Source organism: Marinobacter sp. EhC06 (genome assembly GCF_001650915.1).
Taxonomy (GTDB): Bacteria; Pseudomonadota; Gammaproteobacteria; order Pseudomonadales; family Oleiphilaceae; genus Marinobacter.
Genome location: NZ_LXYO01000003.1, coordinates 1 through 54,217, shown reverse-complemented (window position 1 = coordinate 54,217; position 54,217 = coordinate 1). Strand labels below are relative to the sequence as shown.

At 54.2% G+C, this 54,217-nt stretch carries 62 protein-coding genes (1 of these 62 cut by a window edge); 44 read left to right on the top strand and 18 right to left on the bottom strand.

All coding sequences use genetic code 11. From position 1 onward, the window contains the following. From A8B84_RS03405 to A8B84_RS03390, 4 genes are all read left to right on the top strand, one after another. A protein-coding gene (locus A8B84_RS03405) for an AraC family transcriptional regulator (RefSeq protein ID WP_064227963.1) crosses the window boundary here: on the top strand, positions 1-204 show its final stretch. Its footprint begins 798 nt before the window's first position; 204 of the gene's 1,002 nt are visible here — the last part of the coding sequence; its start codon lies beyond the left edge, outside the window; its stop codon occupies positions 202-204. A gap of 111 nt (positions 205-315) precedes the next feature. After that, positions 316-1,158 carry an NAD(P)H-binding protein gene (locus A8B84_RS03400; RefSeq protein ID WP_064227962.1) on the top strand — a complete coding sequence of 281 codons (843 nt, stop codon included), beginning with the start codon at positions 316-318 and terminating at the stop codon, positions 1,156-1,158. 98 nt (positions 1,159-1,256) lie between these two features. After that, positions 1,257-1,670, top strand: coding sequence for a hypothetical protein (locus A8B84_RS03395; RefSeq protein ID WP_064227961.1), 414 nt, complete (start codon positions 1,257-1,259; stop codon positions 1,668-1,670). Between the two features lie 100 nt (positions 1,671-1,770). Next, positions 1,771-2,340 carry a pyridoxamine 5'-phosphate oxidase family protein gene (locus A8B84_RS03390; protein ID WP_064227960.1) on the top strand — a complete coding sequence of 190 codons (570 nt, stop codon included), beginning with the start codon at positions 1,771-1,773 and terminating at the stop codon, positions 2,338-2,340. A 7-nt stretch (positions 2,341-2,347) separates the two neighbouring features. Here A8B84_RS03390 and A8B84_RS03385 read toward each other — a convergent pair whose 3' ends face one another. Beyond that, a complete protein-coding gene (locus A8B84_RS03385; RefSeq protein ID WP_064227959.1) occupies positions 2,348-2,812 on the bottom strand; it encodes a MarR family winged helix-turn-helix transcriptional regulator in 465 nt (154 codons plus the stop codon). A gap of 183 nt (positions 2,813-2,995) precedes the next feature. Between A8B84_RS03385 and A8B84_RS03380 the strand changes: the two genes are divergently transcribed. Further along, complete coding sequence (locus A8B84_RS03380; protein ID WP_064227958.1) at positions 2,996-3,976, top strand: LysR family transcriptional regulator; 981 nt, start codon at positions 2,996-2,998, stop codon at positions 3,974-3,976. A 76-nt stretch (positions 3,977-4,052) separates the two neighbouring features. Next, on the top strand, positions 4,053-4,223 hold the full coding sequence (locus A8B84_RS21630) for a hypothetical protein (RefSeq protein ID WP_162841243.1): 171 nt from the start codon (positions 4,053-4,055) through the stop codon (positions 4,221-4,223). An 83-nt stretch (positions 4,224-4,306) separates the two neighbouring features. On the opposite strand, the gene A8B84_RS03375 is transcribed toward A8B84_RS21630, so the two are convergent. Then, on the bottom strand, positions 4,307-5,158 hold the full coding sequence (locus A8B84_RS03375; RefSeq protein WP_064227957.1) for an AraC family transcriptional regulator: 852 nt from the start codon (positions 5,156-5,158) through the stop codon (positions 4,307-4,309). Between the two features lie 109 nt (positions 5,159-5,267). Between A8B84_RS03375 and A8B84_RS03370 the strand changes: the two genes are divergently transcribed. The 8 genes from A8B84_RS03370 to ccoG all read left to right on the top strand — a co-directional run bounded on the left by A8B84_RS03370 (position 5,268) and on the right by ccoG (position 11,722). Continuing rightward, positions 5,268-5,738 (top strand): YHS domain-containing (seleno)protein, encoded by a 471-nt coding sequence (locus tag A8B84_RS03370; protein ID WP_064227956.1) that lies wholly within the window; start codon positions 5,268-5,270, stop codon positions 5,736-5,738. A gap of 84 nt (positions 5,739-5,822) precedes the next feature. After that, complete coding sequence (locus A8B84_RS03365) at positions 5,823-6,107, top strand: DUF2282 domain-containing protein (RefSeq protein WP_064227955.1); 285 nt, start codon at positions 5,823-5,825, stop codon at positions 6,105-6,107. Between the two features lie 5 nt (positions 6,108-6,112). Further along, positions 6,113-7,024 carry a DUF692 domain-containing protein gene (locus A8B84_RS03360; protein WP_064227954.1) on the top strand — a complete coding sequence of 304 codons (912 nt, stop codon included), beginning with the start codon at positions 6,113-6,115 and terminating at the stop codon, positions 7,022-7,024. Continuing rightward, the gene (locus A8B84_RS03355) at positions 7,011-7,760 is read left to right on the top strand and encodes a DNA-binding domain-containing protein (RefSeq protein WP_064227953.1); all 750 of its coding nucleotides are present in this window, start codon (positions 7,011-7,013) and stop codon (positions 7,758-7,760) included. Before A8B84_RS03360 ends, A8B84_RS03355 begins: the two co-directional genes overlap by 14 nt. A gap of 12 nt (positions 7,761-7,772) precedes the next feature. Continuing rightward, complete coding sequence (locus A8B84_RS03350) at positions 7,773-8,228, top strand: DoxX family protein (protein ID WP_064227952.1); 456 nt, start codon at positions 7,773-7,775, stop codon at positions 8,226-8,228. 109 nt (positions 8,229-8,337) lie between these two features. Then, the gene (locus tag A8B84_RS03345; RefSeq protein ID WP_064227951.1) at positions 8,338-8,676 is read left to right on the top strand and encodes a thioredoxin family protein; all 339 of its coding nucleotides are present in this window, start codon (positions 8,338-8,340) and stop codon (positions 8,674-8,676) included. A 136-nt stretch (positions 8,677-8,812) separates the two neighbouring features. Further along, the gene (locus tag A8B84_RS03340; protein WP_064227950.1) at positions 8,813-10,213 is read left to right on the top strand and encodes a PLP-dependent aminotransferase family protein; all 1,401 of its coding nucleotides are present in this window, start codon (positions 8,813-8,815) and stop codon (positions 10,211-10,213) included. A 114-nt stretch (positions 10,214-10,327) separates the two neighbouring features. Then, positions 10,328-11,722 (top strand): cytochrome c oxidase accessory protein CcoG, encoded by a 1,395-nt coding sequence (gene ccoG, locus A8B84_RS03335; protein ID WP_064227949.1) that lies wholly within the window; start codon positions 10,328-10,330, stop codon positions 11,720-11,722. A gap of 75 nt (positions 11,723-11,797) precedes the next feature. Here ccoG and A8B84_RS21170 read toward each other — a convergent pair whose 3' ends face one another. The 3 genes from A8B84_RS21170 to A8B84_RS03325 all read right to left on the bottom strand — a co-directional run bounded on the left by A8B84_RS21170 (position 11,798) and on the right by A8B84_RS03325 (position 13,331). Beyond that, on the bottom strand, positions 11,798-11,974 hold the full coding sequence (locus A8B84_RS21170) for a hypothetical protein (RefSeq protein ID WP_201257850.1): 177 nt from the start codon (positions 11,972-11,974) through the stop codon (positions 11,798-11,800). 243 nt (positions 11,975-12,217) lie between these two features. Then, positions 12,218-12,688 carry a DUF1348 family protein gene (locus A8B84_RS03330; RefSeq protein WP_064227948.1) on the bottom strand — a complete coding sequence of 157 codons (471 nt, stop codon included), beginning with the start codon at positions 12,686-12,688 and terminating at the stop codon, positions 12,218-12,220. 46 nt (positions 12,689-12,734) lie between these two features. After that, positions 12,735-13,331: an RNA polymerase sigma factor gene (locus A8B84_RS03325; protein ID WP_064227947.1), complete on the bottom strand. Its 597-nt coding sequence runs from the start codon at positions 13,329-13,331 to the stop codon at positions 12,735-12,737. Positions 13,332-13,522: 191 nt separating this feature from the next. Between A8B84_RS03325 and A8B84_RS03320 the strand changes: the two genes are divergently transcribed. Continuing rightward, the gene (locus A8B84_RS03320; RefSeq protein ID WP_064227946.1) at positions 13,523-14,092 is read left to right on the top strand and encodes a TetR/AcrR family transcriptional regulator; all 570 of its coding nucleotides are present in this window, start codon (positions 13,523-13,525) and stop codon (positions 14,090-14,092) included. A 26-nt stretch (positions 14,093-14,118) separates the two neighbouring features. On the opposite strand, the gene nrtS is transcribed toward A8B84_RS03320, so the two are convergent. The 3 genes from nrtS to A8B84_RS03305 are packed head-to-tail and all read right to left on the bottom strand — an operon-like array spanning position 14,119 to position 16,096. Beyond that, the gene (nrtS, locus tag A8B84_RS03315) at positions 14,119-14,364 is read right to left on the bottom strand and encodes a nitrate/nitrite transporter NrtS (protein ID WP_064227945.1); all 246 of its coding nucleotides are present in this window, start codon (positions 14,362-14,364) and stop codon (positions 14,119-14,121) included. Beyond that, positions 14,351-15,772, bottom strand: coding sequence for a dihydrolipoyl dehydrogenase (locus tag A8B84_RS03310; protein WP_064227944.1), 1,422 nt, complete (start codon positions 15,770-15,772; stop codon positions 14,351-14,353). Before A8B84_RS03310 ends, nrtS begins: the two co-directional genes overlap by 14 nt. A 48-nt stretch (positions 15,773-15,820) precedes the next feature. Continuing rightward, on the bottom strand, positions 15,821-16,096 hold the full coding sequence (locus A8B84_RS03305) for a glutaredoxin family protein (RefSeq protein WP_082905059.1): 276 nt from the start codon (positions 16,094-16,096) through the stop codon (positions 15,821-15,823). Between the two features lie 216 nt (positions 16,097-16,312). Here A8B84_RS03305 and A8B84_RS03300 point away from each other — a divergent pair, with 216 nt between their 5' ends. After that, entirely contained in the window at positions 16,313-17,143 is an 831-nt protein-coding gene (locus A8B84_RS03300) for an alpha/beta fold hydrolase (RefSeq protein ID WP_082905058.1), read from the top strand. 58 nt (positions 17,144-17,201) lie between these two features. Here the strand turns inward: A8B84_RS03300 and A8B84_RS03295 are convergent, their stop codons facing one another. Next, positions 17,202-17,453: a hypothetical protein gene (locus A8B84_RS03295; protein WP_064227943.1), complete on the bottom strand. Its 252-nt coding sequence runs from the start codon at positions 17,451-17,453 to the stop codon at positions 17,202-17,204. Positions 17,454-17,745: 292 nt separating this feature from the next. Between A8B84_RS03295 and A8B84_RS03290 the strand changes: the two genes are divergently transcribed. The 4 genes from A8B84_RS03290 (at position 17,746) to A8B84_RS03275 (ending at position 21,250) form a co-directional block, all read left to right on the top strand. After that, complete coding sequence (locus tag A8B84_RS03290; RefSeq protein ID WP_064227942.1) at positions 17,746-18,771, top strand: lipid A deacylase LpxR family protein; 1,026 nt, start codon at positions 17,746-17,748, stop codon at positions 18,769-18,771. A 117-nt stretch (positions 18,772-18,888) separates the two neighbouring features. Beyond that, on the top strand, positions 18,889-19,212 hold the full coding sequence (trxA, locus tag A8B84_RS03285) for a thioredoxin (protein ID WP_064227941.1): 324 nt from the start codon (positions 18,889-18,891) through the stop codon (positions 19,210-19,212). Between the two features lie 134 nt (positions 19,213-19,346). After that, on the top strand, positions 19,347-20,300 hold the full coding sequence (locus A8B84_RS03280) for a LysR family transcriptional regulator (RefSeq protein ID WP_064227940.1): 954 nt from the start codon (positions 19,347-19,349) through the stop codon (positions 20,298-20,300). Positions 20,301-20,491: 191 nt separating this feature from the next. Continuing rightward, on the top strand, positions 20,492-21,250 hold the full coding sequence (locus tag A8B84_RS03275; protein ID WP_064227939.1) for a hypothetical protein: 759 nt from the start codon (positions 20,492-20,494) through the stop codon (positions 21,248-21,250). Positions 21,251-21,361: 111 nt separating this feature from the next. On the opposite strand, the gene A8B84_RS21625 is transcribed toward A8B84_RS03275, so the two are convergent. Both A8B84_RS21625 and A8B84_RS03270 read right to left on the bottom strand, forming a co-directional pair. Next, entirely contained in the window at positions 21,362-21,505 is a 144-nt protein-coding gene (locus A8B84_RS21625; protein ID WP_162841242.1) for a hypothetical protein, read from the bottom strand. 174 nt (positions 21,506-21,679) lie between these two features. Continuing rightward, a complete protein-coding gene (locus A8B84_RS03270; RefSeq protein ID WP_064227938.1) occupies positions 21,680-22,555 on the bottom strand; it encodes a PhzF family phenazine biosynthesis protein in 876 nt (291 codons plus the stop codon). 369 nt (positions 22,556-22,924) lie between these two features. Here A8B84_RS03270 and A8B84_RS03265 point away from each other — a divergent pair, with 369 nt between their 5' ends. Beyond that, complete coding sequence (locus tag A8B84_RS03265) at positions 22,925-23,194, top strand: hypothetical protein (RefSeq protein ID WP_064227937.1); 270 nt, start codon at positions 22,925-22,927, stop codon at positions 23,192-23,194. 73 nt (positions 23,195-23,267) lie between these two features. Here the strand turns inward: A8B84_RS03265 and A8B84_RS03260 are convergent, their stop codons facing one another. Both A8B84_RS03260 and A8B84_RS03255 read right to left on the bottom strand, forming a co-directional pair. After that, positions 23,268-23,810 (bottom strand): NADPH-dependent FMN reductase, encoded by a 543-nt coding sequence (locus A8B84_RS03260; RefSeq protein WP_064227936.1) that lies wholly within the window; start codon positions 23,808-23,810, stop codon positions 23,268-23,270. Between the two features lie 67 nt (positions 23,811-23,877). Then, on the bottom strand, positions 23,878-24,750 hold the full coding sequence (locus tag A8B84_RS03255) for a pirin family protein (protein WP_064227935.1): 873 nt from the start codon (positions 24,748-24,750) through the stop codon (positions 23,878-23,880). A gap of 105 nt (positions 24,751-24,855) precedes the next feature. Between A8B84_RS03255 and A8B84_RS03250 the strand changes: the two genes are divergently transcribed. Continuing rightward, positions 24,856-25,776, top strand: a complete 921-nt coding sequence (locus A8B84_RS03250) for a LysR substrate-binding domain-containing protein (protein ID WP_064227934.1) — start codon at positions 24,856-24,858, stop codon at positions 25,774-25,776. Between the two features lie 122 nt (positions 25,777-25,898). Here A8B84_RS03250 and A8B84_RS03245 read toward each other — a convergent pair whose 3' ends face one another. Together A8B84_RS03245 and A8B84_RS03240 are read right to left on the bottom strand one after the other, a co-directional pair. After that, positions 25,899-27,413 (bottom strand): DUF1254 domain-containing protein, encoded by a 1,515-nt coding sequence (locus tag A8B84_RS03245; RefSeq protein ID WP_082905057.1) that lies wholly within the window; start codon positions 27,411-27,413, stop codon positions 25,899-25,901. 40 nt (positions 27,414-27,453) lie between these two features. Beyond that, positions 27,454-28,872, bottom strand: coding sequence for a DUF1254 domain-containing protein (locus tag A8B84_RS03240; protein WP_064227933.1), 1,419 nt, complete (start codon positions 28,870-28,872; stop codon positions 27,454-27,456). 245 nt (positions 28,873-29,117) lie between these two features. Here A8B84_RS03240 and A8B84_RS03235 point away from each other — a divergent pair, with 245 nt between their 5' ends. The 11 genes from A8B84_RS03235 (at position 29,118) to A8B84_RS03185 (ending at position 38,638) form a co-directional block, all read left to right on the top strand. Beyond that, positions 29,118-30,077 carry a helix-turn-helix domain-containing protein gene (locus A8B84_RS03235; RefSeq protein WP_064227932.1) on the top strand — a complete coding sequence of 320 codons (960 nt, stop codon included), beginning with the start codon at positions 29,118-29,120 and terminating at the stop codon, positions 30,075-30,077. A 204-nt stretch (positions 30,078-30,281) separates the two neighbouring features. Then, positions 30,282-30,593, top strand: coding sequence for a helix-turn-helix domain-containing protein (locus A8B84_RS03230; protein ID WP_161487081.1), 312 nt, complete (start codon positions 30,282-30,284; stop codon positions 30,591-30,593). A 102-nt stretch (positions 30,594-30,695) separates the two neighbouring features. Then, entirely contained in the window at positions 30,696-31,472 is a 777-nt protein-coding gene (locus tag A8B84_RS03225; protein ID WP_064227930.1) for a hypothetical protein, read from the top strand. Positions 31,473-31,551: 79 nt separating this feature from the next. Continuing rightward, a complete protein-coding gene (locus A8B84_RS03220) occupies positions 31,552-32,130 on the top strand; it encodes a hypothetical protein (protein ID WP_138103079.1) in 579 nt (192 codons plus the stop codon). A gap of 18 nt (positions 32,131-32,148) precedes the next feature. Beyond that, entirely contained in the window at positions 32,149-32,934 is a 786-nt protein-coding gene (locus A8B84_RS03215; protein WP_064227928.1) for a hypothetical protein, read from the top strand. Between the two features lie 115 nt (positions 32,935-33,049). Then, entirely contained in the window at positions 33,050-33,526 is a 477-nt protein-coding gene (locus A8B84_RS03210) for a hypothetical protein (protein ID WP_064227927.1), read from the top strand. A 1-nt stretch (position 33,527) separates the two neighbouring features. Continuing rightward, entirely contained in the window at positions 33,528-33,914 is a 387-nt protein-coding gene (locus A8B84_RS03205; RefSeq protein ID WP_064227926.1) for a hypothetical protein, read from the top strand. 673 nt (positions 33,915-34,587) lie between these two features. Next, positions 34,588-35,079, top strand: a complete 492-nt coding sequence (locus A8B84_RS03200) for a hypothetical protein (RefSeq protein WP_064227925.1) — start codon at positions 34,588-34,590, stop codon at positions 35,077-35,079. A 149-nt stretch (positions 35,080-35,228) separates the two neighbouring features. Next, complete coding sequence (locus tag A8B84_RS03195) at positions 35,229-37,025, top strand: GGDEF domain-containing phosphodiesterase (RefSeq protein WP_227512704.1); 1,797 nt, start codon at positions 35,229-35,231, stop codon at positions 37,023-37,025. 12 nt (positions 37,026-37,037) lie between these two features. Continuing rightward, the gene (locus A8B84_RS03190; RefSeq protein ID WP_064227923.1) at positions 37,038-37,877 is read left to right on the top strand and encodes a phosphate/phosphite/phosphonate ABC transporter substrate-binding protein; all 840 of its coding nucleotides are present in this window, start codon (positions 37,038-37,040) and stop codon (positions 37,875-37,877) included. Beyond that, a complete protein-coding gene (locus tag A8B84_RS03185; RefSeq protein WP_064227922.1) occupies positions 37,874-38,638 on the top strand; it encodes a hypothetical protein in 765 nt (254 codons plus the stop codon). Before A8B84_RS03190 ends, A8B84_RS03185 begins: the two co-directional genes overlap by 4 nt. A 35-nt stretch (positions 38,639-38,673) precedes the next feature. Here A8B84_RS03185 and A8B84_RS03180 read toward each other — a convergent pair whose 3' ends face one another. Continuing rightward, the gene (locus tag A8B84_RS03180) at positions 38,674-40,713 is read right to left on the bottom strand and encodes an EAL domain-containing protein (protein WP_064227921.1); all 2,040 of its coding nucleotides are present in this window, start codon (positions 40,711-40,713) and stop codon (positions 38,674-38,676) included. 416 nt (positions 40,714-41,129) lie between these two features. Between A8B84_RS03180 and A8B84_RS03175 the strand changes: the two genes are divergently transcribed. Continuing rightward, entirely contained in the window at positions 41,130-42,368 is a 1,239-nt protein-coding gene (locus tag A8B84_RS03175) for a HAMP domain-containing protein (RefSeq protein ID WP_064227920.1), read from the top strand. After that, positions 42,365-43,078, top strand: coding sequence for a methyl-accepting chemotaxis protein (locus A8B84_RS03170; RefSeq protein WP_064227919.1), 714 nt, complete (start codon positions 42,365-42,367; stop codon positions 43,076-43,078). Before A8B84_RS03175 ends, A8B84_RS03170 begins: the two co-directional genes overlap by 4 nt. Here the strand turns inward: A8B84_RS03170 and A8B84_RS03165 are convergent. Then, positions 43,063-44,304, bottom strand: a complete 1,242-nt coding sequence (locus A8B84_RS03165; protein ID WP_082905055.1) for an EAL domain-containing protein — start codon at positions 44,302-44,304, stop codon at positions 43,063-43,065. The two genes, A8B84_RS03170 and A8B84_RS03165, sit on opposite strands and share 16 nt — an antisense overlap. Before the next feature lie 280 nt (positions 44,305-44,584). Between A8B84_RS03165 and A8B84_RS03160 the strand changes: the two genes are divergently transcribed. The 8 genes from A8B84_RS03160 to A8B84_RS03125 are packed head-to-tail and all read left to right on the top strand — an operon-like array spanning position 44,585 to position 52,701. Further along, positions 44,585-45,817 (top strand): methyl-accepting chemotaxis protein, encoded by a 1,233-nt coding sequence (locus A8B84_RS03160; RefSeq protein ID WP_064227918.1) that lies wholly within the window; start codon positions 44,585-44,587, stop codon positions 45,815-45,817. Positions 45,818-45,828: 11 nt separating this feature from the next. Next, entirely contained in the window at positions 45,829-46,191 is a 363-nt protein-coding gene (locus tag A8B84_RS03155; RefSeq protein ID WP_064227917.1) for a response regulator, read from the top strand. Between the two features lie 11 nt (positions 46,192-46,202). Then, entirely contained in the window at positions 46,203-46,517 is a 315-nt protein-coding gene (locus tag A8B84_RS03150; protein WP_064227916.1) for a lipid asymmetry maintenance protein MlaB, read from the top strand. Beyond that, positions 46,510-48,537 carry a chemotaxis protein CheA gene (locus A8B84_RS03145; protein ID WP_064227915.1) on the top strand — a complete coding sequence of 676 codons (2,028 nt, stop codon included), beginning with the start codon at positions 46,510-46,512 and terminating at the stop codon, positions 48,535-48,537. Before A8B84_RS03150 ends, A8B84_RS03145 begins: the two co-directional genes overlap by 8 nt. An 18-nt stretch (positions 48,538-48,555) precedes the next feature. Continuing rightward, positions 48,556-50,235 (top strand): methyl-accepting chemotaxis protein, encoded by a 1,680-nt coding sequence (locus A8B84_RS03140; RefSeq protein WP_064227914.1) that lies wholly within the window; start codon positions 48,556-48,558, stop codon positions 50,233-50,235. An 11-nt stretch (positions 50,236-50,246) separates the two neighbouring features. After that, positions 50,247-50,777, top strand: coding sequence for a chemotaxis protein CheW (locus tag A8B84_RS03135; protein WP_138103077.1), 531 nt, complete (start codon positions 50,247-50,249; stop codon positions 50,775-50,777). Further along, positions 50,774-51,610 carry a CheR family methyltransferase gene (locus tag A8B84_RS03130; protein WP_064227912.1) on the top strand — a complete coding sequence of 279 codons (837 nt, stop codon included), beginning with the start codon at positions 50,774-50,776 and terminating at the stop codon, positions 51,608-51,610. The genes A8B84_RS03135 and A8B84_RS03130 overlap by 4 nt, the downstream gene beginning before the upstream one ends. After that, complete coding sequence (locus A8B84_RS03125; RefSeq protein ID WP_064227911.1) at positions 51,610-52,701, top strand: protein-glutamate methylesterase/protein-glutamine glutaminase; 1,092 nt, start codon at positions 51,610-51,612, stop codon at positions 52,699-52,701. The genes A8B84_RS03130 and A8B84_RS03125 overlap by 1 nt, the downstream gene beginning before the upstream one ends. Here the strand turns inward: A8B84_RS03125 and A8B84_RS21755 are convergent. After that, positions 52,617-52,907 carry a diguanylate cyclase domain-containing protein gene (locus tag A8B84_RS21755; RefSeq protein ID WP_227512703.1) on the bottom strand — a complete coding sequence of 97 codons (291 nt, stop codon included), beginning with the start codon at positions 52,905-52,907 and terminating at the stop codon, positions 52,617-52,619. The genes A8B84_RS03125 and A8B84_RS21755 overlap by 85 nt on opposite strands. Before the next feature lie 443 nt (positions 52,908-53,350). On the opposite strand from A8B84_RS21755, the gene A8B84_RS03120 reads away from it, so the two are divergent. After that, positions 53,351-54,214, top strand: a complete 864-nt coding sequence (locus tag A8B84_RS03120) for a hypothetical protein (protein WP_064232330.1) — start codon at positions 53,351-53,353, stop codon at positions 54,212-54,214. The last annotated feature ends 3 nt before the right edge of the window (positions 54,215-54,217 follow it).

Genomic DNA, 54,217 nt, shown 5'->3' with positions numbered 1-54,217 from the left:
AGACTGTCAGAGCAGGGTTATTCCTTTCAAAACGTCGTCGACATGGCGCAGAAGGATCTCGCACAGAGGCTTCTGCGCGAGACAGATTACAGTCTTGCCGAAGTCGCCTTCCTGACCGGATTTGCTGAGCAGAGTGGGTTCACTCGGGCTTTCAAGCGCTGGGCGGGACAGACTCCACGATCCTATCGACTTCGAACTCGCTGAAGCTGAGTTCGAAGTTGTCGCCAGCTGCACAAACTCTGGCACCCTGGGGCAATAACAAACAATACTGTTCCTCGAAAATTGACTTGCACTTAAGAAAAAAGGAGCAAGTCAATGAAACCATCCAATCAGGCACATCAAACAATTCTTGTCGTAGGCGGTACCGGAAAAACCGGCAAACGCGTCGTTGATCAGCTGAAAGACAGCGGTTATGAGGTTCGAGTTGGATCCCGCTCGGCCATCCCGTCTTTTGATTGGGGCAACGAAAAAAGCTGGGACCCTTGCCTCACTGGCGTCACTTCAGCCTATATCACCTACTCACCAGACCTGGCCATGCCCGGCGCAACCGACGCTATCCAGGCGTTTGTGAGCCTGGCGAAACGACGCGGCGTGAAGCGGCTCGTCCTGTTATCCGGCCGTGGCGAAGCCGAGGCTCAAGCCTGCGAAGACATTGTCCAGGAATCTGGCCTCGAATGGACCATCGTCCGCGCTAGCTGGTTTAACCAGAACTTTTCTGAAGGCGCATTCATCGACATGGTGTTGAATGGTGCCATCACTCTGCCAGCAGGCGATCAGGTCGAGCCTTTCGTTGATGTCGATGACATCGCAGACGTGGCTGTTGCGGCCCTGACTCAGGACAGCCACAGCGGGCGCATCTATGAAGTGACGGGGCCAAGACTCATGACATTCGCAGACGTGGCCAACGATCTTTCCCGCGCGACCGGTCGCGAGATTTCATTCATCGACGTGCCTCACAAGAGCTTTATCACAGACATGGAGAACTCCGGGGCGCCCGAGGATGTGGTCTGGATGCTGGATTATCTATTCGCAACGGTTCTTGACGGCCGTAACGCTCATTTGACCGATGGCGTTCATCAGGCACTTGGTCGCCCGCCGAAAGACTTTGCTGTGTTCGCAGAAGAAGTGGCCAGAACAGGTATTTGGGAAGAGCGCTAAGCGCGCCTGGCCCATGAATTGAGGCAGGTTTGGCAGGCGCATACAGCAGTTGTCAAACCTGACGCTTTCCCACTTTTAACTCACAGGTAGCATGAAGAATGCTTGATAAGATACTGTTAACAATATCAATCGCACTTTACGCAATTGCTGTCCCGTATTTGGAAATCAACGACACCCACGTGTTCAACCCGGACTGGGTAGCCCATGCGAGATTGCACGAAGTGTGGCAACTGATTACCAACTCTTCTCTCGGTGCGATTGCCCTGTGGCTTACCTGGATGTCTGTCGATGGAAGGGGCAAAGCAAGTGTTATTGCGCTGGTGGTCACCGGCGGTTTCCTTGCAGCCTACGCCTTACAGGGTTCATACGGCGGATCAATGGTGCATCCGGATGGTACGGAAAAGACTCTATTAGGCATCAATGTTGGCGTGATTGGATTCGGCTGGGTATTCATGAGTTCAGTTTTCACGCTCGTTAGAGCAGGGCGCCAGGATGCTAAAAATAGGGATTGAGGCTGTCTAAAAATAATGGCGACGCGATGTAACACTTGAGCCGGCCGGGTTACTGATAGCTAACAGGAACAGAAAGCTAAGAGAATCTTAGGAGCCCATCATGGCGCACAAGTTTGCGGAAATCGCTTTTACCCGGACCGTTAAGCGGGTTCAGGAGGAAATGGGCAGCCGGTCGGGTTACTCATCCATTGAGACCGGCCCCGACCGAAACCATCTGCTCAGGGATCGGGAGCGCAGCTTCATTGAAGTTCGGGACAGCTTCTACATTGCCAGCGTCAGTGAGACAGGCTGGCCTTACATCCAGCATCGGGGTGGGCCAGCCGGATTTTTGAAGGTAATAGACCAGTCGACCATCGGGTTTGCTGATTACTCGGGCAACCGTCAGTACGTGACGACGGGTAACGTGTTGAACAATGATCGCGTGGCGCTGTTCCTGATGGATTATCCTAACCGCAGAAGACTGAAACTCCTTGGCAGGATGGCATTGGTCGGTCACGAACAGTCTTCAATTCTCGAGCACTTGCAGGACCAAAGTTACAAAGCCCAGGTAGAGAAGGGCATGATCATTCGCGTCGAAGCCTTCGACTGGAATTGTCCGCAACACATAACCCCTCGCTACACTCAGGCAGAGGTCGAAGCCCTGCTCGAGTCCATGCGCGACGAGGTCTGAACCAATATCACAGGGAAGACTGAAGCTTGCCGCTGTAGTGCCGGAGTTTGCCTACGGTTACCGACCAGTCATCTGCCCCTACCATATCGGTAAACTCACCGTGAGCTTCTTCCCATCTTACCAATGCCTGCTGATATATTTCCTCGCCCTCCGCCGTCAGAGCCAGGCCCAGTGAGCGCTTGTGGCCTGTTGGCTGGGACTGCAGCAAGCTCTTGGCAATCAGTTTTTCAACCGTTCGCTGAAGTGATGTCCGCTCCATGCCGAGTAGCTCCGCCAGCTCGTTGATAGAGTTTGGGGGTGACAGTTTGATGGCATTCAGAATTGAGAACTGGGTAATCCTGAGACCGGTATCGGAAAGGTGATGGTTGTAGTGACGGGTTACCAGCCTGGAAAAAACACGGGAGTAAAGAGCCGCGCAGGTTCTGGCAACGTCAAGAGGCGTTGTTTCCTGATCGACAGACTGCTCAGACATGTTGGGCTCCTGCTTATGAAGTGTATATGCATGATCCTAGGTTGTAGCCCGCGCATTGTCCAGCCAATCAGGTTAACGGAGTTGACGGGAATCTTGCGCAGCTTCAGTAACAGATAGGCCCGCTGGACGTCTGTGCAGTAAGGATCACTCTATAACGTCCTCATCAAACACGAGGGAGGCACCATGAAAAACCAGGAACTCAACCTGTTACACGTGTTCAGCGCCATCATGACGGAAGGCTCAATCACACGAGCTGCGGACCGCCTCGGCATGACCCAGCCAGCGGTTTCGAACGTTGTTTCCCGCATGCGGACGGCCTGGAAAGATCCTCTCTTCGTGAAGCGCGGCCGGCAGGTGGAGCCAACCTCCTATGCCCAAAGTCTCTGGGACCAGATCCGTAATCCGTTGCACGAGCTTTCCAACGCCGTAAATTCCACCCGCTTTACGCCCGGTGAATCCCGCAGAACGTTTAGGGTCGCCGTCACTGATCTGATACTCGAGATGATCTGGCAACCCCTGGTTTCCGAGCTGCAGAAAAGTGCGCCGGGGATTGATCTGCATGCGGTGCCTTTCTCGCCGGCTACCGCAGCGAATCATCTGCGTGAAGCAAGTGTCGATTTCGTGATCGGGTTTTTCGAGCAGCACGATCACAGCCTGAGAAGCCTCTGGCTGTTCGATACCGGCTATGTATTGGCCATGAGAAGTGGCCATGAGCTGAGTGGCCGGCCAGTTGATCTTGATGCCTTTCTGAGTGCCCAACATCTGCTGGCAACCATGTCGGGTGAGGCCCATGGTGTTGTCGACGATACACTCAACAGGCGTGGCCTGGAGAGACGCGTGGCAGTAACGGTAAACCATTTCTCCGCAGTTCCAAATCTGCTCCGAAACTCCGACCTGGTTGCTACGATCCCGGAAGTGATTACCGGCGACTGTGAATTCTGCGCAGGTATTTCCATCACCAGTCTGCCAATTGAGGTGGAGCCCACCAGCCTGTATCTGGCATGGCACACCCGCCACGACCGGGACCCGGGCATTATCTGGATCCGGAGCGTGATCGAGCGGGTCGCAAAAGAGTGTTGGGCAAACGCGATGGCGGCCAGAGCGCTCGATTGCGGTCCGCTGACCGTGATCAAACCCGGCCTGGACAATCGGCCCATTAACTAGAACGCCTGTCCCTTTGTAGAGGTGCTCCAGTGATTACTATTTCTCTCGTAAACATCAACCACTGGAGAAACCCATCATGAAAAACGTAACTGCCAAAGCACTGCTTCTTGTTTCCATCGCCCTGATCTCGGCGTCCGCCAGCGCCACTCTGGCCGACAGAAAGTCAGACAACGACGATTACAGCGAGAGCGTCAGCAGCCCGTACAGCGGCCAAAAATTCATCCGCGGTCAGGTTGTTCTGAAGTAAACGCTGCACCACAAGAAAAACGGGCAAGGATTCAGCATCCTTGCCCGTTTTTTGTTGCCCAGCGATCACGCCACGTTGGCGTTTTACTCAGCTTCGGCATTCTCCGCCTCGGCGGCTGTCGCATTCAGCTTTTTCCACTCCCTAGGAGTCATACCAGTATTCTTTTTGAAGGCCCTGGAAAATCCGGATGCGTCCTCATAGCCCACTTCAAAGCACACGATCGACATGGGTTTGTCCTTCAGGATGAGTTTTTTTGCTGCGGATATCCGGGCGTTCTGAACGTATTCGCCAGGTGCCAGACCGAGCACGTTCTTGAAGTGCTGAATAAAGGTCGAGCGGGACATCATCGCAACTTCAGCAAGCTTCTCCACGGAAAGGTCCCCGTTAAGGTTGCTGTCAATCCGATTCAGGACCTTGCTGAGCTGTCGGTCCGCAAGCGCGGAGAGTATTCCCTTGGGTGTTTCCCCTTCGGAGACAATGTGCCGGAGCACATTCACGAAAACCACCTCGACCAGTCGGTTCATAACAGCGTCCCGCCCCTCCTGGGCAGCTTCGGCTTCAGCGAACAGCACATCCACGAATGATCCGAGGCCCTGAACAGAAGAGAGGGGAAGTACGACTGATGGAGGTAGCGCCGCAAGGACCGGGTTGCGCGAGCCAGTCTGGAACTTGATTGACGCGCAAATCATCTCGGCGCCTTCCTTGTTGGCACCGAAAAGCTGATGGGGCTGGGACCGCACTGAGAAAATCATGGTTGGTTCTGTGAGCGTAATCTTCTCTCGGTTGCCTTCCATGATGTCGAGTACCCCCGAACGGAGTACATGGATGTAGCCGGTTCCTTCTTCTTCGAAGGAAGCGAGTCCGCAGAGCTGGCCCCGAAAGAACACACCGGCGTTCACGTTGAGCTGGTCGAGAATGTAAGAAAGCCTGTCCATAAGCACTCCAGATAATTGGCATAGAAGTTTGAACGATCGTACTCATTCAGTACCCCTCCAGGCCTTAATGTTTCAAACGTAGTCATCATTCATTCAAAGGAGATACCCAATGACTCGTTCCAAGAAACTTCGTGCCTTCGTTGCTGTTGCCTCTATGAGCGCCGCTTTTGGTGCTTTTGCTGCCGATATCGATATGAACGCCGATGCCAATGATGTTGCCATCAGCGGCTACGATCCGGTGGCCTACTTTTCCGATTCAGAAGCCACCAAGGGTTCTGCGGAATACACCGCTACCTACAAGAACGCGATCTACCACTTCTCCAGCGCAGAGAATCGTGATCAGTTTCGTGCCGACCCCAGTGCTTATGCGCCCCAGTACGGTGGTTACTGCGCGTTCGGCGTAACCATGGAGAAGAAATTCGACGTTGATCCTGAAGCCTGGCGCATTGTCGATAACAAGCTCTACCTGAACCTGAACAAAGACGTGCAGAAGCGTTGGCTCACTGATGTACCTGGCTTCATCGCCAATGCCAACGACATCTGGCCTGAGATCAAAACTGTGGAAGCAGCCGAGCTGTAATTCTCTGCCAGTGATATGAGCAAGTGCCAGGGTCCTTGGCATTTCCGGTCAAGGACCCTGAACCACACTTTGAAGGTGATCGATATGAACCAGAAGCTTCTTTTGAGCGCGGCATTGGCCGCCGCATTGGCCGGCGCCATGTCTGCACCCCTCGCACATGCTGGTGGCAAGGAAAAGTGTTACGGCATCTCAGCGGTTGGCGGTAACGATTGTGCCAACCTTGCGGGAACGCACTCCTGTGCAGGGCAGTCGAAAGTCGCCAACGACCCGGGTGAGTACAAGATTGTCGAGAAGGGCACCTGTGAAGACCTGGGTGGCTTTGACAAGGAAACGGCCCTGAAAATCATTGCTGAGAAAAGCAAAGGTTAAGTGGCATGAGTAACCGTCAGGACATAGTCCCAGCCAGGCCGGAACCCGGGAGCAGCACTGTTGGGGTAGGGTTACGACCAGACCACTATCAGGACGCTCTCGAGCACGCCCCTTCGGTAGATTTTCTTGAGGTGCACTCGGAGAATTTCTTCGCGGAGGCAGGAATCGCTGTCGATCTGTTGAAGGAGGTTTCGGCCAGCACGCCAATCAGCCTTCATGGCACCTCGGCAGGCCTCGGGTCCGTTGAGGCGATTCCTGACGATTACCTCAGGCAACTCAAACGTCTTGTGGACCGGGTAAACCCGATATTGGTGTCAGACCACCTGTGTTTTACCTGGGCAAGGATTGGTGGACGCCTCTTTCATGGTGGGGATCTTCTGCCCATCCCCTACACCGAAGACAGTCTCAGGCATGCGGTGAACAACATTGACCGAATGCAACAGGCCCTGGGCCGCCAGATCGCGGTGGAGAACGTCTGTGCGTACATCGAGTTTGACCACAATGATTTCGACGAGGCCGCTTTTCTGAATGAAATCGTTGCCCGCACGGGCTGCGGCTTAATTCTTGATATCAATAACGTGATGGTGAACGCCCGGAATGCGCAAGTCGGCGAACCGGCGGATTTTGTTGACCGTTACGTTGCGTCTCTCGATCACTCCGCCATTGCGGAAATTCATCTTGCAGGCTCTACGCCAGTGGATAGGGAAGAGCTACTGATTGATGACCATGCCTGCCCGGTATCCGAGGCTGGATGGCACGCCTATGGGCGAGTGATCCGAGAGATCGGCCCAAGGCCCACGTTGATCGAATGGGACAACAACCTCCCGTCGTGGCGCAAACTTCTTGGGGAAGCCACCAAAGCCAGAAAAGCACAACGCCGGGTATTGAGCAGGGAGCACAGCCATGAATCTGTCTGATTACCAGAGCCAGTTTCTGGCGTTCCTGTTTGGCGGTACCAACGAACCGGCGCTGCCCAATTCGGAGGTGTATCGATTCGGGGTGGAGGCCAAGGCGGTTCGAGCCCTTGAGCTCAGTTATCCGACGGTGAAGGCACTGGTAGGACCGGCGGCCTTTGAGGAACTGGCCCTGGATTATTTCAGAATGATCCGGAAACAGAGCGGCGACTGGAGTGATTTCGGCTGGGGATTTCCGAGCTGGATGATCTCGCATCGGATTTCAGACCGGGTTCCCTATCTCTCCGACGTGGCGCGACTAGACAACTACGTGGGCCGGGTTGAGCGCAGCCAGTACCAAGAAGTGGACTTCGAGAGCTTTGCTGCGATCGGAGAGGATCTTTCGTCCTGTCGGCTCATTCTAAATAGCGGGCTTCAGTTCTTCAGTTCCGTTTATCCAATCGTCAGCATATGGGAAGCACACAAAAGCCACACCCCTCAAGACACACTCAGCTTTGCTCAAGCAAAAAGAATGATCGCCAAAGGCCGAGGCCAGAACGCTCTGGTTTATCGAGCGGGTTGGCGAGGCATGGCGGAAGCCATTTCTGAAAAGGAAATTGCGCTGCTCGATCGTCTCAGGAAACAGCCAAGTATTGCCGAAGCGTTCGGTGACGATGTTCTGAATGAAACGAATTTTACCGGTTGGCTGCAAGACATGATCTCAAAAAGGGTCATCGTTGGCGCCAGAACCATTCATTGAGAGGAGATTGATATGAAAACCTTAGCGTACAGTTTTTACGGATTAAATGATTCGGTTCAGCGAATCGTCCGAGGCCTGCTACCCGTTGCACTGCTTCTTGGGCGCCTCTACGTGGCATGGGTGTTCTTCAAAGCCGGCCTCACCAAGATTGATGACTGGGGAACGACGCTGTTTTTGTTTGAAGAAGAATACAGCGTGCCGCTGTTAAGCCCGGATTTGGCTGCCTTCCTGGCCACGTTCGGGGAACTGGTGTTTCCCGTCCTGCTCGCCCTTGGCCTGCTTTCTCTGGTGTCTTCTCTGGGGCTGTTTGTGATCAACATAGTTGCGGTTATCAGCCTGGAAATGATCGCGCCGGCAGCCGAACTGACCCACGTGGTCTGGGGCCTGATCCTGATGGCACTGGCCATGTGTGGGCCCGGTCTGTTCTCGCTGGATAAGCTCATTGGCGACAGGTTGAGAAGAGCCTGATCCAGAATTGTTCACCCCTTGGCGTATTCGGCATTCTCCCTCGCATCGATAGTGTTCGCCGGGTACGCCCTTTTTCTTAATTGAAGTTATTGTCCGGAGGATATCCGCTGTGCCGATCGTAAACCTGAATACATTTGACGAACTGGGAGATCTTGCCAACAGGCACGAGTGGCTCCTGCTGGATTTTTGGGCTCCCTGGTGTGCGCCGTGCAAGGTTATGAACCCGGTTCTGGAGCAGTTCAGTCAATTGAACCCTGAAACTGCAGTGGTAAAAGTGGACGTGGACAAGAAGCATGATCTTGCTGCCAAGTTCGGCGTTAGAGCCATTCCGACCCTGGTTCTGCTGAGACGAGACCAGTTCATGGGCCAGGAAGCAGGCTCCAAGTCCCTGAAGGACCTGACTAACTGGTTAGACGGTCTGAAAGAGAAGGTATCGCAGTTAGCGTGAGTTGTTGGCGGTGTTCAGAGTAAACTCAGTTTGCCGGGCTCAAGCCCGGCTTTTTTATGCGGGAATAGCGAGTGTTTTGTACTCTGTTCGCAATTGAGATGAATCGTTTGAACGTGCGTTGGAGAAGAATTACACAATGACGGTCGAATTGCCGAGATACCAGAAACTTGAGAATACTCTGCGACAGAGTATTGAAAGTGGCCGCTGGCAAGCTGGCGAACGACTCCCTTCAATAAGGACACTTTGTCACCAGCAAGGCGTTTCCAAGATTACGGTTCAGCATGCACTGCAGCGACTTGAAGCTCAGGGATTGATCGAGGCTCGGGAGCGCAGCGGCTTTTTCGTTGCGCCTGGCCATCGAGAGTTCGAGCCCCCCAGGCAAGCCTCGACACTCGCCGCACCCAAACCGGTTTCGGTGAGCCAGGTGTTTCAGGACATCATGACTCGAAGCGCTGCCTTTGATTTGCTCCCTGATCACCGCCGCGAAGTAGCGCCGCCGGGCATTGTTCAACTTAACCGGTCGATTGGGCGGGCACTGAGGCGTCAATCGGCAAGCTTTCAATACTATGACGAGCCGGCTGGTGACCCGGAGCTGAGATCCCAGCTTGCCCTGCGATCAGCCCGAAGAGGGTGGACGGCTGATGCCGATCAATTCTGCATCACATCTGGCTGCCAACAGTCCCTGTTTCTGGCCTTGATGGCCGTTTGCCAGCGCGGTGATGTGGTTGCAGTGGAAGCTCCGGGATTTTATGGAGTTCTTCAGTTACTTGAACAACTTCAGCTCAAGGTAGTCGAGATACCTGCGTCGCCGAACAGTGGTATGGATATACAGGCGCTTGAGGAGACTCTTCAGACCTGGGACGTAAAAGCTTGCGTGGTTTCACCGGCCTTTGCTACACCGACGGGCGCTGTGATGCCCCATGAAACCCGCGTGCGTCTGCTCGCGCTGGCCGATCAACATCAGCTTGCCATTATCGAGGATGACATTTATGGCGAATCGGGTTGGTTAAACGTACCCGACACTCTGAAAGCGATTGATGAATCTGACCGGGTCATCCATTGCAGCTCTTTTTCCAAGGTGCTTTCGAGAGATCTCCGTTTGGGGTGGGTGTCAGGAGGAAGATGGCACCAGCAAATCATGCAACTCAAACTGACGTCCCAGTTGGCGAGTAGTCGGTTTTTACAACAAGGAGTGGCGGATTTTATTGCAGAGGGTGGCTACTCATCCTTCCTCCGGCGCTATCGACAAAGTTTGCGCCAGCAGCGAGATCATTTGCTGACTCTTCTGGGAGACTGGCCGTTGCCTTTGCGTGCGACGGCTCCCAGTGGAGGCCTGGCTCTGTGGGTAGAGCTGCCTCCGGAGGTCGACACCTTGAGTCTTTACGCCGAAACGCTGAAAGAGGGCATTGTCATCACCCCTGGCAGCCTCTTTTCGGTATCAGGAAGGTTTTCAAACTGCCTGAGAATCAGTTTTGCCCATCCCTGGAATGGCGCCCGGATTGCCGCTTTGCACCGGTTATCCGAACTGGTGTCCTGAAGATTCCTTATCTGTCCCTATTGTTTATAAAAAAAGTGGTCCTGCCCCTATTTGATGCGAGCGATTATCCTCCTGCCATCCGTTTCTTATCGAATGTGGCAAGGTGCGCAGCGAATGAGTCGCCTGATCTCTGTTAAGCAAATTGAATCTTCATCAACAACTCGTGAAGCTGAACAGAAAATTCAGCCGCGAAGTTTTTCCGGGCTTTACCGCCGTTTGAGGATGACCGGCGGGTTTGTCCTCTTCGCCCTGTATTTTGGCGTAGCCTGGCTGAACTGGGGTGGCCGGCAGGCCGTACTCTGGGATCTTTCCGAAAAGAAATTCCACATATTTTCAGCCACGTTCTGGCCAGAAGACCTCGTGTTGCTTTCTGGAATCCTCCTGATTTGCGCCTTCGGCCTGTTTTTCCTGACTGTATTGGCCGGGCGGGTATGGTGTGGCTATGCCTGTCCCCAGAGCGTCTGGACCTGGGTCTTCTTGTGGGCAGAGCGACTGACAGAGGGGGACCGCTCAAGAAGAATCAAGCTTGATGCCGCGCCTCTGAGTCTGCACAAGATCGCTCGCCGGGGTTCCAAGCATGGACTCTGGTTGGTTATCAGTCTGCTAACGGCAATTACGTTTGTAGGCTACTTCACGCCGATCCGGGATCTTGTCGGTGATCTTTTTGCCATGGAAGCATCCGGCTGGGCCGCGTTCTGGGTCCTGTTTTTTACCACGGCTACTTACCTGAATGCCGGCTGGCTCCGCGAGAAAGTCTGTTTTCACATGTGCCCATACGGTCGGTTTCAGTCGTCCATGGTGGATGCGAACTCCCTGGTGATCTCCTACGACGTCGCCCGAGGTGAACCGAGAGGGTCGCGGAAAAAGGATGCAGCGCTTTCCGAAGGCGGGCTTGGTGACTGCATTGACTGCCAGATGTGCGTTCAGGTATGCCCGACCGGTATCGATATTCGGGACGGTTTGCAGATGGAGTGTATCGGATGCGCGGCGTGCATCGACGCGTGCGACTCGATTATGGACAAGATGGGGTATGACCGCGGCCTGGTGCGTTACGCCAGCGAGCGCGAACTACAAGGCGGAAAAACAAACCTGTTGCGACCACGACTGGTGGGGTATTTCGCGTTCCTCGCTTTGATGATTGCGTTATTTTCCTGGGGCGTGGCGTCCAGACCACTGGTAACCCTCGATGTGGAAAGGGACCGCGGTATGTATCGCTATACCGGCGGGGGCAACATTGAAAACAGCTATCTGCTCAAGCTTACGAATAAAGACAGCAGCCCGAGATACCTGGTGATCGAGGTTGGCGGTTTTGAAGAATTCTCAACCACAGGTCCCGGAGGTGTCGTGATTGGAGCAGGTGAGAGGGTTGAGGTGCCATTTTCTGTCGCTGTTCCGTCCTCCTCCCTTGATTCCGGCGCTAACGACGTTGTTTTTGAGGTCAGCACGTTGAATCACGAAGGGGCAGTGACAACCGGCACCACCACCTTTCTTGGCCCCCCAAAACACTGATGGGATCGGTCTTTCGGGATGAACAAGGGGACAGTCGCGAATCTCGTCGAGCCGTCCCCTTGGCGTCCTAGGGATTCATGATGCGATTAAGCTCACTCTCCGGCGGCAGGCCTTGAAGGAAGAGACCACTTTCAAACCCCGGTCGGTCACTTGCTTGATAATCTTAGGGTGACCATCTGAAGCGTGGGCTGTTGCCGAGAAAAGAAAGGCCGCGCTGATTAAAGCAGACAGCCCCGAGATTGTTTTATCCATGGTTTTACCCCTTTACAGACGTGGATCGATTAGCTGGTTGGGTAAGGGTATTGCCATTCTCGATACGGAAGTCTGCAGATCGTGCTGGAAAACCGTCAGGTCGTTTGAAAAGCCAATTCGGGGAGAAAGAGATGAGAACATGGCGAAGTAAAGGCGGCGCCGGTGGGCATTAAAGTATTATCACCGGTCCGCCCGAATGGGATATGGCTCAGAATTCTCGGAGAGAACGCAACTGCGGCAAGATCAGAGACCCAGGTCACTGAGGCCGGGGTGATCATCCGGACGGCGACCGAGCGGCCAGCGGAAAAGCCGGTCTGATTCTTTAATGGGGCTATCGTTGATGCATGCGAAGCGTCGCTGCATCAGGCCGTCGGCATCGAATTCCCAGTTTTCATTTCCGTAGGAGCGAAACCAGTTTCCACTGTCGTCGTGCCATTCATAGGCATATCGCACGGCAATCCGGTTGTCGGTATAGGCCCAGAGCTCCTTGATAAGTCGGTAGTCCAGTTCACGATTCCATTTACGGGTGAGGAACTCTTCGACCTGCTCGCGGCCATTGGCGAACTCCGCCCGGTTGCGCCAGCGTGTGTCCTCTGTGTAGGCGAGGGCAACCTTCGCCGGGTCACGACTGTTCCAGCCATCTTCGGCAAGGCGGACTTTTTCAATGGCGCTTTCCCGGGTAAAGGGAGGTAGTGGTGGACGTTGGGTGCTCATAAGGTTTCTCCAGTTTTAGCAAAACACAGTGAAAAGGCCGCCTGGATCAGAGCAGGGCGGCCAGTTCATTTCGTGCACGGTGCAGGATGACCCGCAGGTTTCCGTGGGAAATTTCTAGCACATCAGATACCTGCGAGCCGGTGAGTGGGCTCATGCCCTTGAGCAGAATCGCGTTGGCGTGATCCCGGTTCATATTCTTCATTTCAACGCGAATGCGTTCCTGAACCTTTGCAGTCTGGGTAGCCAGCTCCGGTTCGCTGAGATGCCCGGCGGCGCCATTAAATTGGTTGTCCGGTGAGTTGTCTGATAACAGGGCAAGGCTTGGCGTGGCCGGAAATTCCTTACGGTTTTCCCGATACGTGTTGAAGGCTTTATTGGTGACAATCCGGCATAGCCAGGTCTTGAGCGAGGAACGGCCCTCGAAAGAACCAATGGCTCCAATCGCCGCCATCCAGGCTTCCTGGGCGATATCTTCGGCAACGGCTGCAGAAGTGTACTTCGCCGCAACCCTCAGCATCACTGGATGATATCTCCGGTAAGCTTCCGCAAAGGCTTGTGGGTGCCCGGTCTGCAAGCCATCTATCAAATCAGCTTCAAGCCCAAACACGGGCGCCTTTCGGGTGGTTTTGATTTGAATGTCCATCGTGCTCTTCTCCGTGTCTCGTTCACTGGTGGTTCGCAAGTCAAACCGACAAAAACACCAGTCAAAAAACACCCTGTTTCACTGCGCTGAGTGGCATTTCTTGAAGTAGACAAGTCGGTCTATTTTTAATTCTAGACAGATCTGTCTAATTTGGTCAAGATATATTCAACGAACAATTTGGAGTTTTGACGATGGGTCGAAGGCAGGATTTGGTCGACACGGCACTGCGGCTGTTCTATGAGCATGGTATTCATGCCATCGGCATCAACCAGGTGCTTCAGGAAGCAGGCGTCGCAAAGCAGACGCTCTACAACCATTTTGAGAGCAAGGACAGCCTGGTAGAGGCAGCAGTTGAGCACCGGGACAATCTGTTTTTCGACTGGCTAGAGGGGCGAATGAACAGTCAGCCAGCGGGAAGAGAGGCACTCATGGAAATGTTCGATGCGGTTCACGATTGGTTTAATAATCGCGTACCAACACTGCATCGTTTCTATGGTTGCTTCTTTATCAATACCTGCGGTGAATACAGCTCTCCCGAGCACCCGGTACACAAACGATGCGCGGCCCACAAAGCACGGGTTTTCGAGCTCCTGAAACGGCACGCTCTGGAAATCTCCACTTCAGAAACTGAAGCAGAAGAGCTGGCCAATGCACTGTTTTTATTGAAAGAGGGCGCTATTGTGAAGGCTCACGTCGAAGGCGATCTGGATGCGGCACTAAAGGCAAAAGCGATTGCCTCAAGAATGATTTCGCCGCACTGAGATACAGCGCGGCGAAATCAGGATGGTTAACGATACCTTGAAACAGGCACATTGAGCCCGGAGGATTTCTGGCAATCCCGCTCGCTGGAAAGCTTACCGAGCATGAAAACGCAGAAGGGAACGCAGTAGGTCAAAAGTGCCGGCAGCCATTGAATTTCCTGGTATCCGAACAGCGCATCATGCTGGTTGATCAGCAATAGAATCGTACCGACTACAAGGGCAACCTTAGCCGCCTGGGTGTGGTAGCGCCTGAACAATTCAAGCAACTGCATGGGGCGCCTCCTTACGTTCTGTCTCTTTCAGCTTCTCCGAAGCATCTCGGAAGGCGGTGCGAACACCTTCTTCAATAACCGGGTGATAGAAAGGCATCCCGAGTATCTCGTTTACCGTAAGAGACTGCTGCACGACCCAGGCCAGTAGGTGACCTATATGCTCCGCTGCCGGCCCAAACATTTCTGCGCCCAGTAGAATGCCGCTGTGCTTGTCTGCGTAGATTTTCAGCATGCCCTGGTTTTTGGCCATCACCCGGCTTCTTCCCTGATTGTGAAAGCTGACCTTCCCGGTGATGAAGGTGTGTGGCACCAGTTCGTGCGCCCGTTTGCCTACACTGGCAATTTGCGGGTCGGAAAAGACGACGCCCAGCCCGGCACGTCGATGGCCGGCTTCAACAGTGGGAAAGGTTCCTGCGTTGCTTCCCGCGATACGACCCTCATCTGAGGCCTCATGCAACAGGGGCAGCTCATTGTTGGCGTCACCTGCTATAAAGATGTGCGGTGCACTGGTTTGCATTGTGTGCGGGTCGTAGGTCGGAACGCCGCGGGCGTCCAGGATAATGCCGGTACTCTCGAGGCCAAGCTTGTCAGTGTTCGGAGTGCGACCGGTTGCCGCCAGAATATAGTCAACCACTACCGTGTGAACGATGCCTCCGGATGTGCGGTAGGTTACCTGCACGCCGTTCAGGGTTTCCTTTGCTGCGAGAACTTCCGCGTGAAGGACCAGATCAAATTCGGACTGAAAAGTATCCGCCGCAATTTTCCGGATTTCGGAGTCGGCAATTCCACCGATCGATTCGTTACGCGACAGCATCGTAACGTTGACGTTGAGTCGGCTTAGAGCCTGGCCCAATTCCAGACCGATAACACCGGCCCCGACAACAAGTACGGATGTCGGAAGCTGCTCCAGTTCGAATACATCGTCGTTAACGAGCAGGCGGTTACCCGCGTCCTCCAGTACTTCGGGAATAAACGGTCTGGAACCTGTGGCAATAACAATCCGGTCGGCAGTGATTTCAAGACCGTTATCAATCAGCAAACGATGGGAGTCCACGAATCGGGCATATCCACGGACCTTGTGGCTATCATCAAACTCTTCGACATCTTCGACAACAAATCCGACGAAACGGTCACGCTCTTTTTTTACCCGATCCAAGACCGCCGCACCGTCAGTCTCAACCGTCGGGACATAAAGTCCGAAAACACCGGCATGCTTTGCGCCGTGGGCGGCCTCTGCAGCGGCAATCAAAAGCTTACTGGGCATGCAGCCAACACGTGCACAAGTGGTGCCATAGTGGCTCCCCTCAATCAGCGCGATGCTGTCGGTATGTTTGCGAGCTTCGCGATAGGCACCCATACCGGCTGTGCCCGTGCCAATGATGGCAACATCAACTTTTCGTTTAAGCATTTTTGCTCTCCTGAGTTTTGCGTGGATCAATAAAAGGTCTGGTCGCGATCAGCTCGCCTTGGTGGCTTGGCGCTGCAGGAAGCGGACGATGTCTTGAGATTCATACAGCCAACGAACTTCCCCTTTCGATTCGATTCTCAGGCAGGGAACCTGGGCTCGGCCTCCACCTTTGATCAGCTCTGCGCGGTAGGCAGGGTTTCTGGCGATATCCCGTTCTTCCACTTCGATGTCGATGTGCTTCATCGCAGAGCGGGTGTATGCGCAGAAAGGGCATGAGCGAAAGTGGTACAGAGAGAACGATGTGGTTTGCGAACTGACGGACATGAATTGTCTCCTTCCTATTGAATGTGAGTGACATTCTCTGTTCTTTTGCCAGAGTGGAAACGGCAGGACGGTTGGAATAGTTGTCCATCTGTTCGAGCAGAACGCTTGTGGTGGGGTGTACAAGAATCGAACAACTAAAGCTTGCATCACCTATTAAGCTGTATATACACTTAATGGTATCAGATGATTCCTTTCAACAGGTTGAGGAAAGCGGAAATGAACCTTTCTCTGAATATGTTTCAGGCTGCGTTCGGTGTTTACAGCCGAATGCTGCCATCCAGCGCGGCATCAAAAGCGGTCGAGCTTATGACCATTCCCCGAATTAAGGCCGAACGGCGCGCGTCATCTCGCGAGCTGTTCGAGCGGGTCGTGCCTCTCGGTAATGACGGCTTGATGTCGATTTATGGGAATGGCCCGAAGAAAATTCTGGTCCTGCATGGGTGGTCGGGTTGGATCGGCCAATTCAAGGATCTGATTAGTGAGTTCGACCCTGGTGAATACACCATTTTTGCGGTTCATCCGGCCGGACATGGCGATTCAGAGGCCACCAAATCTCATCCGGGGCGGTTTATTGAGGCCGTTCTGGACGCCCACGAATACGTGGGGAGTTCTTTTGATGTTGCGATCGGACATTCACTGGGTGCGGCTGCGCTTGTGTATGCTCAATCCACCAGGGGTTGCTTTGATCGCCTGGTACTGGTTTCAGGCCCGGCAACGATTGAGGGCGTCCTGAGCCGATTCGCCCGGTTTGTAAATCTTGGCGAGCGCAGTGAGCGTCTTTTCGTTCGCGACATGGAAGAAACGGTAGGACTGAGCGTTGATCGATTGGATCTGACTACGCTTGCGCCTGGAATCGAGGTACCCGTTTTGCTCATCCATGATGATTCGGATTTGGAAGTTCCGGTTACTGAATCCGTTGCACTGAGCGAGGCGTTTCCGAGGAGCCGTTTAACCCGTACAACGGGATATGGTCATAGCCGGCTTTTACAAAACCCTGAAGTCGTTCGAGAAATCGTCGAATTTACACATTTACCGTTCCGACCATAACCCGAGACTGAAAAAAGCACCGTCCCTGGTGCCAAGACGCAAAACAAACATCTGAAACTCAGCCGTGGCTTTCGGGCTGTACCTGGCCACGGATAACAATCTGACCGCTATACGGGGCCGGATTTGCAGTATCGTTTTTGGCGTCGCGATCCTGAATCTCACCACGAATCACAATTTGGCCGCTGTAGGGAGCGGGCTGAGCCTGTTCGGAGCGGGGCCCATCAGATTTACGGTCTGCGAGGGTCGCATGAGCGGGCAGGGCAGCCACAGTAATAAGGGAAGCCAGGGTAACCAGTACAAATTTACGCATTTTCAATTCTCCACAGTTTGAGTTGATTCAGCTGACTCCGATACCGGAATCGGTCGGATATCAGATGAGCGAATTGTGGGACTGAACAATGTGGAGGAATAATTCTGAAACGGTATGGCAAACATCATTATCAGTGATGGGGGTTGATGACGACTGCCCAAAAACCGCACGTATTACTACTTATCTATCAACCGAGGTGATGTTTTAAATATCAACGCTTGATTAGTTCTGAAGGCCAGGAGTTCGAAGAATAGCAGCCAACTTTTCTACCGACACAATTTCGGAGTTGGCTATGATTTTTCGATTTTTGACCGTTTCTCTTTTAGGCGCTGTTTTGGCTTCGTCTGCACTGGCAGAGTCCGCTGATTCGGTGCTCGCGCTCTCCACGGACAACGACCTGTTCGCCCCAACGCAAACGGATCGGGATTACACCGCCGGTGTAGCGATTACCTATTCCTCCAATTCCGAGGATTTCATTGGGAATCCGGTGTCCAGGGTGAGCCAGGGGCTGGACAGTTTCGTGTTTCCTTATCTGGGCCAAGAGGTCGGGAGCCCGCAAAGCGCCGCGCTTGAGCTGGGCGTTTATGGCTTCACCCCTGAGGAAATCAAGGAATCCGCGATTGATCGTAGCGATCGGCCCTACAGCAGTCTGGTTTACCTGTCTTCAAGCCAGAGTTACCAGGCTCTCGGGGTCGACTCGGGCTGGACCACATCCATGACCGTGGGTGTTCTGGGACTTGATGTATTCAAATCCGGCCAGAATGCGGTTCACAAGGTGGTAGGTAGTGACCGGGCGAACGGTTGGGACCATCAGATCTCGAATGGCGGAGAGCCCACTTTCCGGTACTCGGCCGCGTATCACCGATACCTGGATGCCAGCCAACCAAATCAACAGCTCAAAGTGACGTATTTCGGATCGGTCGGATATCTGACGGAGTTTGGAGCAGCATTGGTATTCCGGGATGGCCTGATTTCCTCTCCGGACAACCGATTTAACCCCGAGCTTATGGCCTACGGTGAGCGAGCGCCCGGCGTTTCCGCACCTGGCGGACGCGAGAATTATTTCTGGGGCGGCGTGTCGGTGAAAGCCCGGGCTTACAACGCTTTTCTTCAGGGCCAGTTTCGTGATTCGGACCATGAACTGGATGCCAATGATCTGAACATCTTGCTGGCTGAAGTATGGGCTGGTTATACCCACAGCTTTCTGGCGGGCACCGAGCTGAGTTATGTGCTGCGTGTTCAGAGCTCGGAGATTAAATCCGGGACGGGAAACCGAACGCTGGCCTGGGGCGGGCTGGTATTCAGCAAACGGCTGTAAAGGCCGGGTGGGCACTCATCATTACAGGAAATAGAGCTTATACCGTCCAGCAATTGGTTTTTGCACGCATCAGGCTTCAATGTCTGAACCATGCTATTTGATAAAGGAGTTGAACCCATGAGCAAAATGATTGAAGTAACCGATGTAAATTTTGAGCAGGCTGTTGTACAGAGTGATCGCCCTGTGCTGGTCGATTTCTGGGCACCGTGGTGTGGTCCCTGCAAGACAGTTTCCCCCATGCTGGAGGCAATCGCCGATGAGTTTGGCGATGAGTTGACCATCGCCAAAGTGAACGTCGACGACAGTCCCGATGTAACTGCAAAAATGCGGATCAGGGGCATCCCAACCCTGGCGCTGTTTCAGGATGGCGGCGTGATTGCCCAGAAAACCGGGGCCGGCAGCCTGAGTGAATTGAGAACCTTCGTGAAAGGGAATTTGTAAACCTATCCCAAAGCCTCCCGATCGGGAGGCTTCTTCGTATCAACTGCAAGAAAGTCAGGCTTTGAGAAATACTGCAATTGCGGTTCATGCCCTTCCAAGCCAGACTTGTCCGGGTCAATCTCCAGGAACTTTGAATGAAAACGCAAGAACTTCAGCTGTTGTACATTTTCGATGCCATCATGACCGAACGCTCTGTGACGCGAGCGGCAGACCGGCTTGCCATGACCCAGCCTGCAGTATCCAATGCGATTTCCCGAATGCGCCAGATCTGGAACGACCCATTGTTTGTGAGAAAGGGTCGCAACATCGAGCCAACATCCTACGCGCTCAGCCTGTGGGATCAGGTGGGCGATCACATGTACGCACTGACGAATGCAGTCAGTGCCACGCAATTCGATCCGGCGACATCGAAGCGAAAATTCCGCATCGCAGTCACGGATGTAATTGTTGAAATGATTTGGCGGCAGCTGATTGAACTTCTTGAAGACCAGGCGCCGGGCGTTGATATTCATGCCGTGCCATACACACCAGAGGGCACATACGACGACTTGCGCGAGGCGCATGTCGATCTGGCGGTCGGTATGCTTACCCAACACGATCACAGTTTGCGAAGTACGTGGTTGTTTGAAGGCGGGTATGTTCTGGCGATGCGCGCAGACCACCCGTTGGCTGGCCGACAGATCACCATGGATGAATTCCTCCAGGCACGGCACCTGCTTGTGACGATGTCAGGGGATGCACACGGATTCGTGGACAGCTACCTTGATCAGAAGGGCCAGAGCAGACGCATTGCTGCGACGGTCAACCATTTTTCGATTGTTCCCCAGGTCCTGAGGGATTCGAACCTGATCGCCGCGGTTCCCGAGTTGATAAGCCAGGACTGTGGCTTCGTGGACGGGCTATGGATGGGGCAGTTGCCTTTCGAAGTAGACCCGACCAGTCTGTATCTCATCTGGCACACACGCCACGACCGTGATCCCGGAATCGTCTGGTTGCGAAACCACGTAGAACGGCTCCTTCGCGAGCGCTGGCACGACATTATGACCAACTCGCCTTGTGGCCATTCGGCGGTAAAAGCCATCGCCTGAAACGAGTAAAAGCTCATTCATCATTTTTCGTGATGACAAAGATACCGCAACGGAATTATTCAGCCCCCCGAAAACTCCCAATAATCCTCTGCAGATGTCGCGAGTTGCGGCATCGGCAAGGGCCCGGTTAAACCAGGATTGATCCGGCCAACTTGACCAATAATCTGCATATCTTGGAGTTGGGAGGGGGAATGAACGGCCAAACGAACTGCCCGTCGATGGGGTCCAGCTGGCAACCTGCTGCAATCACCGATGCCGCTGACCAGAAATGGTACAAGCCAATCATCTCTGTAAACGCCGACAACAGCGGCAACAGGCACGTTTACAAGGCTTTCAGATTCTCCCGGGGCCTGCTCGGGAATTACTTCCGGTTTCTCGCGTCCCACGAACTCAGGATGCTGAGAAAAGTCGAGCACCTGGATTTCACGCCTGATCAAGTCAGCCGGCCGTCAGACGCTTCGCCTACCATTCATTATCGTCTGATCGAGGGAAGGCCGGTAAAGGAAATTGCGGCGGGCAAAGGGGTACCGCACAACTTTTTCTCACAACTTTTCAGTGATGTGAAGACCCTGCACCAGCATGGGGTTGCCCACATGGACCTCGGCAATTCCGGAAACATTCTGGTTTCGGGGCGGGGCGACCCTGCAATAATCGATTTTGGCTCTGCCATTCCCCTGAGTTGGCTCCCATCATCCATTCAGGGCTGGGCCTGCCGCAAGGATATCCTTGGGGTACTGAAGCTCTGGCATCGTTTCGATAGTGATTCGATGCCTTTGTTTCTTGTGCATTACTACCAGAGCAATTATCGCAAAAACATTTACACGCCCAAGCGCTTTCTGAAGGCGCTGAGGCGTTGGGTAACTGGCAGCGCTGACACAGAAGGCTTGTCCGGAGTGACGACCGTGATCAGTGTGTTTTTCGGTCTCCTGGTACTGGTTTCTTTCACCTGAAGAGCGGCATTCTGTCGCTCACTCCTATGCCTTGAGTTTGGCGAAAAAATTGGTAGGGGCAGACAAAAAAAGGGGCGGTCATGGTGACCGCCCCTTTTAGTTGTGCTCAGCTCAGTTGCTGATACCAAGATCGACTGTTTCGATCGCTGGATTGTTTCCGCGATCGATATCTTCCTGGCTCACACCTTCCGCCTGTGCGAAAGCAGAGAAAGCGATTACAGAGAAAACGAGAAAAAACTTGTTGATTGCGTTCATGTGATATTCCACCTTTCAAGAGAGTTAAGTTAGACAGCATCGCCGTATTGGCTTGATGGTTATTCTCTTGTTTTCCCGTCCTCAGAAAAAATTGCTTTGCGGTATACAACACATCAGGTCAGGTGATGGGTTTAGACGAGCGCTCTAGCGCAGATAGCGGTCGCCTTCGGATCATCAAAATTCAACTTCCATAACTTCTCTGATTGCGCCCCGACCACCCGCGAACAGGTTCTCGATCCTGTTATCGGTTCCAATAGTCAGCCGCACGTTTATGACGCTAGGTGAGGGTGCGACCATCCAGCGACCTTGTTCGATGGTGAATTCCTGCTTTTGAATACCCAGTTGGTCACGCAGATAGCAAGCCAGCGGGCCGGCCGCCATTCCAGTCGCAGACTCTTCCTGAATGCCGTATCGGGGTGCGAACATGCGGGCGCCTGCGTCTCTCCCATCGCCAACGTCGTCGAAGGAGAATACGTAATATCCTATAAGATCCAGAGCTTCACTTAGCTTCTCGATGAGGTCGAAATCTGGCTCAAGACCCTTGATTGTCTTGCCGTCGCGAATGCCAATCACCACAAAGCTGTTGCCGGTATTGACTAACATTGGCTCGGCACCGTCGATCAGATCGTCCCTGGTTATCCCAAGGGAGAGCAGGGCAGCCCGTAGATCACTCTCGCCTAACGCTTCGAAGCGGGGAGCTTTCTGCTCCATATAGGCGGCTTCGCCCTCCATATTGACTGACCTCAGGCCATCAATTGTCTCCTTCGATGACCGATCATTAGCTAACAGCCCTTTTTGCTTCAGAAAACTGAAGGTTGCGATCGTTGCGTGGCCACAGTGAGCGATCTGCTGGGTTGGCGTAAAGAATTCCAGTTTAATGTCTGCCAAATCCGACGCAGACACAAAAGCCGTTTCCGACAAGCCGACAGCCGCTGCGATCTTCTGTTTTTGCTCGGAGCTCAACTGGTCGGCATTCAACACAACACCTGCCGGGTTGCCCCCGAAATCGCCGTCAACAAAGGCACTGATGATTGGGACTTCAATTTTCATAATGAGTATTCCTACCGTTGATTTAGTCACCTTATGTTTTCAGTGAACGGTGCCCGGAACAAACGGGTGAACCTGGTCTTTGCTTAATTTAAAATTAACCGTAAACAGAATAGAGATAATGCAAAAACTACCTCCGCCCGATCGAAATTGTTGTCCCGGCAGAATACCAATACTACCTGTTTGCACCGGAAGCGAAATTTCGCACGGACAAGATTCGTGCTTTTGTATCGTGGATTATCGGCGAAGTAGGTTCTTAATCACTCATAGTCATTTTGGCTAGCAAGGCCATTCGGGAAGCTTTTCTGTAACAACATGGCTGCTCTGATCGTCAAAGAAATGACCATCGTTGATTAGGTTCGGGAGGGCGCCATGAACGGTTCGACTCAGCTATCGCAAGGAAATTACCTACCGACAGAGGGAATGAAGGGGCTTTTGCGTCGGTGGTTTTATCTGAAATTCGTTCAGAAAAAGAGCACCGTTGAATTGATGGCCACAGCCTCTGATCTTCGAAATAAAAGCGCGTTGAGTATTGTGGCGTTGCTGGATGTTGACGAGCAAATGATATCTCAAGTGGTAGGTAAGAAAAGGCTCATTTTTGTTCAGAACTGCCACGCCTACCTGAAGGGCCCAGGAAAGTAGCTGCCGTTCCGATGTGTCAGAGACCAAACAGACGGAATATGAAGTCAACCGTCCGCTTGGTCGCTGGTGCTCTTTAGGCGGTTTGGGGTTCAAAGGCAAAGGCACCCAATACCTGTTCAAGCTTTTCAACGAGATCACTATTCGTCAGCTCGCCGCGATCGACATCGAAGTTATCGAAAAAGCTTGGAATACTGAGACTGCCAACGACCTTCCCATTAAAAAAGGGAGCAGCGGTTTCAGCAAGCTTCAACACGGTGTTTCCGCCACCTGGCCCCGGAGAAGTGGCGAGCATAACGATCGGCTTGTCACGGTAGACGTGTCGGCCAATTCGGCTCATCCAATCGAAGAGGTTTTTAAACGCTACAGTGAAATTGCCATTGTGTTCGGCAAAGGAAACAAGAATCGCGTCCGCTTGTTCGATTTTGGTCTGGAAGGCGTGGGCGCACTTTGGAATGCCGTACTGCTCTTCCAGGTCGATACTGTAGATCGGCAAGTCAAAATCATTAATCTCAACATAATCGATCTCCGCATTCGCCAGCTTGTTCGCGGCGTATTTCACGAGTTGTCTGTTGATGGATTTGCGACTGTTGGTCGCTGCAAACGTTAAAACTTTCATGTTTAGTCCCTCGACAGGGTTAATGATTGATGGAATAGCTGTGCCGCTGGGGAAGGGGATTTCTCCCTCACTCAAGGTGCCCCAACTCACCCGCGTTATAGCGAGCAACCACTTCATCGACTTCTTGTTGGGTGCTCATTGCAAACGGCCCGCGTTGAACGAAATGTTCATTGATGGTCTCACCGGACAGCACCGCGAAATGGCTTCTTGTAGGAGACTTTCCTCGCACTGTGACTGCCTCGCCCTCTGCACCGTTAATCGCGCTGGACTCTCCCTGGTGGAGAGTGAACCATTCGCCGCGCACCTGATATTCAATGTCGCCTTCAACTGAATAGATCCAGGCATTAAAACCGGTTTGAATGCGGTGTTCGAATACCGATGTTTTGTCTGCAAAACCATCAAGAATAGTGGCTGGCCACACCGACGCTGCGTCTGTCTCGACCCCATTGCTTTGGCCAAGAACCAGCCGCACACGGTAGCCTTGCCCCTTCAAGGTCGGCATGTCTTCTCGCTTCACATGCAGGGAGTTCGGCGCCTGGCGCTTCATGCGTGCGGGCAAGTTAACGAAAATCTGCAGTCCATGAATCGTGGCGCCTTTACGCGGTGCCTCGTCGTGAATGGCACCGCTGCCCGCATTCAGCCAGTAAAGGTCGCCAGGGTTAATGTCGAAGTCATTCCCCAGCGAATCGCGGTTGTTGAATTTACCTACCGTATCTTCAAACAAAACGGTAACAGCCGAGAGGCCAGCGTGAGGGTGGGTACCAAAGGTCGGTGCCGTCATTGTGTAGTGATCCACCATGATGAAGGGATCCATGGCCCCATAGAACTGCCCGTGACGAAAACCCACACCCGTGAACCCTGAGCCCACACTAATTGGGCTTCCCTTTACCGGGGCGAAAGCTGTCATCGAGTCATGTTGTTGAGCAACTTGATAGGTCATTGTCTTTCTCCGTTCCATTTCTGGTCTGAATAAAAGTTAGCAGCTTGGTATTTGAATAAAAATGGCTAAAATCTGAACTGTTCGTTCCATATTTAGGACGCAGATATGAACATTGACCTGAACGACTACTTCTATTTCGTGCATGTCGTTGAAAAGAAGGGATACACCGCAGCGGCAAAGGCATTGGACATGCCAAAGTCGCGATTGAGCCGTCATGTTGCTCAGTTGGAAGAACGCCTTGGTGTGAGGCTACTTCAGAGAAGTTCCCGTAACGTCGCGGTAACCGAAGAAGGGAAGAGCTTTTACCAGCATGCTCGAAAGCTGGTTGATCACTTCGAACTGGCTGAAGCAGCAATGGACAATAAAAGTGGAAACCTTTCAGGGAAAGTCGTGATCGGCTGTTCGATAGGTGTGGCGCAATTTGTTCTGCTTGATATCGTGACTGATTTCGCCAGGCAGCATCCCAAAGTGCTTATCGAACAACGCGTCTCCAACACCATGGTCGACTTGATTACTGAAGGGATAGACATCGCCATTCGAGGGCACAGTGGCGAATTGCCTGATTCGAGCTTGGTCCAGCGGTTTATCGCCAATGTGGAATGGCAGTTTTATTGCTCTCCCGGCTATCTGGAGCAGCTAGGACAACTTGAAACACCGTATGATCTAGCCAGTTGTCGTTTTTTAAAAGTGGGGAGAGCCGGCGCGAAAGAGGCGATTCCTTTACAGCACAAAGACGGCCTTCGAACCCATCAGAATACCCATATCGCGCTTTGCTCAGAGGATATGTCGACAATCAGGCAAGCCGCGATCGATGGCCTGGGCGTTACCGCATTACCCGATTATGTCTGCAGAGCAGCCGTTCAAGCTGGCCAGCTCATTCGGGTATTGCCAGACTGGATATCGCAATTCGCAAGCCTCAGCCTGTTGATGCCATCACGGGTGGGTGTGCCACCCCATACAAAAGCCTTAGCCGAGTTCATTCGTGAGAGACTGCCAGTAGCTTTAGCGCCAGCAATCCACGAATAACCCGAGCTACAAGTATTGAGAAAATAGCATTGGCGGGAGTGGAGATTGACTCCAACTCAGCCCTGGAAACCTTGGCTGAGTTGGGAAGGGCATCTGGGGCCATAGAACTTGCCGTTGCAAGACTACATATTCTTTACCAGCTCAATATCACCAGGACGCCAGGACTTGTTGATCCATGGCGCCATAGGTCCGTACATTCGCAAGATTGCAAACCAGCTTTTTCCCGGAACCGTTTGCAGCCAATTGCCTTCATTTCCCTCAGGTGCTTGCGGCGCGAAATAGACGTCGTAGGATCCATCAGAATTCTTCTTGATACCCTCGCTCTGACTGCCAACCGTCGGGAACAGCTGGCCTGTCTGCAGCTGGGTACGCGTCTGGGTATCATAGAGTGTGACTGCCCAGAAGTTGTTCACCGGCACATCTGGCGGCAAATGCAGCCGGTAGGTCCTGTCTCCGTAAAACGGTTTATCATCGCTATCCAGCATGGCAAGCGCATAATCGGAGCCCACCCCGGCGCGGGTCGCCGCCATCGCCGGCGTTACACCACCGGCGTTGTAGTAGAACAGGACCCGGGCATCAAGGTTCATCACGCCGTCTGCCCGAAAAGACGTATTCTTGTTGGCATACCCCATAACCCAGTTGCTGTCCGTTCCTGGGTAGATGTACACGCCATCGATCCGCGGATCATAGGTAATCGAACGCCCTGCAGCATTGCCCAGAGTAGCGGCCTCAGTAAGCAGTTTCTGCATCCGCTCATCAGGATTGAACGGCTTGCCTTTGACGATTCCGATGGCGGCCATATTACCGCGCACTTCCGGTCCGACGGCATCGACCGGCTCTGCCTGAACGATAGTGTTCAATATCTCATAATATTCCAGAGTGCTTGGGAAGATAGTGCTGAACGAGCGTCCGGACATGTTCACGAACTGCGTCGGTTCCGGATTGTCCTTTTCCTTCAGAGGATAAATCTTCAGTCCGGCCTTGAAGTTGTCGGCTGCAGCTTTGAGGCCATCTTTGATCGAGCCTCGCAGGAACAGGAAATTATTGTTCGTGGATGGCCTGAGCAGATAGTAGCCGTCCGGTATGTCACCCGTGTAACCAGGAGGCAGCACAAGGTACTTGCCACCCTTGCCCTTGTCAGGCCCGGCAGCGCCGATGTCACCAACGTAACGTTGCCAGGCATCATTCAGAAAGCCGAGCATGCCAGGTGGAACCTCAATAACAGTTGGCCCGTCGTTTGCCAGATCAGTAGGGGCGTAGGCATACATGGTCGAAGTGTTCGACGTAATGACCGGTGTCCTGGAATCCATTAACTGTTCCCAGATAGCGATCTTGTTGGGCGCATCAGCCCCTTGCTGGGCCATGCCAAGCAAAACGGAGTAGATGGATACAGCACCAACATTGTCCAGGTACACACCAAGCGCACGTGCACGGTTCAGATAGTCGTAGACCAGATCATTGGTGTCTCCGATCGGCACGCCATCGAAAAACTCCAGTTCACCGGCAACCGTCTGCACCTTGTCCGGTATCGACGCTGCCCTTGTTTTCGCGGCCTCCCTCGCACTGTCTGCCTGTGCATGGCCAGTGGCGAGTGCCAGTGAAGTGGCTAATGCCATCGCAGTAAATTGAATTTTCATTGCCTTTCCTCATTCCTTGGGCTTTGCCCGTTTCTCTATCCTATTTCACCATCTCCAGCTTCGGAGCGGTCCACGTACCATCCAGAGCAGCTGCTTCTGGCCAATAGATGCGCAGATAAGCTGAGAATGGTCCCTTGGGCGCAGGAAGCCAGTTGGACTCCAGATCCTTGCCGGGTGACTCGTGCTGGATGTAGAGGGTGAGGCCGCCATCGGTATCCTTCTGCAGCTTCGGTAGCATCGGCGAATTGATGAGGTAGCGGTCGATAGGATTGGCCACCAGCAAGCTCTCAGGTAGTTGATACATGGTGAGCGACCAGAACGCATGCGCGGGTGGCAGTTGGCCCTTCGGGAAATGCAGAGTATAGCGGTTAGCGCCGTTGAGCTTTTCGCCGCTGGCGTCAGTAAAATAAATAGGGTACATCGCTTCCTGTTTTGAGTTCCCCCAGATGCCAATGGTTGCGAGCCAGCGATAGAAGTAATTGTTTTTCATGGATTCGCGCGTACCGAAGACATCGCCGGCGGTAATTTTACCTTCCGCCAATAACTTCGCGCCGCCCGCAAACTCTTTCCAGGCGTCGCCTATGCCTTCCTCTAAGGCTTTCTTCATTTCGGGGGAAAGCTTTGCGGGCTCAAAGGTCTTTCCGGCGCCGATGCCAATCCTGGCGAACCTCTCCATGAGTTCCTTCTCAGACGGAACAGTTGGACTGAATTGCAGGACGAAATTCAGGATATTGAACACCTCGAGGGAGCTTTTCTGTTCTTCCTGGCTGATCGGCTTGATGAAGTCGATGGCCGGTGCGGGGGTGGGCGCGGGCTGGCCGAGGAACTGGCTCAAGGGCTGCACCTTGTACTCCGACTGAATTCTCTTCACGTTGTCGAGGTCGGTCGGATCGAAAAGCTGGGTGCGGTAGATCAGGGTGTTTATCTCGGTCTCAGACTGGATGACCTCCTTGATTCCCTGCGGTTTCTCGCCCTTCCAATTCGGGCCAGCGAGCATGATGCTACCCGCTTCGTTACCGGTGGTTCGGCTGCCGGCATAAGCAAAGTTGAACGTATAGGCGTCGATGAACTGAATCGAATAATAACGACCTTCTGGAATTTCCGGGACCGTCAGAACGAGCGGTTCGGCCCGGAGGTCTGCACCGAGAAAGGAATAGGGCGTGTCGGAGTTGGGCGTTTGGACGGCCTTGTCCTCCGGGGTGTAGACGCGCGGGATGTTGTGGATCTCATTCCACTGTCCCTTGTATTCGGGGTCGGTCTTGTCAACGAAGTAGCCGTATTGGATGCGGTAGCCGTCCACCATGGGGTAGCCGTAGATATAGGCTTCCTTGGCGATAGCGCGTGCTTCCGCTGGCGTTACAGCGGGTGCAGCAGCGCTGTCAGCCCCGGCCGGCAACAAGACCAACGCAAACACGCTCGCAATGGTGAGTTTGAACGTGGTGTGAAGGGATGTTTTCACAGCTATTGCTCCTGCTTGATGTCCATTTTTTCGCGTGTGCGAACCGGTGACTTGTTTAAAGCTCCTTCTTAATCATCACCGGTGCGTCTTTCAGGCGCTATCAGTTATGCGCAAGACACGGAGGGCCCAGGGCCGTGTGGGTAGGGAGGATATGCGCTGCATTTATTATTGAGAGGTTTCTTGCGGTGGGGTCATAGCGGGCTTAATCTTAACTATGTCTATCGAGAAATCGCAGGGAGCGATCCATGGACGCGACACGTGGTATTTCAGGGAACCCTTACCAGCCTCCGGTGTTTCATGATCTGGACGAGGTTAACCATGCCATCAGCGGTTCGAACCTGGAATTTATCCAACTGAAGTCTGGCAATCTCGACGTTGCGCTTGATCAGATGTCACTGGGCGACCTTTCAATCGATGTCGGTGCAGTCAACCTGCCCATCCGTGTGATGGGCGAACTGGACCCCGGGCGATTCAGTATTGGTGTCTTCACAAGAGGCGCTCAGGCCACCTGGAACGGCAATCACGTCGATGACTCGCAATTGTTAGTGTTCCCACCTGGCAAGGAGCTTAGTGGCTATGCTTCGACAATGTACGGGTGGACATCTCTTATCATTCCTCCCGCGTGGATTGATGTAATCGAACAATCCACTTCTCGGACGAACATAACCCAGGTGGCTTCCTGCATCACCACTCGTCCCGCTCCCGAAACGCTTGCGGAGCTAAAACAGGCCATCTCAAACGTATTTCGACTAACAGAGAGCCCGTTGGCTGGCCCAGCGGAAGAGTGGTTGGTGACCGATCTCCGCAATATGCTGGGTGCCGTTCTGAGCGCTATGGATGTCCCTCCGGCGAAAGTCAGTTCTCAGGCCAGGGGGCATTTCATTGTCGCGAAGCGAGCCGAACGTTATATGCGCGAGAGAACCGAAGAGCCGTTGAGCATCGATGACTTATGCGTTGCGATGAATGTTAGCCGTCGATACCTGGAATATGCATTCGCCGATGCCTTCGGTACGAGCCCGTCCCGCTATCTACGCCTGATGCGGCTTCACCAGGTACGCAGCAGACTTAAGGCGTCACGTGGCCAAACCACAGTCACAAACGAGGCACTCAGGTTGGGCTTCAGCCACCTGAGCCTGTTTGCCACCCAGTACAAGAATGCCTTTGGTGAGTGCCCGAGCCAGACGCTTGCTCGTGCGACCCGATAGTCACCGTACGCCTGCTACACAACTTCTTCTCGCCAACCCGCACCCATGCGGAATCACGATAGCGCAGCCGTCTCTCACCGCAATAGAATCCACTCTTACGCAATCTGGCGTCTAAGGGTGTTCTCGATAATTCAGACCATGCAAATCAAGAGATCGACTCATCAAAGCAGACTGGATGAAGCGCTCGCCTACATCGCAGGACATATGAAAGAAAGAATCCAGCTCGGTCATCTTTCTGAAGCGTCCGGTGTGAGCAAGCGAACGCTCGGTTATCTTTTTCTGCACACCTACGGCATCACACCGATGGCCTTCTTGAAACGGGAGCGACTGAGGAAAGCCAGGATGCTACTTCAGCATGCCGACCCTTCCACGACCACAGTTACGAGTATCGCCCGAGAGTGCGGCTTCCAACACATGGGCCAGTTCTCGCTCGACTACAAGCGGCTGTTCGGAGAATCACCTTCCGCCACCTTGCACCAGAGCCGGACAGGTGAGGGGAGCCCGGAGCGTTCGTAATCGACGGACGGAGCGCCTGTTCGGAAACGCTATGCGTTTTCTTGATAGCGACCGGACAGCTATAGGGGAATAGTGAGGCTATAAACGTGGAGGAGGGATCACATGCGCGTCATTTCGTTTCTTATATTTCTGATTATCACGAGCACGGCGATCGCTGAAGAAGACCCGAGATTTAGCATCAGCATCGGGGCTTTTTTTACAGATCGCGAAAGTAAGACGAGAGTTGACGGGGACTCTGGCCGTGGAACGGACATAGACTTGGAAGACGACCTTGGTCTGAAGAAGTCGGATACGGTTTTTCGTGTGGACGGCTATTGGAGATTCGCAGAGAAACATCGATTCGACTTCAGCGTATTCGATCTTTCTCGCGAATCCTCGAAACAGATTGAAAGGGAAATAGTCTGGGAGGATACAACGTATCCCATCAACAGCACGGTAAATACCGATCTTGACCTCTCGATCTATAAAGCTGCATACACCTGGATGTTCCTCAAACGCGATCGCAGTTTTCTCGGTGCAACTGTCGGTCTATATGTAGCCGACATGAAGGCGACTTTATCAGCATCCTCGGTCGGCAGTGTCGAATCGAATGACCTGACAGCACCTTTGCCAGTAATCGGTCTTCGCGGCGAACACCGCTTTGCTGAGCGATGGGCTATCCGCGGCAGTGGGGAAATTTTTGCCGTTGACTACGGAGACTATGAAGGATCGCTTTACGACGTCTTTGTCGGTTTCGATTTCAGCGTGACTAAAGCCATTGCGATTGGCGTTGGTATTAATGCTGTTGAACTCGACGTTGCGGTCTCAAAAAGCAGTTTTCAGGGAGACTTGAACTGGCAGTACGAGGGTGCGCTGGCTTATCTCAAATTTGATTTTTAGGTGCGAATACCTCTTTTAACGATTTTCAACAGGAGTAATTCCTCATGCACTTACGCAGACAGTACTCGATTCGCATCATATGTTCGATCGTCTGGTCGCTGGACCGCCCACGATGAGTTTTGGGCAAAAGCTGATGCACGAGATCCGGGAAGTGGCAGTGACAACGCTGTACTTTGCTGCCTGGATTGGCCTGCTGATGGTGCTCAAAGTTCTGGTACTGGCGGAATATCAGATCGAGTTTAAAGGCCTGTCGTTGGTGCTGGTCGGCGCAATGGTCCTCGCCAAGGTCGTGCTTGTGCTGGAGCATGTTCCGTTGGGCAGTTTGACGCGCAAACAACCAGCCTGGGTGGATGTCCTGGTGCGCACGGCCCTCTACAGTCTGGGTGTGTTCGTTGTGCTGGTGCTTGAGAAGGCCTTTGAAGGCAGGCACGAGCATGGCGGCTTTGGTCCGTCGTTGATGTCGTTGTTCCAGCGGGCCGATGCGGACCATGTCTGGGCAAATGCTATTGCTCTCTGTGGCGCGCTGCTTGTGTACAACTGCTTTTATGTCGTGAAAAGACGCCTTGGGGCAGGGGAGATCGCCAGGCTTTTCTTATTACCCCTTCCAGAAGAACCCCGTGCCGGTGGGCTCAGCGCCAAAAACGCGGACAGCTCATGACCATATGGAGATAAGTCCATGCACACCAACAAGCTATTTGCGATTCCGCTGATCCTGTTGGGCTGCGGTGGAAGCCAGATCGCGTTTTCGGCCCCAAGTGATGCCTGGGAATACGAAGTCGCACCCTATTTGTTTGCAGCTGGTATGGACGGAAAAATCGGTATCCGCGATGTCACCAGCGAAGTGGATGCTTCCTTCAGTGACATAGCGGATAACCTGGGCCAAGGTTTTATGGGCTTATTCACGGCCAGCAAGGGGCCATGGACCTACGGGCTTGAAGGCGTGTACATGAAGTTGTCCGATGAAGGTTCGGAGAGTGTGACCGGGCCTTTTGGTCAGGTGATGATCGATGGCGCGTTGAACGTGACAAGCAAGCTGTATGTCTACCAGGGATCAGTTGCATACCGGGTACTGGACAACACCACGGCTATCGATATGGTCGGAGCGCTACGATTCACGAAGCTCGATACTGACGCCAGAGTTGTCCTTTCGACGAATCCAGCCATTGTTTTCCCCGGTGGGGTCAAAAGCGCCAGCGATTCGGATAGCTGGACTGATGCGGTGGTCGGTGTGCGTGCACTCCACCCACTTAACACGCAGTGGTCCTTGCTGGGATATGCGGATGTCGGGGGTGGCGGCTCCGATCTGACGTATCAATTCATGGTTGGCGCGAACTGGGATTTTTCTTGTAATTTCAATGCTAAGGGGGGTTATCGCCAGCTTTATTGGGACTACAAAGACGACGGAACTACCTGGGACATCACAGCAAACGGTCCATATCTGGGGCTGGGTATCAGGTTCTAAAATAAAGACATCGGGTGCTGACCTGAAAAAAATTCATGTTGCGCAGAACTGATAGCGGAACAATCAAAACTGGTCAAAGATCAGGTATACAAAGGCCGAAACCCCGGATAAACAAATGAAACTTAATCCGATTTTGATCGTGTTCGTTGCCAGTATCGCAACATCAACCTTTATCGGCTGCGCCAATCAATCGAAAGACTCGAAGCCGGATGAGCTGGAACAGCAGCGCGCGGAAACTCGTGCCGATTTCCAGAGCTTGATTATGGACGAGATCGATGACCCGGCGAGGGCTGAAAAATTTGCGGCTTTATCAGCTGAAAGGGAACAGTTGATCAACCAACACGCAACTACAGTGCAGCACTATTCAAAGAGACTGAAGAATTTGAGCCGGGATTATTCGACCGAACGCGAAAACCTGGAAAACCTCATTCAGGAGTACAACGCGGAACGCCGCGCCGCTCAAACCGAGTTCCTGGCTTTGATGGGCAAGATGAAGGCAACTGTCACGGCAAAAGAGTGGGAAAAGCTGGCGAAGTTTGAGTTGAAGGAACTTAACCCAAGAACCATGAGTTATCAGGCGGGAGGCCAGTAAGATGCTGGTGGCAATAATAGTTGCTTTTTTTCTGGGTGGTCCCAACGCATCCGGCGCGATCCTGACCCAGGACATGCTCAAGAGCTTCGAAAGGCTCGCACAACAGGCAATCACCGATCCGGCCAGGGCCGAAGTGGTTATGCAGGAGGTAGCGGCACTCCGGGATGAATTGAAGCAATTCGACAAAACGTTTGCCAAATCTGGCAAGGTTCTGACCGAATTATATAAAGATCACGACGCTGGTCCTGCCAGCCTGAAGGTGCAACTTGATTTGTTGAACGACGAGTGGGAAGCAGCTCAATCCCTTGCGCTCGATCACCGATTCGCCATCCGTAATCACATGACAGAAGCTGAGTGGGCAGCAGCGGTTGCGCAAACGACCGAATAATTAGCAGTTTCTGTGGGCATCCAACAGCATCTGAACGACCACAGAAAGTACTAAACCTCTGCAACCAAAGATCAGTATCTTCCCCACCAAAATCCACACAAAGTGCTAAACAAACTTAAAGCAGATTCGAGAATAGGGTGCTCATTCCAGTTTCCACACAAAGTGCTAAATTCGGCGTCCGACCCGGAGTTCGGAATAGTCTCACTGGAACGGAAAGATTGGAGGCGAGCAACAGGCCTCGTTAGCGGGGGACGCATTTTAAACAAAAGCGGACATTCGAGCTATAGGCCAGGAGTGTGTAATGCACCGGGGTAAGTCCATCTCAATCCTTAGATGGTCCCAAATCCTAGGGTAAGATCAACTCGACATTTCTGGCTCCTTTGGGACACCCAGTGAAATCGTAGTCTCCGTTAATAACAGTAAGTGTGTTCACTAGTCTCCGGGCATCAGGGATCCGTCAGTAATCTTAACCTTTTGTCTTATATCGTTGTCCGAATGCTGGAAATTACTTACCTTAGTGTTGCAAAGATCGCGTAACGATAACTATCTGTTTGTAAATGAAAAGCGGGCAGAAAATCGGCGCTTTCAAGCTTTTTGACAAAGCCCTTTCACAAAGTAACAAAACCCTGCTGGCGATTAAAATTCGATCACATTACCTTGGCCGCAACTTTTGATGACTCCAGATAAGAGGGTTCCTGAATTGCGTCGTTTGCCACTGATTTTTATGCTGATTATGTTCGTGTTTTCCGCCCAGGCGATTGCAGCCCCGAAGCTGACAATCACCAGTGACGCGGACACTCTAGTTCTGGACCGGAATGAGCTTGAAAGCTTTCCCCAAACCACCTTTTCGACAATCAGCCCCTATTTTGACGGAGAGGTTCAGTTTTCCGGTCCGACTCTGGCACGCGTTCTGGAAACATTTGGTGTATCGGGCGAAACACAGATCACCCTGACCGCTCTGAACGATTACAAGGTCACCGGTTCTCTGGAAGAGCTCCTCTCATTGGATGCGATCATTGCTACCCGTCGGGATTCCAGAACCATGTCGGTTCGCGACCGCGGCCCTTTCTGGATCATTCTGCCGTTGTCCCAACGTCCCGAACTGGATGAGGAAGACTTTCATCGTTATATGGTTTGGCAACTCAGCGGCATCGAGCTTAAATAATCGTGAATAAGGGTACGCTCCTTTCCGGACTGTTTTCGCGGACCACGGTCGTCTTTCTGTTCCTGATCGTGCTCTTGCTATTGGGTGGGAGCTTCTATACCTATTTCCAGGACAGAAAACTCCAGTCGGTTTCTCTTAGCACCATACGAATGGCATCCTGGAACCTGGCCCAGTTGGGCAATGAGGCAAGTGCGTTTGACAGGGAGCTCTCGCTTTCGGCGAATGGTGTAGGCGATCCGGACGAGTTGACCCTTCGCTACGATGTTTTGTGGAGTCGGTATGATTACCTGCTGAATGGCGCCGAGTCGAGGGCAACGCGGGATCATGAGGATAACGAGCAGCGCCTGGAAAATCTGTTCAGTGATTTGAGGGCACTTGAGGGGCCGATTCTGGCCGGGATCGAAAATGGTTCTGACAGCCTTGCTTCTGTGTCGGAGCAATGGAACCGTCAGAAAACCGGAATTCAGCAGCTGGTCATCGATAACTTCGTCGGTGATGAAGCCAGTCGGTTGGTGACTGCCGTGGAGGAATCCCGTGATCGCCTGGCCAATCTCCGAATACTCACCCTGGCGGCCCTCGTCGCGGTTTTCCTCTATCTGGCTCTGGCCATCGCCTTTGTGCGCAGGCAGTCCAAAGAGGATCCTGTCACCGGTCTTCCGAACAGCCAGTACCTCCACAGTATTCGAGGCGTGGCTCCCGACAAAGCCATCATTACTTGCGAAATTCGAGGTTTTCAGCTGGTTCTGAGTGATTTTGGTACCGAAGGTGGCAATGATCTGCTTCGGGTGTTCGCCAGCAAACTGAAGAAAGAGTTGCAAGCGGGTGACGAACTGATTCAGGCCTCCCAGAGCGGATTTGTGATGTTTCTGGCCGTGAGGCCGTCCGAGGACATCGAGGCGATTACCGAGCGGCTGGTTGAGGCGACAACCTTTGATTGGCGCACTGGTGATTCAGTCCTGCACGTGTCGGCAGTAATGGGGGTAGATCCCCAGTGCAAGGATAATTGCCCTGGCTGGAGTATTCGCTACCAGCGAGCCCACCGGGCACTGACCCAGGCCAGACTGGAAGGACGCGATTACTATATTAACCGCGAAGATCTTCGCCGTCGGATCGAAGAGGACCGGCTTGTCCACACCGGCCTGATTCGGTTTTTCAACAACGAACCAGGAACGCTCCATCTCAGCCTGGTGTACCAGCCCATCGTGAGTTCCGAAAACATCAACCTGGTTACCGGTGCCGAGGTGCTTCTGCGCTGCCGGGATGAGCGTGTCGGCTTTGTGCCGCCGAATCGTGTGGTAGATCTCTGTGAGCGTTACGGACTGGGTGTTGAGCTGGGTCGGTGGCTATTCAGGCAGATTGCCCGTGAAACACAAACCCTTTATCGGAACCTCGGTTTTGATGGCAATCTCTCCATCAATCTCAACCCGTCCATGTTGGCCGATCACCTGGTGCAGGACGTTCAGAGTCTACTGATTGATGCCGGTATTCCGGCCACTGCCCTGTGCATGGAGATTACCGAAGACAATGCCGCCCTTGAATTCCAGCGCATCAATCAGCTGATCGGTAGCCTGCACGATCTGGGCGTAACCTTTGCCCTCGATGATTTTGGTACCGGGCATTCGTCACTGGAATATGTCCGGGAACTCAAGGTAGACCGGCTCAAGATCGACCGCTGCTTCGTGAACGGCATTGAGGAAAGCGAGGACAAAGCCCGTTTCCTCGGGTCGGTGATCGCAATGGCCGATCAGGCGTACATGAAGAGCGTCATTGAAGGGGTGGAGAACAAAGCCCAGTGGCAGTTGATCGAGAGCATTGGCGGCGTTCTCATACAGGGATATTATGCGCACAAACCGATGCCACTGAACGATTACCTGGCCCTGCTCCTCGATTCGGGCACCTGTTACCCGTCCGTACAAACCAGGTCTTTGGCGTCTGCCAGTTATTGAAGGGTGTACTGCATGAAGTTAAAACAAGGTTGGCTTCCGTGGCTGGTAGCACTGCTGATCGCTATCCAGCCCGTTATCGCTCACAGTGCAGAGAAACCGCTGCTGTTCGGGATTGTTCCCCAGGAGTCTTCCAGCAAACTGGCGGATCAGTGGACACCTCTGATGAGGCATCTTTCGGAACAGCTGGGGCGGCAAGTGCGTTTTACCACCGCGCCGGACATACCCACTTTCGAAGAGCGTGTCCTGGCAGGCGAGTATGATATTGCCTATATGAATCCCTACCACTACGTGGAGTTCAGCCAGTCGCCCGGCTATCGGGCCATTGCCCGGGAGGGTGAGAAGCGGATACGGGGCATTATCGTGGTTGGAGAGGACAGCCCGGTAACAACCCTGGTGGACCTTGAAGGAACTACCCTGGCGTTTCCGGCGCCGGCAGCGTTTGCTGCCACCATACTGACCCGTGCTGAACTGGAACGGTTGGGTATCACCTACACGGCTCGCTTTGTGTCCTCCCACGAATCCGTTTACCTGAATGTCCAGAGAGGCTTTATGGCAGCGGGCGGGGGAATAGAGCGTACGTTTAACTCGGCGGTTGCAGAGGGGCTGACCGGTGTTCGGGTCCTATGGCGATCCGAGGGTTATACGCCTCATGCTTTTGCGGTGCATCCGGGGCTGCGTGACAATCAGCGGTCACGTATTCAGGCGGCGTTGACGAATTTAAGTAGCAGCGAGGAAGGGATGGCATTGCTTGAGCGTGCCAACTTGAAGTTCCTGATACCGGCCGACGATAAAGATTGGAATGATGTCCGGGGCCTAGGCCTCGACTTTATCCAGGCACAGGGGGACATGTGAAGCTGTCAATCCGGGCTCAGGCCGTGATTGGCATCGGCATGATCGAAGTTGTCATGCTGATTGTACTGTTGTATTCGGTATTTCACTTCATCGACTCGTCAACGACCGATGAAGTGGAACGCCGTGCCCAGTCCATCGCCCGGATTTTCGCGGCGACCGCCGCGAATGATGTGTTATCCCTCGACCTTGGTTCATTGCAGTCGTTTGTTGAGGCTGCGGCCAGAACCCCTGGAACCGCGTTTGCCCGGGTAACCGATTACAATGGCCATCTTCTGGCCGAGGCCGGTAACCCGGATGCTCTGCGTCAGTCTTTCCAGCGCTCAAGAGAAAACGTTGGCCTGTCTGATCTTTACATGGCGAAGGCCACGATCGTTAAGGCGGGATTGAATTATGGCACCGTGGAGATCGGCCTGGACCTGAGGGAACAGCTGCAGGGTATTGAGCAGGTCAAGCGCAGAAGCCTGATTATTGCCGCTCTGGAAGTATTGGCAGCAGCCCTCTTCTCAATTGCTGCCGGTTACTACCTGGTCCGGCGACTGAAACACATCCGGCGTGTGCTGGGGCGAGTCAATAACGGTGAGTACAGCCAGCGGGTGAACGATTCTCAGCTGGATGAGGTCTCGGAAGTCGCTTCGGAAATTGACCGCCTGACTGAGCGGGTTGCCTGGGAGAAGGGCACCAGCGAACGGCGGGTCGCGGAGCTTGAAGAGCTGAACGGGCTGCTCCAGAAAAGGCTTGCGGAGCAAAGGCGTAACAGTTGATTCCATCGGGGTGGCCGTTGGTGGCTGCCCGGTTTTCACTTCGAGGCGACAGACCAGGCTCTGGCCTCGGCCTCCGGAAGCGCCGGGCTGAACAGGTAGCCCTGAATCATGTCGCATCCCAGGCGCGTCAACACCGCCTCCTGATCTGGTGCTTCAACTCCCTCTGCAGTAACAATCAGCTCATAGGCCCTGGCCAGGCCAATCAGTGATTGCACCAGTAATTCTCCCTTCGGGTCTGCCAGATCATCGATAAACGATTTGTCGATTTTGAGTTCATCCACATCCAGCTTTTTCAGATAGCTCAGCGATGAATAACCGGTACCGAAGTCGTCGATACTGATCCGGATTCCAAGTTCCCGAAGCTTCCGGAAGTTGTCAGAAATGGCGGCCGCCATACCAATCAGCACCCCCTCGGTGATCTCCAGTTCAATGGCGTTTGAGGGCAAATCATGTTCAGCCAGAATCGTTTCGAGCCAGTCTGCGAAGGCCGGATCAGAAAAGTGATTGGCGGTAATGTTGACCGCAATCGGAAGAGGTAGCTCCTGGTTGGCTCGCATCGAGGCTGCTATTTCCGCCACGCGGCGAATCACGTAACGGTCCATCTGCGGGCCGAGGCCACCGGCTTCGGCGATGGGAATGAACTCGCCCGGGGACACCCGACCCCACTCCTCGTGGTGCCAGCGGGCAAGAGCCTCGTACCCGCATTTGGTTCGGGTGGCCAGCGACACTTTGGGTTGCAGATGAATATCGATGGTTCCGGTGGACAGCGCAGTTTTCAGGGCCTGTTCGACGGATATCCGTCGCAGGAGATCCCGATGGGACGCTGCCGTGAAAAACGTCAACTGGCGATTCTGCCATTTTGCTTCACTCATGGCCGCCTCTGCCAGTTCCGGCATCTGGGCCAGCTCGGTGCCGTCATCGGGATACAGGGCCAAGCCCCCACGCCACTCAAGCGCGTGGGATACGCCGTTAAGATGATAGGGCTCTGTCAGGACTGCCAGGATCCGCTGCCCCGTTTCTGAGGCTGCGGTTTGGTCCGCAACTGGAAAAACTACCAGCAGTTCGTCGCCGCCCGGTCGGGCCATTAATGCGGACGAAGGAAGAACAGAGGCGGCACGGCGGGCCATCTCAACGATGATGCTGTCTCCGGATTCATACCCGTAACGTTGATTAACCTGGCCGAACCGGTCCGGATCGATACAGAGAAACGCATAGGTTTTGCCCTGCACCAGAGAGCTCTTGAGATTTTTGATCAGAGAGCGGCCATGCAGCAGTCCCGTGAGATGATCGTGCTCTTTCAGAAACTTTGCCCGGGATAGGGCGCTTTCTCTGTCCGAAACATCCACGCCAAGGCCCTGGATTTCGTCCTGCCCGCTCATGGGATTCTCAACCCGCCTGAAAGACCACTCTGCGTGGCTGGGTTGATTGACGGTTCGCATGCGGAACTGAAGATTGACTTCGTCTTGCTGATGGTCGGTGATCAGTGCCTTCAGTTCTTCGGTACCGGGCCGCGAATCTTCCGAAAGCAGGCTTGCGAGATGGGTGCCAATCAGTTCGTCGTAGGATTTGCCCAGAACTGAGGCAAAAGAGCTGTTGGCGAAGGTCACGCGCAGCTGATTGTCCAGTCGGCAGATGAAGTGTTTCTGGCTTTCGACGATATCCTTGTATCGCTTTTCAGTACGTTCCAGCTCGATCAGGGTGTTGTTGTAGTCGGTGAGATCGTGGCAGATGCCAACAAAATAGGAGCGCCCGTCTGCCTGGAATTCGCCCACCGATAAACGCAGAGGAAAAGACTCACCATTTTTCTTCTGGCCAGTGGTGCTTCTCCCAACGCCGATTACCTTCGCTTCGCCCCCCGCTTGATAGGTTGCCAGGTAGCGATCATGGGCGCTTCGGTCAGGCTCGGGCATGAGCATACTGACGTTTTGGCCGATGCACTCCGAGGAGGTGTAGCCGAATACTCGCTGAACTGAATCAGAAACCTGCTGGATGGTTCCGGTATCGTCAATCAGGACCACCGCGTCGGCGGCGGCTTTCAATACGGCCGATAGGGGCCCGTCTGTTTTGCTGAGCATAATGCTCCATTTGTCTGATTCATTTCCTGAAACTTACGTTTCTTTGTCGGTTCAGACTTTTAATCCTATGCCTAATAAAGTAGCAGGCTATTATTCTTTCTGCCCTGCGATGCTGGCCGAAAATTAGTCGACTGGACGATAGACCGCCTTCGTTGATGAGTTGTTACCTCAGCTTTGAAAAGAATCAATTTCTGATGATTCTTTTTAACTCCGGGTTCCCGCCACAAGGGTTTTCTATGGTCTTGAAAAGATTGGTCAGAAGGCCTTTCACAGCTTTTTGCATTTCCGGAAAAAAATTCAACAAAAATAAGATTTAACCTTGCCTGAGTTCGGATTTAAATGACGAAAAATTGTGAACTACGTCACAGTTAAGGGCGTTTCATCGCCATTGTCTCATCCTACTCAGGTGTCAGTACGTGATCCTTATAATCGATAAACTCACTATCCGGGCCCGGCTCGTTGCGGGCTTTGGTGTTCTTCTAGCTGTCCTTTTGGTGCTTACGGTTATCGCTATTTTGTCTCTTGACCGAGTTGTTACCCGGACTGGCAAGGCAGACGACGCTAACCGATTGGTGAAGTATGTGCTGGACATCAGAGGCGAGGAAAAGAACTACCTGTTACGTGGTAGTGCAAAAGAGGCACAGAATGTCCAAAAGTTGATCATGGAAGTCGAGAACGAGATTGAAAAGATAAGGATTGGCTTTGATACCGCCGGCAATCACGAATTGTTGGATGCATTCGTGCATGAGCTCGGAGAATACACCAGGGTTTTCCAGCAATATTTGCAGCTAGACCAGGACTCCAATAGTCAGAAGCTGGCGATGGAAGCAGCGGCCCGCAGTCTTGAAGGCGTCCTTGACGAATTCCGCGATCTGCAGAAGCAGCAACTCGGTGCCCTGCTGGCCCGAGGAGTACAAGCTACAGATATACAGGAAGAGCTGGATGAGGCAGATGCAGCCAATCGCCTTATTAAATATCTTCTTGAAGCCCGCACGGAAGAGAAGAATTTCCAGCTAAGAGGTGACTCGAAAGCAATTGAGCAAGTGACGGCCAGTCTGACCGAGGCTCTGGGGCTGGCAGATGAGTTGGCAGCAGGTGCCGAGAGGGAAACGAGTAAACAGGTAGCGCTCAGTGTCCGTGCCGATCTTCTGGATTATCGCAGGGCGTTTGAGAAGTTTGTTGCAGACAGAGTGGAGCAAAGTAAGCTGCAAGCTTTACTGGTAGTTGCGGCAAGAGCGTTGGAAGAGCAAGCCCAGGCTTTGCGCGCTGACCAGAAAGGAGAGTTGTTGGCGGATATTGATGGCGCAGAAATGCTGATTGAGCTGGTCGCGGCAGGTGCTGTTATTCTGGCGGCACTCGTTGCGTGGCTTATGGTCCGTACGGTGGTAGTGCCACTTAATGAAGTGACCTTTGCTATGCAGGATGTTGCAGAAGGCGAAGGTGACCTGACCCGACGGCTACCGGCGCAGGGTGATCACGAAATAGCGCAACTGGCTAAGGCCTTCAACGCGTTTTCAGAGAAGATGCGCACGGCTATCGAGACCGTGGCCGAAAACGTTGAGCAGCTATCGAGTGCAAGCGAAGAGCTCTCAGCAACGGCTTTACAATCGAATGCAGCCAGCGCCACCAGACCGAGTCGCTGGCAACGGCCATGAATGAGATGACAGCCACGACTAACGAGGTCTCCAGAAATGTAGGGATGACGAACGAGGCGACCATGGCTGCCAAGCAGCAGGCCGATGCTGGTGCTCAGGCAGTCTCGCGTTCAATCGAGCAGATTAGAAGTGTTGCCCACCGTATTGATCAGGCGTCGCAAAACATATTAGAGCTGGCCACCCGCGCTGAAGCTATCACGTCGGTGTTGGATGTAATCAAGGGCGTAGCCGAGCAGACCAACCTTTTGGCTTTGAACGCTGCTATTGAGGCGGCTCGCGCCGGTGAACAGGGGCGCGGTTTTGCCGTGGTTGCCGATGAGGTCCGTTCCCTGGCTGGCCGCACCCAGGCCTCAGCAGGAGAGATCAGCCAGATCATTGAGTCGCTTCAGGCCAGCGCCCGGGAGTCGGTGGAATCGATGAAGGCTTGCTGTCAGGATACTGATACTGCGACTGAACTGAGTAACGAATCGGGTGGTTCGCTGTCTTCCATAACCGATTCAATTGAGACAATTTTGGACATGAGTACACAGATTGCCAGCGCTGCTGAGGAGCAATCCGCTACCGCCGAAGAAATGAACCGGAATACCCAGGCTATCCATGAGATGTCGGCTCAGAACGCCACCGCAATTGAGCAAATCTCTGCAACAACTAGAGATTTGGCGAGCATGGCGTCAGGACTGCAGAGTATGGTTGCTCAGTTCCGAGTATAGCCTTTGGCCCGTAAATCAGCCGTTGGAAGCGGTTTTTCTATTAGATAGCCTTGAGCCTTGTGGACACCGAGTGCTCGGAGTTCTCTTAACTCGGCGCTGGTTTCCACGCCTTCAGCGATGATTTCACAGCCGGTGGCCTCGGCAAAGGCAATCATGCTCTTGGCCAACGCCTGCTTGCGGAAATCCGAGTCGATATCCCGGGTAATGCTCATATCCAGTTTGATGATGTCTGGTGCCAGGGCAAGAATGTGCCGAAAACTGGCATATCCGGCGCCAGCATCGTCGACCGCCAGCTTAACGCCTCGTGCACGCAGCGGGCCCAACGCAGCCGCCACCTTGTCGTATTCGTCGATTGTTGAGTGTTCAGTGACTTCGACGACGAGCTTGTCCGGCTCCGGGACTGACAGGGCCGATTCCATATCCGCCTCCAGAATGGTTTCCGGGGACAGGTTCACTGACAAGTAGCACTGTTCGGGAAGATGGCAGGCATGCTTCAGAGCCTGAGATACTGCGAGGAGTTCCAGTTCGGCAGCCATGCCGGCGCGTTTGGCCTGATCAAACCAGATATTGGGTGGTTTACGGACCGGGGTTTCGAAGCGCGCCAGGGACTCGAAGCCCACAGTTTCTTGGCGATGGATGTCCTGAATGGGCTGAAAAACCATCGCCAGTCGCTCCTCGGCAAGGATCTCCTGAATTTCGGCTCTTAGCGCTTTTTCCTGGCTACGGGCGGCTTCTCTGTGCGAAATGTGCTTGCCGGCGATGTCGGCAAACGTCCGCAGCACATCAAGATCCCGAGTATTCATTGAAGGGTCTGGGTGGCGACTGAAGCAGCAGAAGGTCCCGTATAGGTCTCCGTTGTCGAGCATGATTGGCACGCTCAAGTGAGCACCAATCGGGATACTCTGGGTGCCAGGCAATGCCCTGGCTTCTTCTATTTCTTTTGCGTCGTTGATCAGCTCGGGAAGGCGGCCGTCTACCACCCGCTGGCAGTAACTGTCTTCGACATCACCGGAATCGCCTGGCCGGATAGGCGGCGGGATCGAGCTATCGACGAAATCGAAGGAGCGTTTTCCGTTTTCGATTCGGGAGACAAAGGCTACGTCCATACCCAGATGATTACGCACAGCTTCGAGCATGGCCTGCATCGTCGATGAGTAATGTGGAGTGTCACTGACAATGACACCTTCAAGCAGCTTCTGGTTGATCGTCGGCATCTTCGAATTCATGGATTTCTCCTTGCTTCCCTCAGAGAACAGTGCCAAACGTGCAAAGATGTTTCTTGCCTTATATCAAGTGCAGTCCGGTTTTCTTGTCTGGCATTTCGGATAACCCCTATATAACTGAATTACAGACTTTATTTCAGATTTTCATTCCACAGAAATTTGCATTCCGTACAAAAAACAATACAGGAATGTGTTTCTGATCCTCGGAGAAACCCCTTTAAACTGCATTTAGGAAGTGTGACGCAGTTCACATTTAGGCGTGTTGAGGGATTGCGGGGGTTGCATGAGCCGAAATTACGATAATTGGTCAGAAACGGATCCAGACCAGAGCCAGTTTTCCCGATTGGCTTTTCCACTGTTGTTGTTTTTGACTTTTGCCAGCACCGGCGCTGCATCGGCATTTTTCCTGTTTGCCGGCGGTTTTTTGTTAACCGGTGTTTTGGTTGCCCTGGTGGCACCTTTCCTGGGTTTTCTTGCCTGGCGTCGATACCGGGACCTGCAGGCAGGGTATGCCTGGGTCTGCAACGACATGATCGCCTGCCAGGAGCGGCTTGACGGCCTGGCCCGTCGAGATCAGGCCAGCCAGCAGCTCATAGAGTCCGTTACCGAACTTCTGCCGCTCTGGAACAAGCTCCTCAATGGGGGGCGGGAAACCATGGAGCAGGCGGTTACCGACCTGTCCGGAAAATTTGAAACCATCTGCGACCAGTTATCGGTCGCCACCGGTGAAGGAACCCGGGGCACCGATACGGTTCTGGGCGAGGTCACCCGATCCGCTGAGCATACGTTTCGCCAACTGTTGGCGTCGCTCGAAGCCGGCGGCAGCCGGGACCAGCAGACGTTTGAACGGGTGGAAGCCCTTTCTGCGAACACTGCGCAGCTCGACAGCTTTGCGGCCGAAGTCCGGCAGATTGCCGAGCAGATTAACCTGCTGGCTCTGAATGCAGCCATTGAGGCGGCCCGGGCGGGTGAAGCCGGGCGTGGGTTTGCTGTTGTTGCCAGCGAAGTCCGATCCCTGGCAGCCCGGTCGTCCGAAGCCGGCGACCGCATCAGTGAAGTGGTGGGCCGGGTCAGCCATCAGATTGGCGAAACGGTGGCTCTGGTCCAGAGCAACATTGCCTATTCGGATGCCTCACGTCGCCAGCTCCAGGGCGCAATCGATGACACGCTGACGGACATCAGCACCAAAGTGGATGGCCTGGCCGAGGCCAATTATTCCCTCATGCGCAGTGGTGTGTCCGTTCAGGATGATATCCGCGACGTGATTATCCAGCTGCAGTTCCAGGACCATTTCAGTCAGATTCTGTCCCACGTGACCGGCTCGGTTGATGACGTCTACAGCCTGGCTCGCAACCAGAATACGGAAGCGGCCGGCAACGTTGAGAACACCGTCAAGAGGCTGGCGGACCAGCTGCGTTCGCGCACCACGACGGCGTTTGAGCGCGAGTCGCTGGCCGGTGGAACACCCGGACGCCCCTGTCAGGCCGCGGCCTCCAGTGAACTTACTTTTTTCTGAGATTTAAGCCCATGTCAAAAAACATACTCGTAGTCGACGATTCCGCCTCCATTCGCCAGGTTGTAAGCATGGCCCTGAAAGACGCCGGTCATCAGGTGGTAACGGCTGAACATGGTGCCGATGCCCTGGGCAAGCTGGATGGTCAGCGCTTCCACCTGATTGTCAGTGACGTGAACATGCCGGTGATGGATGGCATTACCTTCGTCAAGGAAGTGAAAAAGCGCGCGGACCACAAGTTCACCCCCATCCTGATGCTGACCACAGAATCCGAGGAAGGCAAAAAGATGGAAGGCAAAGCCGCAGGTGCCAAGGCATGGCTGGTGAAACCGTTCAAGCCTGAACTGCTGTTGGCGGCGGTTTCCAAGCTGGCGTGAGGTAACCGACTATGACTCTTCCAGATACTGCCGAAGGCGTGTGGAGTGCCCCCGAGGCCCTGACTATTTACGAGGTCCGCAAGCTTGAGGCGTCGTTTTCCGGTTCCGGCCTGCCTCGCCGGGACTGGCTTTTTGATCTTTCCGGTGTCAACGAGATTGACTCCGCCGGCCTGCAATGGCTTTTAGCCGTGCGCAACCGCCTGTTCACGGCTGGTTACCGGCTGGTGTTCGTCAATGTGCCCTCGGCGATTGCCGGCATCATTGAGCTGATCAGTCTCGAAATCCGCCAGAACGAGCCGTTTCCGGAGCTTGTCACGGATGTCTGATTCGGAAACGGTTTTTCGCGAGGAGGCTGCGGAGCATCTTGAAAACCTTGAGCAGGCGCTGTTGTGCCTGGACGCTGCCCCGAATGATGCCGAACAGATCAACATCGCGTTTCGCGCCATGCACACCATAAAGGGCTCGTCCGGCATGGTGGGGTTCGACCATCTCTCGGAATTTACCCATCACCTTGAGACGCTGTTCGAGCGGGTTCGCTCCGGACGGCTGGGGTTGACCGCAGAGATCATCAATCTGGTACTGGAATGCAAGGACCAGATCGATGGCTTGCTCCGGTCACCGGTGCCGGAGAGCGGGCAAATCGAATCCAGTCTGGCGCTGGTGGGTCGTTTGCAGCAATTTACCGAGGTGGCGAGTCCGGTATCGGAACAGCGGGCAAACAGCGACTCTGATGATCAGTCCGCCGGTTCGGGCTGCTATTCAATCTTTGTGCGCCCAGCAGCAAGCGCCTTTACCGATGGCATGGATTTGCTGCCCCTGATTCGGGAGCTGCAGGGGCTGGGAGCCTGCGGGCTGAGCCTGCGCCTGGCCGGGGTGCCGGAAGATCCGGAACTCTGCGCCCTGGAGCTGCAGGTTCTGATCATCACCGACGCCGGAGAAAACGCTCTCCGGGATGTCTTTCTGTTTGTCTGTGAAGACTGGCAGATTGATTTGCACCCGCTCAGCCCCGACGCCTTCCGGCACAATCTCGACCGTTTGAGCGCCGCCGGCTGGCTGACAGACGACAATGCCTGGGCCTTACACGCCCTGGTGCCGACCGCAGCGCCTGACCGGCCCCAGGCTTCGGATCAGCAGGCGCTGCGGCCAACGTCGGCGGAGCAAACCTCCAACGCTTCCCGGGTGGCCGAGTCCGAGCTAAGCATCAAGGTGCCCCAGCGCAAGCTGGATGCCCTGATGGATCAGGTTGGCGAGCTGGTCATTCTTCAGGCCCGTCTTGATCAGTTGGCCATTTCCCGGGAAGACGAATCCATTGGCGAGCTGGCGGAAGAACTGGACCGGTTGTCCAATAACCTTCGTGAAACCACCTTTGATATCCGGATGTTGCCGATAGGTTCCACCTTCGGACGTTTCCGTCGCCTGGTTCGTGATCTCTCCCGCGAGTTGGGCAAGAACGTGGCTCTGGAGACGGCCGGTGCCGGTACCGAACTGGACAAGGTGGTACTGGACAAACTGGCGGACCCGTTGGTGCACCTGTTACGCAACAGCCTGGATCACGGCATTGAAATGCCGGAAACCCGGTTGGCGGCGGGTAAGCCAGAGAAAGGCACTATCCGCCTGGAAGCCGCCCATGAGCAGGGCCGGATCATTATCCGGATATCCGATGACGGGGCCGGTCTCGATGCCGCGCGCATCCTGGAGAAGGCCCGAAAAAACGGGTTGGTGCCGGAAGACGTCACGCCCGATACCGACGCCATTTACAACCTGATTTTCGAACCCGGCTTCTCGACCGCGGCCAGGGTCTCGGATGTGTCCGGTCGCGGTGTCGGTATGGATGTGGTCAGAACTTCCATTGAGAGTCTTCAGGGCCGGGTTCAGCTGCAGTCCGAACCGGGTGAGGGCACGGTCATTACCATCAGCCTGCCGATGACTCTGGCTATTATTGACGGCCTGATGGTGGCGGTGTCCGGCGAACGTTTTGTGATTCCTCTGGGTGTGGTGGACGAGTGCATCGAAACCCGGGCTTCAGAGTCCAGCCGGGAAGACGGGTCCCGGCTGATCAAACACCGTGACGGTCTGGTGCCGTCCCTGCGTTTGCGGGAATGGTTCGCGGTTGCGGGCCAGCAGCCGGACATTGAGCAAACAGTGATCGTCCATGTGGACAAAGAACGGTTCGGCATCACGGTAGACGAAGTGATTGGCCACTCCCAGACCGTTATCAAAAGCCTGGGGCGTCTCTATCGCGACGCCGAAGGTGTTATGGGTGCAACCATCCTGGGCAATGGCGGCATCGCCATGATCCTGGATGTTGCGGAACTGATTGACGATATCAACAGCACGGCCGTGTAAGTAAGGAGCCGAAAAACCATGAAACGCATTACCATCAAGACCCTTCTGTACACAGGATTCACCGTGCTGATCCTGCTGATTGGCGTGAACAGCTACGTGAGTCTGCAGGCGCTGGACCGTGCCCGGGAGCGCCTGAACGAGACCATCGCAGGCCCTGCCGAGCGTGTAAAACTGGCTGAACAGATCCGTGCGGATGTTCTGAATACCGATCGACTCAACAAAAACGTTGTTCTGGCCGCAACCGGGGTCAACAAGGACCGGTACGAGGCGTCTGTCATGGAAGCCAGAGCGGTGATTGAGGGGTACGTTGAGTCGCTGAAAGGTTTGACCGTTTCCGAGCGCGGTGAACGGGCCTTGGCGCAGTTCTCCACGGCGCTGGAGAACTTCCAGACCGTAACCGCCGAGGTACGCAAGATCGCCAGCCTGACGGAAGACCGTGGCGCATCGGCCAGCCAGGTGCTTGCTGCCAATCGCGAGGCTTATCTATTGCTGGTCAATTCCGGTGAGCCTGCTCTGGCCAATCTTGAAAAGGCCCTGGCCAGTGTCTCCGAAGTCGGGGAGGGCGACATGCAGGAAGCCACCGCGCTGGCAGAGCAGCGTTACAGCGAGGCCCGTAACCAACTGCTGACCATGCTGGTGGTGTCCTTGATTGTCGGACTTCTGGCCGCAGTGATTATTATCCGGCGTATTAACGAAGTGGGTCAGATTGCCAAGCGCATTGGCGAAGGCGACCTGAACACGCGGTTTGATCCGAAAGCCAGTGATGCGGATCTATACGGCATTCTCCGCAATATGAACGCCAAGCTCCGTGACATTGTCGCCGAGATCAAGGAAGCCTCGGACAACGTCTCCGCCGGCAGCATTGAGCTGAGCAGCACCGGCCAGCAGATTGCCGAAGGGGCAACCGAGCAGGCAGCGTCCCTGGAGGAAGTGTCTTCCTCTATGGAAGAGATGTCGGCCAACATTGCCCAGACCGCGGACAACGCCCGCCAGACCGAGCAGATTGCCCGCAAGTCGGCAACCGATGCCCAGGCCAGCGGTGAAGCGGTCCACGAATCCGTCGCTGCGATGCAGGAAATTGCCGAGAAGATCGGCATCATCGAGGAAATTGCCCGCCAGACCAACCTGCTGGCCCTGAATGCCGCCATCGAAGCGGCCCGGGCCGGAGAACATGGTAAAGGCTTTACCGTGGTGGCCGCAGAAGTCCGCAAACTGGCCGAACGCAGCCAGCGCGCCGCCGGTGAGATTGTTGAGCGTTCCCGCAGCAGCCTGGAAGTGTCCGAGCGCGCCGGTGAAATGCTGAAGGAGCTGGTACCCGGCATTCAGCGCACCTCTGAACTGATTCAGGAAATCAGCGCCGCGGCAGTCGAGCAGGACAAGGGCTCGAACGAAATCAACAAGGCCCTGCAGCAGCTGGATCAGGTGGTACAGCAGTCCGCCGCCTCTGCCGAGGAAATGGCCGCGACATCGGAAGAGCTGTCGGCCCAGGCTGAGCAGATGAATGCCACGGTCGACTTCTTTCGCATAGACGACCAGGGTGCGGTAAAGGGAAAGAGCCGGAAGGAAAGCGCCATTATCGTCCCGAAAAAGCCCGGGTCAGGGGCTGCTACCAACAGCCAGAAAGCGTCGAAGAAGCCAGCGACCAACGGTGTTGATATCGACCTTCATGCGGACGACAAAGAGTTTGTCCATTACTGAGGAGCAGAGCCGTGACAACAGTCGAAGCAGCGGCGACCGCTGAGCACCTTCAGGTGCTGTCTTTTGTGCTGGATGACGAGTGGTTTGGGGTGGAAATCAGCGGTATCCAGGAAGTGCTGGAATACCGCCGGATCACCCAGGTGCCCAGAACACCGGATTTCATGCTCGGCGTCATTAACCTTCGGGGCAAGGTGATCCCGGTGGTGGACTTACGGCAGCATTTCCGGATGCAGGTAACGGAACCGACCATTGATACCTGCATTGTGATCGTCAATGTTGAGGTGGACGGTGAGGATACCCCGCTGGGAATCCTGACGGATCGGGTGCAGGAAGTGGTTGAGCTGGACGGCGCCGATATCAGCCCGGCGCCACGCATTGGCAATCGGATTGACAGCCAGTTCATTGAAGGCATGGCCAGGTACGACGAGCACTTCATCATATTGCTGCGTCTGTCCGAGATTTTTTCCTCGGATGAACTGCAATCGGTGATTTCTGGCTCTGAGCGCCAGCCCGAAGCCCGAACGGAGCATGCGATGGAATGAGCGCCGGAGACGGTCTTTCCACGGCTGACCACCGGCGGGTTTCGGATTACATCGGGCGTGTTGCTGGCATCCAGTTGCCGGACTACAAACGCAAGCTGGTGGAGGCGCGTCTGCGTAAGCGCATGCGCGCCACTGGCCATGGTGATTTTTCGGAATATCTGGATTTCGTGCTGTCTCCGGCGGGGGAGTCGGTTGAGCAGATCATGCTCGTGGACGCGTTGACCACCAACAAGACCGACTTTTTTCGCGAGCCGGGGCATTTCCAGTTTCTGGAGCGGTATCTTCGTGGCCGGCTGGAAAAAGCACCGCCAGACCGGCCTTTGCGGGTCTGGAGCGCCGCCTGTTCCAGTGGCGAGGAAGCCTTCTCTCTGGCAATCCTGCTGTCCGAGCTTGCTCTGGAATTCCAGCGCCTCGAATTCCGCATCGAGGCGACCGACATAGCCCCTTCGATGCTGGATAAAACCCGGCAGGGCATCTACCCGGAAGATCGCGTTAAACCCGTGCCTCTTGAGCTGCGTAAACGCTACTTCCTGCGCAGCCGGGATCCGGTAAAGCGGCTGGTTCGCATGGGGCCTGCGTTGCGTTCCCACCTGAATGTCCGGCCTCTGAATCTGATATTCGATGATTATGGCCCAGACGGGCATTACGACGTCATTTTCTGCCGCAACGTGATGATTTATTTCAATCAGATGGATCGGGCTTCTATCGTCCAGCGGATGAATCGGGCGTTGGTACCGGGTGGGCTGTTGTTTGTTGGTCACTCCGAAAGCATCCGTTCCTATCAGGCGGGCTTTATCAGCGAAGAGCCTGCGGTCTACAGGAAGCGTGACTGATGGACGAGGTAAACGGAATCATCCGTGTCCTGATCATTGACGACTCTGCCGTGGTGCGCCAGACACTGAGCGAGGTCCTGGAATCGGATACCCTGATCGAGGTGGTGGGTACAGCGTCCGACCCCTACCGTGCGGTTGAGAAACTACGCACGGTGAAGCCGGATGTGATCACCCTGGATGTGGAAATGCCGCGGATGGACGGTCTCACATTTCTGCGCAAGCTGATGGCCCAGGCGCCCATCCCGGTTGTGATTTGCTCCTCGCTCACCGGGGCAGGCACGGATACCCAGATCCGCGCCCTGGAATACGGGGCCGTGGATATTATCACCAAGCCGGTTCTGGGTACCCGGCAGTTCCTGGAGGAGTCCCGGGTACGGATACTGGATGCCGTCAAAGGCGCCGCACGTGCGCGGATTGGCCGCCAACAGGCGGTCCCCGCCGCCGCGGTTGTCCAGCGTAAATTGCCGGCCACGCAATCGCTGTCCGAAACCACTGAAAAAGTGATCGCCGTAGGCGCTTCCACCGGTGGAACCGAAGCTATCCGTATACTGCTGTCTTCGCTTCCAGAGGACTGTCCCGGAATACTGATCGTCCAGCACATGCCGGAGGGTTTTACCCGGTCTTTTGCCGAACGGTTGAATAGCCTGTGTCGGATCAATGTGAAGGAGGCCGAGGACGGTGACTCTCTGCTGCGGGGGCATGCGCTGATTGCGCCGGGGAACCGGCACATGCGCCTTCGCCGCAGTGGCGCCCGTTATGTGGTTGGTCTGGAAGACGGGCCGTTGGTGAGTCGCCATCGGCCGTCGGTTAACGTGTTATTCCGATCTGTTGCCCGTTACGCCGGCGCCAATGCTATTGGTGTCATCCTTACCGGCATGGGCAGCGACGGTACCGAAGGGCTTCTGGAGATGCGTGAGGCCGGGGCATACACCATCGGGCAGGATGAACACAGCAGTGTGGTCTACGGTATGCCCCGGGAAGCCTGGGTGCGCGGCGCCGTCGTGGTTCAGGCGGGCCTTTCTGAATTGCCCGCTCTGATTTTGCGTGTGTCGAATGCGTCGGCACGGACCCCATCAAAAAAACGGACCTGACTCTTGCCGCGCTGTTTGGCCTGATACATGGCGATATCCGCCTGACGGAGCAGTATGTCCGGGTCCACATCCGGGCTCTGGGGATAAACGCTGACCCCGAGGCTGTCGTTGATCGCTTTGAAGCCGTCAAGGTCCAGAAACACTACGGCCAAGAGATCGCCGTGGCGTCGGGCCGTACACACCGCGTGCCTCAGTCTCTCGCTCAAGTAGCAAACGGTTCGGCAGGCCGGTCAGCGCATCGTAGTGCGTGGTTATCCGAAGTTCTTCTTCATTTTGTTTCAGTTGGCTGATGTCCTGGTGGGTGGGGTTCTCCCCGTTACTGGGGACGTTCCAAAAAAGAAGCTGATTTTTGCCAAGGGAATTTGTTGGTCTGTTTGCCTGAATGTTCGCTTTGCGACCGAAGCTGACCCTTCCTAAGTATAAAGCGGTTTAGCCGGCAGGGAGCCGTTCATCCAAAACTCATACCGTACTGCGCATAATGTATATTATGTTAAAGGGACTGTGGTGTAGCTTTTTGTTCATGAGATTTTGAGTAGTTACGGCCAAATCCACTAACTGTGCGCTCTCCTGCAAATATCACCAAAAATTCTCCTTTTTTCTTATACGCGGTCTTATAGTCGGTTCATACCCACCCATGGACAGTGTGGAAATGAGTGTCAAGGAACGGTTCCAGCTCAAGAAATTTTCCTATCATGGTCAACTTTCGGTCGTCGTAATTGATTCCGGTTCAGACCTGCCCGCGTTATTGCCTCTTCTGTACTTACACAGCTGGGGGCTTTCGAAAGCGATCAATACCGTTAAACAGCACCTGGTCTCTGTTTGCCAGTGGTACAACTATTGGCACGAGAAACATCAAAAGTCGTTCGATGAGGCTATTTTCGATAATAACCTGACTAGAATTCGAGAGCTCGTTCCGCTCCTGGCTCTGGACTCAGCTTTGATTGATTATTCCGGCTTCGCCACTTACGTCGATTCAGGAAGAAACCAAGTAGATGCCAACTGGAACGAAGATCTCCCGCCCGAGCCTGCCATCGCTGATGCTACTCGCGATGTGCGGCTTGGCTGCGTGACACAGTTTTTGCTGTTTCTTGCAAGACGGTATGTTTCCTCTCGATATACACAGCTTAATTCGAGAGAACAAAGGACAACCCTCGACAGCTACCGTTTTCGGCTACACGCCACCCGCCGCGAGGCATGCGGTCGACTTAACACCCGAAGCGGGAAACCGTTTTCTAAACAGGCTCAGGGCCAGCTAGTAGCGAGAGAGCGCAGTTTAACTACTGAAGAAGTCCTCGCGATTACTTCCTGCTCGCGCCCGTCGACTTCAAGAACTTTAAATGCATTGAATCCCTGGCAAAAACACGTGGATAGGTCTCAGGTCGCTGCAGTGCAAATCCGGAATCACCTGATGATCAGACTTTTACTTCACTACGGACTTCGACTCGGCGAGTTGTTGTTGCTTCGCGTAAAGAGCCTCGGTAATCCCCCCATTTTTAGCGGGGTTCAAAAGTAGACC

What these genes read in the sequence shown, in the direction of transcription:
- A8B84_RS03400 (WP_064227962.1), top strand. Translation starts at nt 316, where the DNA reads ATGAAACCATCCAATCAGGCACATCAAACAATTCTTGTCGTAGGCGGT.
- A8B84_RS03395 (WP_064227961.1), top strand. Translation starts at nt 1,257, where the DNA reads ATGCTTGATAAGATACTGTTAACAATATCAATCGCACTTTACGCAATT.
- A8B84_RS03390 (WP_064227960.1), top strand. Translation starts at nt 1,771, where the DNA reads ATGGCGCACAAGTTTGCGGAAATCGCTTTTACCCGGACCGTTAAGCGG.
- A8B84_RS03385 (WP_064227959.1), bottom strand. Translation starts at nt 2,812, where the DNA reads ATGTCTGAGCAGTCTGTCGATCAGGAAACAACGCCTCTTGACGTTGCC.
- A8B84_RS03380 (WP_064227958.1), top strand. Translation starts at nt 2,996, where the DNA reads ATGAAAAACCAGGAACTCAACCTGTTACACGTGTTCAGCGCCATCATG.
- A8B84_RS21630 (WP_162841243.1), top strand. Translation starts at nt 4,053, where the DNA reads ATGAAAAACGTAACTGCCAAAGCACTGCTTCTTGTTTCCATCGCCCTG.
- A8B84_RS03375 (WP_064227957.1), bottom strand. Translation starts at nt 5,158, where the DNA reads ATGGACAGGCTTTCTTACATTCTCGACCAGCTCAACGTGAACGCCGGT.
- A8B84_RS03370 (WP_064227956.1), top strand. Translation starts at nt 5,268, where the DNA reads ATGACTCGTTCCAAGAAACTTCGTGCCTTCGTTGCTGTTGCCTCTATG.
- A8B84_RS03365 (WP_064227955.1), top strand. Translation starts at nt 5,823, where the DNA reads ATGAACCAGAAGCTTCTTTTGAGCGCGGCATTGGCCGCCGCATTGGCC.
- A8B84_RS03360 (WP_064227954.1), top strand. Translation starts at nt 6,113, where the DNA reads ATGAGTAACCGTCAGGACATAGTCCCAGCCAGGCCGGAACCCGGGAGC.
- A8B84_RS03355 (WP_064227953.1), top strand. Translation starts at nt 7,011, where the DNA reads ATGAATCTGTCTGATTACCAGAGCCAGTTTCTGGCGTTCCTGTTTGGC.
- A8B84_RS03350 (WP_064227952.1), top strand. Translation starts at nt 7,773, where the DNA reads ATGAAAACCTTAGCGTACAGTTTTTACGGATTAAATGATTCGGTTCAG.
- A8B84_RS03340 (WP_064227950.1), top strand. Translation starts at nt 8,813, where the DNA reads ATGACGGTCGAATTGCCGAGATACCAGAAACTTGAGAATACTCTGCGA.
- ccoG (WP_064227949.1), top strand. Translation starts at nt 10,328, where the DNA reads ATGAGTCGCCTGATCTCTGTTAAGCAAATTGAATCTTCATCAACAACT.
- A8B84_RS21170 (WP_201257850.1), bottom strand. Translation starts at nt 11,974, where the DNA reads ATGGATAAAACAATCTCGGGGCTGTCTGCTTTAATCAGCGCGGCCTTT.
- A8B84_RS03330 (WP_064227948.1), bottom strand. Translation starts at nt 12,688, where the DNA reads ATGAGCACCCAACGTCCACCACTACCTCCCTTTACCCGGGAAAGCGCC.
- A8B84_RS03325 (WP_064227947.1), bottom strand. Translation starts at nt 13,331, where the DNA reads ATGGACATTCAAATCAAAACCACCCGAAAGGCGCCCGTGTTTGGGCTT.
- A8B84_RS03320 (WP_064227946.1), top strand. Translation starts at nt 13,523, where the DNA reads ATGGGTCGAAGGCAGGATTTGGTCGACACGGCACTGCGGCTGTTCTAT.
- nrtS (WP_064227945.1), bottom strand. Translation starts at nt 14,364, where the DNA reads ATGCAGTTGCTTGAATTGTTCAGGCGCTACCACACCCAGGCGGCTAAG.
- A8B84_RS03310 (WP_064227944.1), bottom strand. Translation starts at nt 15,772, where the DNA reads ATGCTTAAACGAAAAGTTGATGTTGCCATCATTGGCACGGGCACAGCC.
- A8B84_RS03305 (WP_082905059.1), bottom strand. Translation starts at nt 16,096, where the DNA reads ATGTCCGTCAGTTCGCAAACCACATCGTTCTCTCTGTACCACTTTCGC.
- A8B84_RS03300 (WP_082905058.1), top strand. Translation starts at nt 16,313, where the DNA reads ATGAACCTTTCTCTGAATATGTTTCAGGCTGCGTTCGGTGTTTACAGC.
- A8B84_RS03295 (WP_064227943.1), bottom strand. Translation starts at nt 17,453, where the DNA reads ATGCGTAAATTTGTACTGGTTACCCTGGCTTCCCTTATTACTGTGGCT.
- A8B84_RS03290 (WP_064227942.1), top strand. Translation starts at nt 17,746, where the DNA reads ATGATTTTTCGATTTTTGACCGTTTCTCTTTTAGGCGCTGTTTTGGCT.
- trxA (WP_064227941.1), top strand. Translation starts at nt 18,889, where the DNA reads ATGAGCAAAATGATTGAAGTAACCGATGTAAATTTTGAGCAGGCTGTT.
- A8B84_RS03280 (WP_064227940.1), top strand. Translation starts at nt 19,347, where the DNA reads ATGAAAACGCAAGAACTTCAGCTGTTGTACATTTTCGATGCCATCATG.
- A8B84_RS03275 (WP_064227939.1), top strand. Translation starts at nt 20,492, where the DNA reads ATGAACGGCCAAACGAACTGCCCGTCGATGGGGTCCAGCTGGCAACCT.
- A8B84_RS21625 (WP_162841242.1), bottom strand. Translation starts at nt 21,505, where the DNA reads ATGAACGCAATCAACAAGTTTTTTCTCGTTTTCTCTGTAATCGCTTTC.
- A8B84_RS03270 (WP_064227938.1), bottom strand. Translation starts at nt 22,555, where the DNA reads ATGAAAATTGAAGTCCCAATCATCAGTGCCTTTGTTGACGGCGATTTC.
- A8B84_RS03265 (WP_064227937.1), top strand. Translation starts at nt 22,925, where the DNA reads ATGAACGGTTCGACTCAGCTATCGCAAGGAAATTACCTACCGACAGAG.
- A8B84_RS03260 (WP_064227936.1), bottom strand. Translation starts at nt 23,810, where the DNA reads ATGAAAGTTTTAACGTTTGCAGCGACCAACAGTCGCAAATCCATCAAC.
- A8B84_RS03255 (WP_064227935.1), bottom strand. Translation starts at nt 24,750, where the DNA reads ATGACCTATCAAGTTGCTCAACAACATGACTCGATGACAGCTTTCGCC.
- A8B84_RS03250 (WP_064227934.1), top strand. Translation starts at nt 24,856, where the DNA reads ATGAACATTGACCTGAACGACTACTTCTATTTCGTGCATGTCGTTGAA.
- A8B84_RS03245 (WP_082905057.1), bottom strand. Translation starts at nt 27,413, where the DNA reads ATGAAAATTCAATTTACTGCGATGGCATTAGCCACTTCACTGGCACTC.
- A8B84_RS03235 (WP_064227932.1), top strand. Translation starts at nt 29,118, where the DNA reads ATGGACGCGACACGTGGTATTTCAGGGAACCCTTACCAGCCTCCGGTG.
- A8B84_RS03230 (WP_161487081.1), top strand. Translation starts at nt 30,282, where the DNA reads ATGAAAGAAAGAATCCAGCTCGGTCATCTTTCTGAAGCGTCCGGTGTG.
- A8B84_RS03225 (WP_064227930.1), top strand. Translation starts at nt 30,696, where the DNA reads ATGCGCGTCATTTCGTTTCTTATATTTCTGATTATCACGAGCACGGCG.
- A8B84_RS03220 (WP_138103079.1), top strand. Translation starts at nt 31,552, where the DNA reads ATGTTCGATCGTCTGGTCGCTGGACCGCCCACGATGAGTTTTGGGCAA.
- A8B84_RS03215 (WP_064227928.1), top strand. Translation starts at nt 32,149, where the DNA reads ATGCACACCAACAAGCTATTTGCGATTCCGCTGATCCTGTTGGGCTGC.
- A8B84_RS03210 (WP_064227927.1), top strand. Translation starts at nt 33,050, where the DNA reads ATGAAACTTAATCCGATTTTGATCGTGTTCGTTGCCAGTATCGCAACA.
- A8B84_RS03205 (WP_064227926.1), top strand. Translation starts at nt 33,528, where the DNA reads ATGCTGGTGGCAATAATAGTTGCTTTTTTTCTGGGTGGTCCCAACGCA.
- A8B84_RS03200 (WP_064227925.1), top strand. Translation starts at nt 34,588, where the DNA reads ATGACTCCAGATAAGAGGGTTCCTGAATTGCGTCGTTTGCCACTGATT.
- A8B84_RS03195 (WP_227512704.1), top strand. Translation starts at nt 35,229, where the DNA reads ATGGCATCCTGGAACCTGGCCCAGTTGGGCAATGAGGCAAGTGCGTTT.
- A8B84_RS03190 (WP_064227923.1), top strand. Translation starts at nt 37,038, where the DNA reads ATGAAGTTAAAACAAGGTTGGCTTCCGTGGCTGGTAGCACTGCTGATC.
- A8B84_RS03180 (WP_064227921.1), bottom strand. Translation starts at nt 40,713, where the DNA reads ATGCTCAGCAAAACAGACGGGCCCCTATCGGCCGTATTGAAAGCCGCC.
- A8B84_RS03170 (WP_064227919.1), top strand. Translation starts at nt 42,365, where the DNA reads ATGAATGAGATGACAGCCACGACTAACGAGGTCTCCAGAAATGTAGGG.
- A8B84_RS03165 (WP_082905055.1), bottom strand. Translation starts at nt 44,304, where the DNA reads ATGAATTCGAAGATGCCGACGATCAACCAGAAGCTGCTTGAAGGTGTC.
- A8B84_RS03160 (WP_064227918.1), top strand. Translation starts at nt 44,585, where the DNA reads ATGAGCCGAAATTACGATAATTGGTCAGAAACGGATCCAGACCAGAGC.
- A8B84_RS03155 (WP_064227917.1), top strand. Translation starts at nt 45,829, where the DNA reads ATGTCAAAAAACATACTCGTAGTCGACGATTCCGCCTCCATTCGCCAG.
- A8B84_RS03150 (WP_064227916.1), top strand. Translation starts at nt 46,203, where the DNA reads ATGACTCTTCCAGATACTGCCGAAGGCGTGTGGAGTGCCCCCGAGGCC.
- A8B84_RS03145 (WP_064227915.1), top strand. Translation starts at nt 46,510, where the DNA reads ATGTCTGATTCGGAAACGGTTTTTCGCGAGGAGGCTGCGGAGCATCTT.
- A8B84_RS03140 (WP_064227914.1), top strand. Translation starts at nt 48,556, where the DNA reads ATGAAACGCATTACCATCAAGACCCTTCTGTACACAGGATTCACCGTG.
- A8B84_RS03130 (WP_064227912.1), top strand. Translation starts at nt 50,774, where the DNA reads ATGAGCGCCGGAGACGGTCTTTCCACGGCTGACCACCGGCGGGTTTCG.
- A8B84_RS03125 (WP_064227911.1), top strand. Translation starts at nt 51,610, where the DNA reads ATGGACGAGGTAAACGGAATCATCCGTGTCCTGATCATTGACGACTCT.
- A8B84_RS03120 (WP_064232330.1), top strand. Translation starts at nt 53,351, where the DNA reads ATGAGTGTCAAGGAACGGTTCCAGCTCAAGAAATTTTCCTATCATGGT.